Below are 57,671 nucleotides of genomic sequence, written 5' to 3' on the forward strand. Positions count from 1 at the left end.
ATTATAGAAAAAGAAACAGATGAATGCCACCTGTTTCTTTTGGGATTTATCCCCCTAAAGTGTCCCTCAAAGTTCAGACCCCTAAATTGACCCCTAAAGTTTAGCCCCCCAAATATTTTGGATACCCATATTGAGGGCATCCTTTTTTTCTGCAGCAGCATGGGGGCGAAAGGGTGTCCATATATAATGCACAAATTTATCATTTTGTCTGAAAATAAAGTGATACATAGCATGCTAATGCATTTAGTTTCATAAAAATGATGGTTTTCTTTCATGAAAATGTAAACAAAAATGACATTTTCGTGTGAAAGTGAGAGTTAAAATATTGTATTTCTATGTGAATTACGATATAATAAGGTCATTATCAGGAATGATAGGAGGGAATTAGATGAAAAAGCTATTCAAAGTGATGGCCGCAGCAGCATGTGCGCTTTCACTGACAGCCTGTGGAGGATCTTCTAAAAAAAGTGATACATTAGTTGTAGGAGCTGAGGAACTTACAGGAACATTTTCACCATTGTACTACACTGGTGCTTACGACGGATACGTAATCGATCTGGTGTACAACAAATTGATGGAGTATGACGTGGATGGTAATTTACAGCCTTCTCTGGCAGAAAAAACGGACGTTGCCAAGGATGGTAAAACAATTACATTCAATCTGAGAAAGGGTGTTAAGTTCTCAGACGGAAGCGACTTCACAGCAAAGGATGTTGAATTCTCATACAAGGTAGTTTCAGATCCAAGCTATACAGGACGTTTCATCTCTACTTGCCAGTATCTGGAAGGATACAAGCAGTACAACAACAAAAAGAACAAGGAAGAACCAGATTATCCTGGTATCGAAGTGAAGGACGATTATACTGTCGTATTCCACTTCACAGAAGCAAGAAACGATAATCTGCAGAGTCTGATGAACATCAGTGTTATCAGCTCTAACCAGTTTAAGGATTCCTATGCTTACAAGAAAACAAAACCAATTCAGGATGCTGTAGGTAAACCAATCGGTACCGGACCATACGTATTGGACAAATGGGAAGCCGGTACAGGTGCTTCTCTGAAAAAGAATGAGAAATACTGGGGCGATGATTACAAGGGTATTGCAAATGTCATTATCAAACCGGTAAAGATGGAAACGGAATATCAGGAACTGAAATCCGGCAATATCGACCTGCTGGCAGGACAGATTGAGCCTAAGAAAATCGGACCTGCTTCCAACAACGAGGATCTGACAATCAACCACTACCCACGTGGTGGTATGGGTTACATCACTTACAACACAGTAAATGGTGCAACAAGTGAAAAAGAAGTACGTCAGGCACTGTCTTACGCATTCGACCGTCAGTCTTTCGTTAATTCTTACTATGAGTGCAAGGACTGCAAGGATCTTGATGGTGTAGAAATCGGTTATGTACCAACAACTTGGAACAACCCAATCTCTAAGCTTGGTAAAGTTATCACAGGCGAGGAAAAGGTTGACGGCTTAACAAACTACAGCTATGACATCGAAAAGGCTAAAAAGCTTCTGGATGATGCAGGATGGAAAGTCGGAGCTAGCGGATTCCGCGAAAAAGACGGACAGAAGCTGGAAATCAAAATCATGGCAATCAAAGATCATGATATCCTGAACAACCTGATCCCTATGTGGAAAAAGGCTTGGGGTGAAGAGCTGAAAGCTGATGTTAAGGTTGCAACTGTTGACTTCAACACACTGATGGATAAAGTATACTATGACAAGAACATTGAAGAATGGAACGTTTACTTCATGGCTACTTCTTTCACAGATGATACAATGTCAGGTGCTGTAACGAACTTTGATTCCAAATATGTTGGTGATGGTCTGGACAACACAAGCCGTCTGAAAGACGAGAAGCTGGATAGTCTGATGGATGCTGCATTGACAGAAATGGATATGGATAAAGCAAAAGACAAATGGGTAGAGGCTCAGAAACAGGTAAATGAAGACGTTTCTGCACTGCCTGTATATGGTAACACTTACTTTGACTTCTACAACAAGAAGATCAAGAATCTGAAGACAAGTGCACTGTACCAGTGGACACATGGTCTGAGGGATGCTACAATCGAGTAAATTTAAGTAGTAAACTGTAAAGTGTTCAAATAAGAGCAAGGATACACTTGCTCTTATTTATGTTTTAATTCAACTTCTATGTTTCAAAATTAAGTTTTTTTGGAGGTGATCTCATGCTGAAATATATAGTTAAACGTTTGCTAAATCTAATTCCTGTCATATTTATTATTTCAATCGTCATTTTTGGGACCGTAAAGGGAATGCCAGGAGATCCAGTTGATGCTTATCTGGGAATGGGAAGCAAGGCTACCCCGGAACAGAAACAGCAGATTCGTGAGGAATTGGGACTTGATAAATCTCTGCCAGAACAGTATGTAATCTGGGTGGGAAATCTTGCTAAAGGAGAACTGGGGACATCTACCAAGTTCAAACTTCCAGTTTCTGAAATCATTGGAGACTACGTATGGAATACATTCCTGCTGAATCTGGTTTCCCTCGTTATCGGTATCGGGCTTTCTATTCCGATTGGAATTAAGCAGGCAACAAAAAAATTCTCTAAATTCGACAATTTCTGGACAGTATTCTCCTTATTGGGTGTATCTGTGCCAACGTTCTTCTTTGCGCTGATTCTGATTTTCTTCGTAGCGCTGCCTTCCGGCGTGATACCGGTCAACGGTATGCGTACCCCGGATCTTGCAGTCTTCGGATATGATAATATATTCCAGGAAATCGGAGATGTTGCATTGCATATGCTGCTGCCGATAATTGTTCTTGCGTTCGGTAACTTTGCGACCTTCTCCCGTTATGTTCGAAGCTCCATGATTGATGTTATCAATCAGGACTATGTGCGAACCGCGCGTGCAAAGGGCTTGAAAGAGAAAACAGTGATTTACCGTCATGCATTTAAAAATGCGCTGATACCTCTTGTTACACTGCTGGGTCTGTACATTCCTTCCCTGTTCAGTGGGGCAATGATTCTGGAATCCGTATTCCTGTGGCCTGGTCTGGGTAAGATTTTGATCGAGGCAATCAGTGGACAGGATCAGAGTATTATCACGGCGTGTCTGATGTTCTCTGCCATTTTGATGGTGCTGGGAAATCTGCTGTCGGATATTCTATATTCCGTTGTCGATCCACGTGTTAAAGTAGAATAGAGGTGATTAGAATGGCGAAAGAAAATGTAAATCAAACGGAAATAAAGCTGGATAAAAGCGATACCATGGGCCCTTGGCAAATTGCATGGAATAAATTCAGACAAAACAAAATCGCTATGGCTGGTCTGATCATTTTTATACTGATCGTTCTTGCCGTGATTTTCGTACCGATCATAAGCGGTGTTAATGTAAATGATTATAGCTTTGATACAAAAAATATTGGACCGAATGCTGAGCACTGGCTGGGTACTGACCAGCAGGGGCGTGATGTATTCTTCCGTTTGTTCCTGGGTGGACGTATTTCTATCATGGTAGGTATCATCGCTGCCCTGATTACGGTGTTCCTTGGCTGTGTGATCGGTGGTATATCCGGTTATTATGGTGGATGGATTGACAATCTTCTTATGCGTTTTGCGGAAATTGTGTACTCTCTGCCATTTACACCACTGATTCTTGTACTGGCATATAATATGTTATGGACACCGTCAAATGTGAAAATGTATATCGTATCGTTTCTGATCGGTGTGCTCTCGTGGCCGGGACTGGCGCGTCTTGTGCGCGGGCAGATTCTGTCACTTCGCGAACAGGAATTCATGCAGGCCTGCGAGGCACTTGGTCTGAGTGATTTTTCAAAAATATTCAAGCATCTGATACCGAATGTTTTATCCATGATCATTGTTAATGCGACATTGTCCATGGCGAGTGCTATTCTGACAGAGGCCGGATTATCTTTCCTTGGTATGGGTGTTACCGCACCTACGCCTTCCTGGGGAAATCTGATGGAACTGGCAAGAAATACCGAAGTCTTCCAGGACTTTCCATGGAACTGGCTGCCTGCCGGTATCATGTGTCTGCTGACCGTTATCTCCATCAATCTGATTGGAGAGGGACTGCGTGATGCGTTTGACCCGAAAGATATACGATAGGAGCTGGTGAGTATGGAACAAGTAAAGAACAAGAAAATATTGGATGTTGAAAATCTGAAAGTATATTTCTATACAAAAAAGGGTGTTTCCAAGGCTGTAGACGGAAACAACTTCAAAATGTACGAAAATGAAACACTGGCAATCGTTGGGGAATCCGGCTGTGGAAAGAGTGTTACGGCCATGAGTATCCTTGGTCTGGTGGATGAACCCGGTAAAATCGGGGAAGACAGCAAGATCATGTACGGTGACAAAAACCTTGCGACATTAAAGGATGATGAAATCCGTAAGATTCGTGGTAACGATATCTCTATGATTTTTCAGGAGCCGATGACTTCACTCAACCCGGTATTCACAGTAGGAAATCAGATTATGGAAAATATCCTGTTGCATGAGGATGTAAAAAAGGAAGAGGCACACGAACGCGCTGTCAAGCTTCTGGACATGGTTGGAATTTCCCGCCCGGAAAAGGTTGTGGACAACTACCCGCATCAGCTATCCGGTGGTATGCGTCAGCGTGTTATGATCGCTATGGCGCTTGCATGTAATCCAAAGCTGCTGATTGCCGATGAACCGACAACAGCACTGGATGTTACCATTCAGGCACAGATTCTGAAGCTGATGAATGACCTGAAGGAAAAAACAGGAACCTCCATCATGCTGATTACGCATGACCTTGGTGTTGTTGCACAGATGGCGGATCATGTAAATGTCATGTATGCCGGTAAGGTAGTGGAAAGTGCTCCGGTATTTGAAATCTTCAAAAACCCGAAGCATCCGTATACCGTTGGCTTAATGAGCAGTATGCCTTCCCTGAACAGCGGAAGCAAACGTCTGAGTACGATTGAAGGGAATGTACCAAACCCGATCAATCTGCCAAAGGGCTGCTATTTCGCAGACCGTTGTCCGAAGGCGATGCCAAAATGCAGGGAGTCCCAGCCGCATGACGTGAAGGTCGGATCCAGACATCACGTTAGCTGCTTCCTGTTTGATGATGCGAAAGGGGAGGAATAAAAAATGGAAGACAAGAAAGTAATTCTCGAAGTCAAAGACCTGAAAAAATATTTCCCTCTTGGAAAAGGTAAGCTGGATAAAAATAAAAAATATGTAAAGGCTGTTGATGGTGTATCCTTTAAGCTGTATGAAGGGGAGACGCTTGGTCTTGTTGGAGAATCCGGCTGTGGAAAATCCACACTTGGACGTGCAATTCTTCGTCTGCATGAACCGACAAGCGGGGAAGTGCACTTCAATGGTGAAGATATTCTGAAAAAGAACCGTAAGGAAATGCGAAAGCTGCGTGAGGAAATGCAGATTATTTTCCAGGATCCATACAGCTCTTTAAATCCCCGGATGAATGTATACAACATTTTGAGTGAACCGCTGGTTGCGCATGGCTATTATAAAAAAGGTGACGAGCTGAAGCAGTATATTCTGAATCTGATGGAAAAATGCGGGTTGCCGCCATACTACTGCTACCGTTACCCGCATCAGTTCTCCGGAGGTCAGCGTCAGCGTATCGGTATCGCCCGTTCTCTGGCACTTGATCCAAGCTTCATCGTATGTGATGAGCCGGTATCCGCACTGGATGTTTCCATTCAGTCACAGATCATCAACCTGATGATGGATATGCAGGAGGAACGTAAGATTTCCTATATCTTCATCTCTCACGATTTGAGTGTTGTGAAGCATATCAGTAACCGTGTCGGTGTTATGTATCTTGGTTCTCTGGTAGAGCTTGCAGATAAGAATGAAATTTATGAGAATCCTCAGCATCCTTATACAAAGGCGCTGATGGCTGCGATTCCAAAGCCGGATCCTACACAGCGTTCCAGCATGGAAGCAATTCATGGAGAGATTCCTAGCAATGTCAACGTACCAAGCGGATGTAAATTCCACCCGCGTTGTCCATATGCGAAGGATATCTGTAAAACACAGGAGCCGGCAGCGAAGGAAATCAAACCGGGTCACGTTGTTCTCTGCCACTTTGGCGGTGAGTTCTAGTGTTCATCAATAAACCGAAATTTAAGGATCTGTTGAAAAAGAAGGAAGTGCGGGAAGGGAAGGAAGCAAATCTTGAAAAGGGTGACTTTCTGGCTCTCATTATGGCTGCATTCTCGGTGTTTGTACCGGTAATTCTGCTGTTCTGTGCCGTACTCGGTATATTTATCTGGCTCTTTCTTCTGTATATTCACTAAGTCGTTAAAGACGAAGGCACAGGTGTCTGCAAATATTTGTAGAGCTCTGTGCTTTTTTTGTATTGGCTTTTTATGACTGTATCCAGACGGAAATGACTACAATTGGTATTTTCCTTGAAGCTTTCAGCTGCAGGACGCGCGGTGGTACAGCTTTTCCTTTGTCGAAAAAAGCGCTTTGTAATGCATTCTTCCATTGCTTATAGGCTCAAAAAATGTTATTATTTTAGGTAGAGATAGACTCATGGAAGCGTTGTGATTCTATCAGATAAGGACTACTTTTAATAAGTATTACATGAAGTAAGAGGAGGACATACTTATGTTAAAAGGTATTGCAGCATCCGCAGGGATTGCGATTGCAAAGGTTTACAAGCTGGAAACACCGAGCTTCGAAATTGTTAAGACAGAAGCAACACCTGCAGAAGAGGTAGCGAAATTCAACGCTGCTTTGGAAAAAACGAAATCTGATATCGAAGGTATCAAGGAACGTGCCGCAAAACGTCTGGCACCGGAAGAGCTGGCAGTTTTTGATGCTCACCTGATGATGGCAGGGGATCCTGAGCTGGCAAGCCAGATTATCTCAATGATTGAAAACGACAAGGTAAACGCAGAATTTGCGACCAATGAAGTTGCGAATATGATGGTTGCCATGTTTGAATCCATGGATAACGAATACTTTAAAGAGAGAGCAGCTGATGTTAAGGATGTTACATTCCGTTTGAAATGCAATCTGCTGGGACTGACGATTCCTGATCTGAGTGCAATCAACGAGGATTCCGTTATTATCGCACATGATTTGACACCTTCCGACACAGCGCAGCTGAATGAATACGCAAAGGGCTTTGCGACGAATATCGGTGGTAAGACAAGCCACTCTGCTATCATGGCAAACTCTCTGGAGATTCCTGCTGTTGTAGGCTGCAGTGGTGTTCTGGATGCCGCAAGCAATGGCGATACGGTAATTCTGGATGCATTGGACGGCGTTGTTATTCTGAATCCAACTGCTGAGGAAATCAAGGAATATGAAGGGAAACGTGCTGCTTATATGGAAGAAAAAGAAGCACTGAAGGTATTAAAGGATGCAAAATCCATTACAACAGACGGACATGAGGTTGAGCTTGCCGGAAATATCGGTACACCGGATGATGTAGAGGGTGTGTTGAACAATGGTGGTGAAGGTATCGGTCTGTACCGTACAGAATTCCTGTATATGCACTCTGATCACTTCCCTACTGAGGATGAGCAGTTTGAAGCTTATAAAGCAGTTCTGGAAGGTATGGGAGGACGCCGTGTTGTCGTACGTACACTGGATATCGGTGGTGACAAAAAGCTTCCTTACTTCACGTTCGATCCGGAAATGAACCCGTTTTTGGGATATCGTGCAATTCGTCTGTGTCTGGACAGAACAGAAATTTTCCGCACACAGCTGCGTGCACTGATCCGTGCTTCTGTTTATGGAAGACTGTGCATCATGTTCCCGATGATTGCGACGGTTGATGAATTCCGTCAGGGTAAGGCAATCTTTGAAGAAGAAAGAGAAAAACTGATTGCAGAAGGTGTTAAGGTTGCAGATAAAATCGAAGTAGGTATGATGGTGGAAATTCCTGCTGCTGCAGTAAATGCAGATAATTTTGCGAAGGAAGCAGATTTCTTCTCCATTGGTACAAACGATTTGATTCAGTACTCTATGGCAGCTGACCGTATGAATGAGAAGGTATCCTACCTGTATCAGCCATACAATCCATCTATCCTGCGTCTCATTAAAATGACGATTGACGGAGCACACAAGGAAGGCAAATGGGCTGGTATGTGTGGAGCAATGGCTGGAGAAGAATATGCGGTACCTGTACTTCTCGGTCTTGGACTCGATGAATTCTCCATGTCAGCTACACAGATTCTGAAGGCTCGCAAGATGGTTACCAACCTGAGCAAGAAGGAAATGGAAGGTCTTGCTGAGGAAGCACTGAAGCAGGCGACTGCTGAAGATGTTCTTGCACTTGTGAAAAAAGCAGTGGAATAATATTTATAAATGGAACCGGATGGCAGACTGCTGTCCGGTCTTTTTTATAGTGAAACAGACTGAAATTCCAGTGAAAAATACGAACGGTACTGCAGCTTTTGCTGTATCAATCATTCAGACAGCGTATGAAATCGCTTAATAGTATGTAAAAAACTGCATTTATAGACACTTGTATCGACAGAGTGTTTAAAAACATATATGATTGTGATATGATAATACCATGAAAACAGATAAGTTAGAGAGCTTGTATACACACATTGAAGAAAAAAGAGTCCTTCGTGATTTTGAAGGCATTTTTCATTATGCCTCCCAATATGATAATCAGCTGTTATTTTCTTGGCAGTTCCTATTTCAACACAGGTGTTTATGATAAAGCGATGAAATATCTGCAGGAGGGAATTCGCATCGGAGAACATGCGCCCTATCCATTTTTTCAGATGATGTGCTATAATCTGGCAGGGATGGTGAGTGGTACGCTTGGCGATGATATCATGTCGGTTGAATATATGCTGAAGTCCTATTATATCGCTTTGGGTCATCAGGAGCTCGGGTATCTGTATATCATTTTAAACAATCTGGGTGTACTCTTTTTTAACCTTGGTTATTATGAAATCGCAAAGGAATATTTCACCAATGCCTTTGAAGAGCGCGGAATCGGTAGCTATGATGATCTTAAAATCAATGATGGCTTCAATATCATCAATCTGATGGGGACAAGCATTTATCTGAAGGATGATCTTGAATATGAGCGCTGGCTGATCTGGTACCGAGAATTTCAAAAACGATTTCAGATCGTTACAGTAGATAATGACTATCAGATGTATCAGGTTCTCTTGTGTGCCCATACGCAGGATATAGCAAGGCTGCGTGCTGAAGTGGTCCGCTTTCTGGAAATTGCCGGCAGAGAAGAGGATCGTTTGCATACGTTTAAAAATCTTCTTAAGGTATTTAAGGTCTGCATGCAGTTTCAGGAACAGAAGCTTTCCTCACAGATTTTTATGAGCTTCAGCTGATTCTTCAGGATTATCCGAATTATCAGAATCATTCCGAGCTTAAGGAATGTCAGGTCATTTATGCGAACACTTTTAAAGCTGAACAGGAGCGTCTACAGGCGCTGGAGGAGTATTATGATATTCGGCAGCTGGAGCTTTCGGCTGCACACAACAACATGAAGAATACGCTGCTGTTAAAGATAGACATGGAACAGCTGCTGTATGAACGTTATCAGATTTTAAAGGAAAACAGGGAGCTGGAGCGTCGTTCTGAAATAGAGGAATTCACAAATGTCATGAATAAAACGGCGTTTCGGACACATGTGAGTGCAGAGCTTGAAACCATGCATCAGGATCAGTATGTCTGCTTGCTGGTCATTGATATTGATAAATTTAAAAGCATCAACGACACCTTCGGTCATCTTGTCGGTGACCAGGTGCTTCTGCATGTCGTTAAGGTGTTGAAGGAGGTTCTTCGCAGCAGCGATTTCATCGGTCGCATCGGCGGTGATGAGTTCTGTGTGTTTATGAAGAATATCCTTTCTCTGCCCTATCTGTATGAGCGTCTGGATGAGATTTTAGATCGTCTGGTAAATACAAGAATCGAGGACAGACAGGTCCTGAGTGCCAGTATCGGTGTATGTATGAGCAATCATATCTGCAGGTATGACGAGATATTCCAAAAGGCGGATGAAGCGATGTATCACGCAAAGCACGCCGGTGGAAACTGTTATGATATTACAGAATTGAGTACATGACAAGATATTGCTAAAAATGACAAGATATTTTATATTTGATACTGTATACTATGTACTGTAGTCGGCAGATATGCCGCTTAATCACAAAGTTATCAGAGAGGAAAACAGCCGCGGTAAACCCCGGACATGAATGCAGTTCAGCGGTTCTTCAATGATGGAGCGATATGAGGATCGTCTCTATTGCTGATAATCTTGTATAAAGAAATGATTCTTACGATCCCTTTCAAGAATCATTTTTTTTATTTTTCACGCGTTTTCAATTTGTCTGTGATGTGATAGAATGATTCCATGAGAGCGGGGATGAGAATGAGAAAAAAAAGACTATGCGGAATCGTGTGCCTGTGTCTGGTGCTGAGTGGCGGATGCAGTGCAGCTGAGCCAAAGGAGGAGAAAAAAACCTCACAGTATTTTCTATTTACCACACCTTTATCTACGCATACGCTATGGCAAAAGGCCAGAGAAGGGATGCAGGATGCCTGTACGGAGCTGGAGGTGCATTGTGACTGGAAGGGACCTATTAAAATTTCCACCGATGATATGGTGGATGTCATCAATACAGGTCTTTTAAAAAAAGCAGATGGCATAATCACACAGGGGGTCATAAGCAAGGAGCTGATCCAAAAAGGAAATGACAAGGGTATCCCCTTTGTCCTGGTGGATTCTCCTGTTGAGGGCAGCAGTCCGCTAACGACGATCAGCAAGGACTTTGATGAGCAGGCCAGACTTCTGTTAGCCGATATCGAAGAAAAGCTGGGTAAGAATAAAATGCTTCACATCGGCATTCAGGTCAGTGATTTGAGCTTTGACCTTGCAAGGGATCAGATTGCTTCCATTGAAGCTGTATTTGCACAGCATCCCGGCGGCTTTGAGATTGTCGCAAAAAGTGAATCACGCAGTGACCAGCTCACCTCCCGCAACGAGTGGATCAAGGTGCTGCAGAAGGATACCGGTATGAATGTTTCCATCAACCTTGCAGGGGAGAATGCAATCGGTTTTGTGGATGCAAGCGAATATATGGACAATCGCGATACGATTCTTGTGTACGGCGTTGATGATATGAAGGAAACACTGGAGCTGATACGGGAGGGGAAGGTGGAAGGCAGTATTGTGACATCCTTTTATCAGTACGGATATGAATCGGTACATATATTATATGATTATGTCACCAGGGGAGTACGGCCGGAAAAGGAGCGGATTCCTTCCTATCTTGTGCTCGTAAACAAGAGGAATCTGAATACCTATGCATCCGCTTTGCAAAAGGAGAAAATGCATGTGGAATAGATCGAAAAGCTTTCGCAGTAAAATCATGAACTACAATCTCATGCTGATCGTGGTGATGGTACTTGTCTGCACGACCTATGTACTTATCAATGATCGAACGATAAAGAAATTCAATTCCACCTATACCACCTACAATGAGCTGAATCAGTTTTATGACAATTTGAAGAATCTCAACGATGCGTTACAGGTGTACCTGTATTCTCAAGATGATCAGAATTATAAGGATTTTCACAGATATCGTACAGTTCTGCAGGGGAATGTGGAAAAGGTAAAGGCGAGTCTGAAAAATCAGGATCATGTCTGGCGTTTCGAGCTGCTGAACAATATGGTGGATGGCTATATGGCGCAGGCAGAGCTGGTCATCGCTTCCGATCTTCAGCAGGAAAAGGAGTTCAGTGTGAAGTATCAGGAGCTGCTGTATGAATATGATCTGATCAATAAGACAGCTAGTGAATATTATGGCCTGGCGACGCAGGATATGCAGCTGCAAAAGGCGGCAGTCAACAGCAATCAGAAGACCATGCAGCTGGTGTCGCTGTTCTTTATCCTCTATCTGATTGTATGGATGATCTATTTTTCCATATCCACTATCAAATCCATCACCGATCCTCTGGAAAAGGTAATCAATAATATGAACCGTATCAAGAAGGGAGCATATGACCTTACGCAGATTTCCAATACGAATAAGGAGATGAATGTGCTTTGTCTTGCCCTGGAGGATATGGCGGACAGTATCGAAAAAAACATCCAGTATGAAAATGAAAAGGCAAGGCTGGAACGCAGGGTTCTGGAACAGCAGAATGACAATCTGCGAAAGGATGAGCTGCTTGCCCAAAGTGAGCTGCGTATTTTACAGAATCAGATCAATCCGCATTTCCTGTTCAATACACTGAATATGATTTATAAAAAGGCGTACAGTGAGGGAGCCTATGAAACAAGTGAGCTGATGGAAAAGACGAGCCAGCTGCTTCGCTACGGTCTTGATAATGCAAGTAAAATCAGTTCTCTGAAAAAGGAAATCAAGGCAATTTACAACTACAATTACATACAGGAAAAACGATACGGTGACAGAATCCGCTTTCTGATGGATATCGAGGAGGATTTACCGGATATCCCGATGCCCTCCATGGTGCTGCAGCCGCTTGTGGAAAATGCGGTGTCACACGGCTTACAGGATATTATCGAGGATGGAGAGGTTGTGATTGAGGTAAGCCGTCTCAATGATGAAATCATGATATCTGTCAGTGACAACGGTACCGGTATGCCTGCGGATGAGCTGGAGAAGCTTATTCTGAACGATTTCCGCATGAGCAGTGATGAACGCTCTCATCTTGGGCTTTATAATGTTACAAGGCGCCTGAAGGCCTTTTATGGCGATGGGGTACGTATCATTGTCAACAGTCTGGAGGAATGCGGATTTGAAATCAATATACAGATTGATTTGAAGGAGAACGGATATGTATAAAATCATGATCATTGAGGATGAACAGATTGAGAGGGAAACGCTGTATAAGATCATTCAGGAGGGTTTTCCGGAATGTCAGGAGCTGTATGCTGCGAAAAATGGTAAAGAAGCACTGACCCTGTTTGAAGAGCATCATCCGGATATCATATTAGCCGATATCAATATTCCGGGTATCAATGGTCTGGAGGTGATTCGCCGCATTCGGCAGACAGCGGGGGAAGTGGAGTTTCTGATTTTATCCTCCTATAATTACTTCGAATATGCACAGGAGGCGATTCGTCTTGGTGTGGAGGATTTCATCTTAAAGCCGTATACGATTGATCATTTAAAGGATGCTCTGCGAAAAACGATGGAGCAGTTACAGCAGAAGCAGAATGAAAAAAAGCATCAGAGTGATCTGCTGGAAAAAATAGAAAGGATTACTCCGGTCGTGGAAAATGAATGTCTGTTTGCCATATTGTCGAATGAGGATGAGCTGGTGCTGCGCAAGAATCTAAGACTGCTCAGTCCGCGCATCTGCAGCGGTTTCTGTTTCATCATCCGATCCTCTCATTACGATCAAACCTATATGGAAAAGGTGTCCGCAGGCTTCATACAGCTGGGTTTTCGCTGCCTGAAGGAGCTCTTTCATGAGCTGCAGATTTTTTATATCCTTGCAGAGCGGGCTATTCCGCAGGAGGATTTGCAGCATTTGGAGAGCTATATCACTGCATTGCAGTCGGATAGCCTTGAATTTGGTATCGGACCGATTGTAAATGACATTGCGCTGTTTCACCATTCCTTCCAAATAGCAAGAGATCGCATCGGCATTCAGGAGCCGATCTGTTCTCAGCTTCTGCAGGACAGCAGTGATGATTGCAGGGTGGATATCGATCTGGATAAAATTGTTGCACGTTTTGTGTCCATCTTTCAGAAAATGGATGAGGAGGGTCTAAAAAGGGCAGTCCATCAGCTCTGTCTGACACTGATTCCTCATGAGCGCAGGCAAATCGTTCAGGAGGTGGCCGATTTGTTTGAAAGGCTACGTGATACATTGCAAAAGGAATATGCGGATATCGATCTGCAAAGGATAGAAATAGCACCGCTGCAAATCAGTACGAATATTCATCAGGAGGTGCCGCTGTATCTACATATGCAGATGCATCGACTGTATGATCCCATTGTTGAGGAGCGCTTCCGTAACACCAATCAGCTGGTACGTCAGGCAGTCCGCTATATTGATGCCAACTACCGTAAACAGATCACCCTGAGTGATATGGCGGATGCATTGCAGGTTTCACCGTTTTACCTGAGTAAGCTGTTGAATAATTCTCTGCATAAAACCTTTACCGAGCTTGTCAGCGAGCGGCGGGTGGAGGCGAGTAAGGAGCTGTTGAAAAGCGGTAAGCGAATCAAGGAGATTGCTTATGAGGTCGGCTTTCAGGGACAGAATTACTTCACAAAAATATTTAAGAAGTATACCGGTGTAACACCGAAGATGTATAAGAATTCCTTCGACGACAAATAGGAAATAAAAGGAAACTGCAAATAATTGCTAAAGATAACAAGAATTTACTAGTTTAACAGTTATATAATAACATTGCAGATAAAAGACCAATTTAACAATCATAATTATATCTGCAATACCATAATGGTAAGGCTGTTACCAGCCGGCCTTACTTTAATCCTTTTTCTTTAAAAAAACCATGTTTCTCCCAGAACATGGTTTTTTTATGCCAAGCGTAAAAAGAAAAGCAATATCCGAATGGGATGTATTCCACAAGCGAATATTGCATATTCATTCATTGTTCAACCGACTTCAAAATTCATGTATGCACAATGCTGTTTTCATAAACAGGTATTGCGGTATCTCTTTTTATTTGGTCAGCTCCAGAAATTCATCAATACGCTGTGCGCATGTATCCAGACAGCTTGTCCAGAATGCTTCATCACACAGGTCGATATCAGCCATCGCTGCAACATCTTCAACACTGGATACCGTTGTTGCTTTTAGAAGCTCACGGTATTTTGGTACGAAAGCTTCTTTCTCTTCCTGATACTTCACAATCAGTCCCCGTGCAAACAGAGCTCCGAATGCATATGGGAAATTGTAGAAGCTCAAACCGCTGGAATAGTAATGGGACTTGCAAATCCACATATACGGATGCAGATAGTCGGGATCCAGACCGTCCCCATATGCCTGCTTCTGTGTTTCGATCATGATGGCTTCCAGCTCGTCCGCAAACATAAAGCTGTCTTTGCGCTTTTCAAATACTGTCTTTTCAAACAGGAAGCGGGAATAGATATCACAGATAACCTGTGTCAGATCCTGCAGCTGATTTTCAATCAATGTGATTTTTTCCTGACCCTTCGCCTCCTCGATTGCGGCATTCATAATGATGTTTTCATTGAATGTTGAAGCAGTTTCCGCAACCGGCATGGAATAATCGGTATTCAGGGGACGGTGATTCTCAATCATCATACCGTGATAGGCATGTCCCAGCTCATGGGCAAGCGTAACGATATCACCAAGCGCACCGTCATAGTTCGTCAGAACACGGCTCTGTTTTACGCCGCTTAAATTAGCACAGAAGGCACCGCCGACCTTTCCCTTGCGCGGGAAGAAATCAATCCAGCTTTCGTCAAAGGCACGCTCCATCATATCTGCCATATCCTCTGCGAAAGGACGGAAGTGCTTCAGCAGGTATTCCTTTGCCTCCTCTATACGATAGGTTTTTGTTTCCTCACCGAGTGGCGCAAACAGCTCATACCAGGGAAGACCGTTCTTATATCCGAGAAGCTCTGCCTTGCGTCTGAGATAGGCATGAAATTTCGGCATATAGGATTGCATGGTATGCAGCAGGGCATCCAGCGTTTCCTGCTTCATGTGCGCATTGTGCAGTGTCATGGCAAGTGGAGAAGCAAAGCCGCGCAGCTCACATTCTGTCAAAACCTGTGCCTTGATGCTGTTTAAGGAAAAGGCAACGGCATCGCGTATTTTATCATAGGCCTTCAATTCTGCCTCATAGGCACTCTTGCGCACCTTTGCATCACTGTCATAGGCCATATTGCGAATCTGAGAAAGGGTGGAGACTTCGCCCTTATACTCTACCTCTACAATACTCGTCAGATATTCCTGCAGATTGGCCCAGGCTTCACCGCCGCTGATATTCATTTTGGATAATACATCCTCTACATCATCACTGAGCAGATAGGTACTGTCCTCTTTTATTGTATGCAGCAGGTAGCTGTATTCCTTCAGCAGTGCATCCTGTTCAATACACGCATCCAGATCCTCAATTTCTGCCACGTAGCGGTTGAACCTTGCATTTGCTTTCGTGATGCCGCTGAATTTCTGTGAAAACTGATTCATCAGCGAAACCGTTTTTCCATCCGATGTATTCGTGGACTGCTTCAGAGAAATAAAGTGTCCGACGCGATCGGCTAGTGTGTGGAATTCCTCCAGCAGGGACAGCATATCGTGTAAAGCTTTCACCTCGTTATCATGACACAGCTGCTCAGCAGCCTGTGTACAGCGTTGAATAACGGTATCCATTTTTTTGAAGTCATTGACAAAGGCTTCATCATAATATCCCTTGTATAAAACATCTAAAGACCATTCATTCATAAGTATCTACCTTCTTTCATCCTTTAGACAATACCCATATTATATCCCATCTATACAGGAAATGCACAGTTTTACAAAGCTTATTTCAGGAAACTGTGCAGTTGAGAGGATGACATGTAAAAAGACTCCACTTTTCATGGGGTCTCTTATGCAATTCAAACAGGAATACTCTGTTGTGCTGATTGCAATTTTTTTGGTATTTGTGACAGGTTGCAGGAAGGTGTTTTTATCCGTGTGTTCCAACGTGACGGCGTGAAAAGGTGTAAATTGCGTAGGCACATACCATAAGCACCGTGCTGTATCCGATGAATATCAGATTGTTGCCGGGGACGGCTTCAAACAGGGTCAGCGAGCCGAAGAGGAAAAAAATGAAGGAGCTTCCCACCTTGACCGTATCTTCACGAAGGTGAGAGAAGATCAGCTTGCCTGCAAAGATACCGAGTATATTCGCCATAATCAGCCCCAGTGATGCACCGAGGAAAATCGGAAAATGCTCACGCATGTGATCGGCGGCCAACGCAACGGTGGCGAGCTGCGTTTTATCACCAAGCTCTGCGATAACAAAGGTAAATGCAATGGATATTACGGGGATTTTCAATGCAACATGATGCCCTGCTTCTTCCTCGGTGCTGCAGCGAAGATTCATCAGTCCAAAAAACAGAAACATGGCACTTGCTGCCAGCTTGATCAGACGCATGGGAATCAGATCACCGATCAGATCACCGGCCAGTACGGAGACACCGCTGATGGCAAAGACACCGAGTATCATGCCGGCAATTACGGTTTTTACGGAGTAGCGGTTTGTCAGCGCCATAATCATCAGCTGTGTTTTATCGGCCATCTCCGCCAGAAAAACAAATAGAAATGTATGAAACAGCATAGGTTCACCTCTTTCAACTATATGCGTGGGAAGCAGGCGGTATGCAGGGAATATAAAAAAGATTTTCTTCAGAGCATGGTTGCATATTCTGAAGAAAATCAAGGGGAAAGCTAGGAAATATATGCGAGAATCAGCTTCATGGTGTTTTCCACACCATCATAATGCGTTCGTTCCATTCCATGGGATGCATGTACGCCCGGACCGATCAGTGCACCGCGGATATCACAGCCTCCGCGCAGTGCTGCGCTGACGTCGCTGCCATACATCGGATAAATATCAACGGCATAGCACAGCTTCTTTTCCTTAGCCAGCTCAATCAGCCGGCTGGTCATTTCATAATCATACGGTCCGCTGGAATCCTTGGCACAGATGGAAACATCCTGTTCACTGCAGGCCAGATCAAGACCGATACAGCCCATATCCACGGCTATCAGCTCACTAATGCATTCCGGTATGTGTGACATGCCATGACCGACCTCCTCATATGTGCTCATCATGAAAATAAGATCGTATGCAGGGGTGATGCTGTGTTCCTTCATATGCTGAAGGACGCCCATCAGGGCACTGGCACTGATTTTGTCATCCAAAAAGCGGGATTTGATAAAGCCGCTTTCCGTAATCTGAACCTTTGGGTCGATTGCCACAAAATCACCGTTGCAGATGCCGAGTGCTTCCACATCCGCTTTTGTTTTCACAACCTCGTCAATGCGGATTTCCATCTCATCGACCTCACGTTTTCTGGTCGACGCGTCTTTATATACATGCGATGCGGGAGAACAGGAAAGTACGGTACCGCTATATACCCTGCCATCTCTTGTATGAATGCGGCAGTATTCCCCATCCAGTGTGGGAATGATCGGGCCGCCGATGTTGGTGACTGCCAGCATACCGTTGCTTTTGATGGAGCGTACCATCAGCCCAAGTGTGTCGCAGTGCGCACAGAAGCCGATTGTTTTTTCACTGCTGGAGCCCTTTACATAAATCAGAAGGTTTCCCTTATTGTTGCGCTTAGTCTGATAACCCAAGGCTGCTGCCTCGTCGGCTACAAGGTCAATTGCCTTTTTTGTATAACCGGTTGGGGAGTCCGTCCCCAAAAGTCTTGAAGCAAAATCCAATACGTATGTCTTATCCATTTGTCTACCTCACTTACTTATAGAAACGCCGTCGTTTCCGTCAATCTCGCTGACTCTGACCCGAATGACCTCACGCAGGGAGCTGGGAATATTCTTTCCTATATAGTCAGCGCGAATGGGAAGCTCCCGATGTCCGCGGTCCACCAGCACAGCAAGCTGAATTTCCCTGGCTCTACCATAGTGCATGATCGCATCCATCGCAGCCCGTACGGTTCTTCCCTTGAAGAGTACATCATCCACAAGGATGACCTTTTTATCCTTTACCGGCAGGGATTCCATCGGCAGGGGATAGGGCTTTTCCCGATCATCTCTCCAATGCGATACATCCAGGGCAAAGCAGGGAACACTGATGTCCTCCACGTTGCATATAATGTCTGCCAGTCGTCTGGCAAGAATTTCTCCTCTTGTCTTGATACCGATTAAGACGATATCCTCTACGCCGCGGTTATGCTCGATGATTTCATGCGATATGCGGATGAGAGAACGTTTCATCTGGAGCGCGTCTATGATTTCCTTTGTTTCCATGTACTACCTCCTGACGTACAGCTACTATAAGTATAGCGGTTCGTCTTCGTTTTCGCAATCATTTCCAAGGATTTCACGTAAAATCGAGGCTGTATATTCCTCATACAGCTGCGTATTGTTTTCCGCCCTTCTCGTGTACAGAACATAGACCGGAATATCCTGCAGATAGAGGATGGTAAAGAAATCCCGCAGGAGGGCGTCACAGACAGGCTTGTTTTGAGCACAGCCAAGCGGATTGATGAAATAGGAGGAAATCAGCTGTCCGTTTCTGCGGCAGGGTCCCTTGCGGAACAGGTCCAGACATTCATCCAGTGTTTCCAGTCGCCGATAGCCGTATTCATCGCTGACATTATCCAGATAAAACAAATGTGTAACCTTGTGAAACTGCAGGGTATTTGCATGCTGAATAAGCGGCAGAATCTGATACAGCTCCTGATTTTCCTGTATCAGAAACAGGCTGTCGGAAAAAGTGGAGAATACCGAGGTGATACGGGAATGTGTGATGTTTTTCAGGGCACCGATTTCTCCGCCGGTGCTGACAATTTCCTCATCCAGATAATGCAGGGTTCCATGATCATCATAAACGGGGGCTGCCGATAGCCCCTTCTGTTCACAGACTCGAAGACAGGCATCAAGCAGCTCACTTTTGCCGGTTCCGCTTTCTCCGGCAAAGACCAGTCCTTTCTTTGTATCACCCGCCTGCATCTGAAGCATGGAGGCATGAATGGGCAGATCGTGCTTCTCCATGCAGATTGCATTGTAAAGGGTCTGCAGCATATCCTTGAGATAGCGTATATGATGCATACGCGGGGTTCCGCTGACCAGTCCGATGGTGATCTGATTCGTTTCATCGTAATAGTAGCAGGCCTGATCCTTTGCGGAGGCTAAGGCAAAAATGAGAATGAAGTCCTGTTGCAGGGACAAGGCAGTGAGCGGATACAGGGCGGCGAGACAGACGCCCAGCTGTACGCATTCTCTGGACAGATAAACAATGCCCTTTTTATCCGCAATCGCAATACTCATTGCAAAAAAAGCATTTGCATCCATACTGATATCGCGGTAGATGAAGGTGGAGGAGCGCTCAATAGAAATATTGGCGGCATCCGGCTGCTGAAAGAGTGGTACATGATGCAGCTGTACCTGTGAAATAAAGGGAATCTGCTCCAGAGGAAGGTGTGCATAGGGATGGGATACCTCACATACACGCAGCTGCAGGGTAGCATCAAATCCAAAGGGCTGCATATGCAGCAGGCTGTTGTCCTTTTGCTTCAGGACGGCCATGTTCTGAAACAGGGTGTCCAGAGAAGGGTTTCGTGCTGCTTCACTGCTGCACAGACGAAATTTTGAAAGTGTCGCGGCATAGGTCAGAAATTCCAGCAGATACGGACTGGGGTGCGGCTGTGCGGTAAGCAGGGCGAGTACTCTTGCTTCCTCAATATCATAAGGATAGGCGTCTATCAGACGGCGCAGGTATTGCTCACCGTCACAATCCTGTGGAAATAAAAGTTCTTTTTTCATATGGGATCACCTGTTTGTAAGCTATGCGGCGGCTGTCGAAAAAAGTACAAATTTGCACAACAGTCAGCAGAGTGGCTCTATTCTACATCATACCGTTTTCTACAGCTTCAGATAGAAAATGCGGAGGTATGCAATCCACTGATGATTTTAAGGGGAAAAGCGGCTACAGAATGCATGTCTTCGCTGTATACGGTTATGGAGCATTTAAAAATCAGAAGGCATCGTTCGTTTTTCTTTGCTGATATGGGAATGAGATGCAAGAAACCGCTCATTTTTATAAGCAGCGAAAGAAATAACTTGTAATCGTTTGCTTAACGGAGAAAAGATATGCTGCCAGCATGCTTCCCTATGTCTTTCTCTTCCGCAAATGAGTAAGACAGCCATTGCGCTGTGAAAAGCGTTCAGAGGTCTATCGTAAGGTTGGATATAGAAAAAGACGCAGTACATGGGAGTATCCAAATGTATATGCGTCTTTGTTATGATAGCTTCAGCTGTGCATTATGCCATGCTGTTATAAAAGACAGCCTTATAAAAATAGCAATGAAATTCAGCTTGTGTAAGTATCTCTATTTTTGTACATGACCTTGTCAGACAGAGGCAGTGCGTTAGAACAAATTCATCAGCTCTTCCTTGCTCATGCTGGTGATGATTCCCTCGTTATTGTGAATAATGGAGTCGCTGAGGTCCTGCTTCAGACTCTGCAGCTGCATGATTTTCTCCTCGATGGTATCCTTTGCTATCAGCTTGACAACCTGTACATTGTTATGCTGACCGATGCGGTAGGCGCGATCCGTTGCCTGATTCTGTGCAGAAACGTTCCACCATGGATCAAAATGGATAACGACTTCCGCACTTGTCAGATTTAAGCCGGTACCGCCTGCCTTCAGGGATATCAGGAAGATGGGGGTATCATCACTGTTAAAGCTGTTTACCAGCTGCTGCCGCTGCAGCTTCGGTGTGCTTCCCTTCAACAGATAGTAAGGGATATCCTGGCGTATCAGCTCCTTTTCCAGCAGCGAAAGAAGCGAGGTGAACTGTGAGAACAGGAGAACCTTTTTTCCGGATTCCCGGCAGCTTTCAATAAACTCCATACAGGCACTGATTTTGGCACCGATACCGTTATAATTTTCATACAGCAGGCGCGGATCACAGCACAGCTGACGCAGTCTGGTCAGCATACTGAGAATCATGATTTTACTGTTTGCGAAGCCTTTTTCCTTAAAGCTTTTGTTAAGGTCATCCCGTATGAGGGATACATTGGCCATATATAATTTTCTTGTTTCTTCATCCAGCTCAATCAGCATGGTGTTTTCCACCTTTTCCGGCAGTTCCTTGAGGACATCCTTCTTCACACGCCGCAGGATAAATGGTTCAACCATACGTTTCAGCTCCTTCAGCATTCCCATATCGTTTTCCTTGACGATGGGCTGCTCATACTGCTTTTTGAAATAGGAATAGGTATACAGATAGCCGGGCATTAGGAAATCAAAGATGCTCCACAGCTCTGCCAGTGAATTTTCAATCGGTGTTCCGGTCAGGGCGAACCGATGGCGGGCCTGTATCTGCTTTACGCTGATGGCATTCTTGGTGTTGTGGTTTTTGATATACTGCGCTTCATCGATAATCTGATACTGGAAGGTAAAGTCCTCGTAGGCTTCAATATCCCGTTTTAAATAATCATAGGAGGTGATAACGACATCATAGTCCTTACAGCTGCGGATTTGTACCTTTCGCTCATCACTGGAGCCGCTGATAATGATGCTCGTCAGCGTCTTGGAAAATTTCTCAATTTCACTTTGCCAGTTGAGTATCAGCGAAGACGGGCAAACGACCAGTGACAAAGAATCTTTGCACTGCAGCCGTTCATCCTCCAGCAGCGTGATGACCTGCAGGGTTTTACCGATACCCATATCATCTGCCAGTATACCGCTAAAGCCATAGGCAGCCATGGTTTTCATCCAGCGAAAGCCGGTTTTCTGATAATTACGCAGTGTTGACTTCAGCGCTGGAGGGACTGCAAAGTCACTGTCCTTGACATTGCGGATGCCGCGAATAATATCCTTGAAGGAGGAATCCCGGTCGACCTTGATCATATCGCTGTCCTTCAGACTGTTGTCAATATACAGAGAACGATATTTGGGAACCTTGATCACACCGCTGCTGATTTCCTTTTCACTCACGTGCATACCATCCAGAATTGCACTGAGCTCCTGCAGTGCACTATCCTCGATATTGACAAAGGAGCCGTTTTTCATACGGTAATACTTCTTATTCATACGATAAGAGGCAAGGACCTCCTGCAGCTCATTAACAGGGAAATCGTAGGTATCAAAATTAATTTCCAGCAAATCACTTTCAATGCGGACACCCATGGAGATATTGACACTCTCCTTGATCTGCAGCTTTTTAAATTTATCTGTAGCAAATATCTCACAGGTATTGCCAAGCTCCTTCAACCCCTGATTCAGAAATTCATACATGGCATCCTGCGAATGCTCGATATAGGCAATGCCGTCCACTGCATCGATTCGGGTCATGTAACGGGTAAAGACAAGCCGTGTCGCAATTTCATCATTGAAATTTCTGGAGGTGGACAGGGCACTTGTGCTGAAAGCGTTGTATTCCTCATTTCCATAGCAGTACATCAGGCGTGCGGAAATCACATTGTGCTTGGGCATATCGATATACAGACGGCATTCCAGAGGAAGCGGTGCAAAGGCAGAAATATCCACACCTCTCAGCGGAATATACCGGCGTGTATTCATAATGACATTATTATAAAAGGTGGGCATGAGTTCACTGCTTAACAGCAGTGGTTTTTTCTTTTCCAGATATGTCTGCAGCAGGCGGCTGCAGGCTTTGGAATAAGCGGTATCACAGCGGTACAAAATATGATCCATTAACAAATATACATGGCTGCGGCCTTCAAATATGCGATAGCTCAAAGAGCTCAAGGCGATTTCATAGGAGTCATCCTCCTGTTTTTTAACTTCCATGGTAAGCTTTGGATTTTCATCCAGAAAGCGCATGTTGATCAGCATTTTTTCCTTCATGCGATGCATGATATCCTCACCGGCGTACAGCTGGAAAAATTCATCAAGCGCATCCGGTGTCATACACAGGTTTCGTGCCTGCGGACAGCGCTCCAGTGCATGGCGGTTCTGGAAATAGAGGACATCATGCTCATGGCGCAGCATAAAGTCAAGCAGCTTCTGACTTTCTTCATCAAAGCTTAAGCGGTTATGCAGAAACTCCAGCTCCTTGCCATAGCTTTTTTTCACATTGTGGCGGATATCGTCAAGAAACTGCGCAATATCCTTTACGATATAGCGCTTTGCATTCCCCACCTTCAGTGTCAGTGCCAGGATAGTTCGCTGACGAATCTCCAAAACAGGCTCGATATGTACCGCCTGCTTCAGATTCATAGCCAGCGAGGAATAGATGATTTGTTCCTCATAGGCATTCATAAGGGAAATGGCGTAGCTGTCATGCTGCTGAACTGCGGTATGTGCATCCGTCTCCTTCTGCTTCTTTTCATGCTCCTCATTCAGCTTTATTAAAACAGCCGTACAGTGCTCACATGACAATGTATCTTTCCCATGCTGCGGACAGCTGCATAAATGTGCGCGCACCGTTACATCATCCTTGTCGATGGACATGTTGACTTCCCGGTAGTTCTTTCCATCCTTAATGGTAGCGTTGATCATGATGATTTCCCTGGAAGAAAAATCATCGATATCCAGAGATACGATTCTCTGCTCATCCACCAGTCTTTTCGCTTTTTCATATTGTTCATCACTTCCGGCAAAATCCCGGATTTGTGCATTGGTAAACTCCATACATACACCCCTGCTTTCATCTTATTATTGTACCATCTTTTTCACGTAATTTGTCCCTGTATATGAAATGTTTTTCCATAAAGAGAAGATATGTATACCGTTCAGTGTTTGTAAAAATACGCCTGCTGCTTGCATTCAGACTGTGTCTGCGAAAAAAATGTTGTAAGGCAACAGTTGCTGAAGGTACCGGATATACATAAAGGATCAAATGACTAAGACGAGATTACACAAAGGTAAGTCAAAGCTGCTGTTTACAGTATGAAGCATGTATATACTGTGTGAGGATAGCATGTTAATAAACTTTTCGTTATGTTTCATAAGTATGAATGATATATTCCTCTATATTTCTTGTAGGTTTTATGCTACACTGTAAATACAAAAAAGGAGAGGTCGGCCTATGAGAAACTATATAAACAATACAATGCATTCAAATCTAATTCATCCGCAAAAGCCCCGGCCTTTCAGTAGCTCAACCGCTTGCTAGAAGCGTTTTTTCTTATGCTTTCATTCAATTATTAAGTAGTTTACAGCAGCTGAACACCGCTTGTCGGCGGTAAGCACTGCCTTGTTTTTGTTGTATCCGTTCCTGCGTATGATACAAAACAGCAGATACTTCTATTTGCTAATGAAAACAACAGCAGAACAAGAGCACCACCGGATCATATCCTTAAAGTACAGATAGCAATAGGAGAAAGAAAGGATATGATTATGACAACAAAAATGAAAACAGAAGCAGCAGCTATGATTAGTCGCTATGATAATAAAAAGAAATATGACATGTACTGTAAAAAGCTATTATCTAACAAGCAGATTCTCGCCTATGTGATGAAGGGCTGTATTCCGGAATACGCAGATATTCCATTGGAGGACATACCATCCTATATTGAAATGTCTTCTATAAATACAGCAGACTATGAATATATCGATGATCATCAGGTTGAGGTCACGGATGAAGCCATACTGGGGGCACAGATCAAATACGACATTCAGTTCGAGGCGACAATCCCCATGAAGCAGAAGGAAGCCGGTAAGAGCACACCTGCGGATAAGAAAGTTCGCATGATCATCAATCTGGAAAGCCAGGCAAAGGATGATCCCGGTTATCCTCTGATCAAGCGTGCTTTGTATTATTGCAGCAGATTGATGTCAAGACAGAAGCATCCAAAGGATGGATTTCAGCATTCGGATTATGGCAGGATCAGAAAGGTCTGTTCTATCTGGATCTGTATCGGACATAACAATCAAAAGAATGATGTCATTAACACCTATAGGATACAGGAAACATGTGAAACAAAGATTTGGCATGCCGCAAAGGAGGACTATGACTTGCTCACAGCAGTCATGGTGTATCCGAAGAAGGAAGGCGTACGAAAAGCGCAGGATATTCCGAATGCGGTAGAGCAGCAGGATGAGAACAAGCAGAGACTGCTGGAGCTGTTAAAGATTTTGTTTATAAAAAATCTCGTTATAGAGGATAAAAAGGAACAATTACAAAAGACGTATGGTATACTAATGGAGAAGGAGATAGATCAGGAGGTCATGACGATGTGCAACTTTAGCGATTTTATTGAGCAAAGAGGGATTGAGCAGGGCTTATTGCAGGGAAAAGCTGAAGGAAAAGCAGAAGGGAAAGTGGAAGCAACACTTCTACATGTAAAAAAACTGATGCAGAGAATCGATGTCAGTGCGGTGGATGCTATGAATATACTGGATGTTGAAGAAGACATACGACCTACCATTCTGCAATCTCTACATCTATCCTAAAAAGCTATGCCCACAATACTTTTAAAGAGCTGTATCTCAGCTCTTTTTCATTTAATATTCGTTGTTTACTTTTCTTGATGTACATAAGTAATGGAGTACTATTCTGATACTATAATGTTAGGCTTTTACCTTCAGCATACCAACTATGAAAAAATTGATATTACAGACGATTCAAGAAAATGAAAGTCGGATATGCTTTGCATAAAAAGAAGCACTGAAAAGGAGTCTCTAAAAAATCACTTGACGTATCAGTGTCCTAACGTATAATATTAAGTAAAGGATATAGAAAGACAGAGGAACAGCTGCGATGAGAATTTGATAATCTAATTTACAAAAACGTGAAAACTAGCAGACATACCATAGCGTATGTACTGTTTTGCGGACTGTGGGTTAAATTATCATTGTGTTTTTTTATCAATCTGTTCTTTTCTTATACTTCAATGCATGTAGAATGCAGGTAAGATAGATATCGAGCATAGATTTTTTATATATGATAATCCACCCGCTCATAGGGAGGGATTCTATGCTGCTGGAATTACAGCATGTAATAAAAAGGTTTCATGATAAAGAACTGCTTCATATACCGGTATGGCAGATTCATCAGGGTCAGCGGATTGGACTGATTGGCGCAAACGGATGCGGAAAAACCACACTTTTGCGGATTTTACAGGGAGTGTGTGTGGTTGAAGAAGGTGTTGTACGTAGATTTTGTACGCTTTCCTATTTTGAACAGCTGTCACAACAGGTTTCTTATGGGGATGGAAGACTACTGAGGGAATTATCTGTTTCTCATCTGCAATCGAAGAAACAGGTAAGCGGTGGGGAACAGCAGAGGCTGCGGTTGTCAAAAGCACTGAGCACACCCTGTCATCTGTATCTTCTGGACGAGCCGACAAGCAATCTGGATCAGCAGGGAATTGCCTTTGTGAAAAAAGCCCTGCAGAATATGGATTCCTTTGTACTGGTTACGCATGAGCGTTCCCTGTTACAGGAGGTATGCAACCAGATCATTGAAATTAAGGATGGCAGGCTGCACATATATGAAGGTAATTATGAAAGCTATCTTTATCAGAAAGAGGAACATAGAAAATATCTGCAGCACCGTTACTATACAATCGAGAAGCAGCGTCACCAGCTGCAAAAGGCGTATGAGCAAAAAATAAAGCAGGCACAAAAGGCGAAGCGGAAGCCGCGAAATGTTTCAAACAGTGAACGTAAAATGCGGGGAAAGGTCGCGCTTCGAAAGTCCAAGGACGGTATCAGTAAGGCGATGTATCGGCAGGCGGATGCGATTGCAAGCCGTATGGAGCATTTGGAAAAGGTTGAGGTGTTAAAAGAGGAAGAAGCAATTGTGATGGATGTACAGGCGCTGGATCTGCCAAAAGGAAAATGGCTGTTGAAAGCAGAAGGACTAAGTGTTTCCTATGGAAGGCACAATGTGCTAAAGAATGTGCATTTCTTTATGAAAAATCACAGTAGAGTAGCTCTTGTTGGAGAAAACGGCTGTGGCAAAACAACGCTGCTGCAAGCGATTGTACAGGGAAATCCTGCGATATGGAAGGCACCAAAGGTGAAGATTGGCAGATTGTTTCAGCAGTTTGAGAATTTGAAGGATGAGCAAAGTGTATATGAGAATGCCATGGCGGATAGTGTGCAGGGGGAGCATGTCGTGCGCACAATTCTGGATCGGTTGTTATTTCAACAACAGGATTTGAAAAAGCCGGTAGCTGTGTTAAGCGGTGGAGAGCGGATGCGGCTTGGCTTTGCGAAGCTGATGGTAGGTTCCAGCAATCTGCTGCTTCTGGATGAGCCGACAAATTATCTCGATCTTCCTTCCATTCGCTGTATCACAAAGCTGCTGCAAAATTATGAGGGAAGTGTATTGTTTGTATCTCATGATGCGGCATTTATCAAAGAGGTCGCAACTGAGGTATGGGAGCTTCGCGAGCATACGCTGTACATGCCGCAGGACTGTGTGAAGTCATGCAGTAAAAAGCAGGGACAAATCGATCCGGATATAGCGACAAAGCGAATGATTCTGGATATGCGCAGAAGTGAGGTGGCACATCGACTCATACAGGCATCAGGTGATCGGGAAGTACTGGAGAAGGAATATGCTGAAATAATGGAAAAACTGAAAAATCTATAGAAAGGGATTTGTCAATCTGTGCTTTTCATGATACCATGGACGGTAGCAGGTAGTCCGGATAGGAAAGAGATGCATGATTCGCGGATTCATGAAACTTCACAGGAGCATCAGGGCGATGAAATTCTTTCCAGGTCACTGCAAATCGTTGCCGCAGGGGGATTTGTGAACAGGCATATACGACCAAATATCAAACGGATATTTCTGATTCGACGGACTGACACGCTATCTTATATGAACGATAGCATTGCAGATGTCTTCTATGGAAGCTTCAATTCATTTTTTGATGCAGAGACGCTGCAACGATACAGCAGCTGTGGATGTGTCGATATTCTGCACAAGGTTGGCAAAGAATATGAGGCGATGATGAAATGGAAGGCATTATAAGTGAGCGTAGCATTCGATTACGTAAATGTTAACAAGGAGAAGCATACATGGACATACATAATCATAATCTGAATATACATTATTCCATACCGGAAAACTTATGGAATGAGCTGGTAGAAATGTTTGCACAGCTGCCGCATTATCGGGGCTTTAGTGATGGCTGTCCGCAATGGTATGGATGTGACGGAAAGCTGATTGAGGCTTCTTTGGAGACCAGTGGTCTGCAGTTTTACGCAGAGCTTCCACAGGAGGAATGGGATGCGTGGTTTGCGCAGTTTCAGCGCAGAGCAGAGAAAATCCTGGGATATCCCATAGGTGAACCGGAAGACGGATATGAATTTCGGATTTATGACTGAATAGAAAGATGAAATGATAAAGAATCGCTCAGATAGCAGTGGACGATGATTTTCTTCGCAAAAATCCATTGAACTGGCATCTGCCAATGTCAATGATTCTGTTACCAGAGAAGCGAATACCCGGAAACAGCAAATAGATCTATTTGACAAAATTCGAGATAGATTCGAAACCTTGCAGTATATTCTGGGTCACGCAGACATCAGTGTAGCCTTGAACACATACACCCATGTGAATTTCGATATGCAGAGGAAGAAGTATATCGGATAGCGAAGGATTAAAAAAGCCCGTTGGTAAGGATGCTTGCTTTACCGATGGATTTACAAGGATTGCAGGGAAAGACATGAGAAAACACGAAAAGATATGAGAGGATACCTTGAAAAACGGAAAACCCTGAAATATCAAGCGTTTGGAAAGAAACATAAGACTTAAATGGAGATATGAGCACATGATAAAAATACTATTCATTTGCCACGGCAATATCTGTCGATCCACAATGGCGGAATATGTTATGAAGGATTTGGTGAAAAAAGAAGGAATGCAGGACAGATTTTATATTTCATCCGCCGGCACAAGCCGCGAAGAAATCGGAAACGGAGTTCATTATGGAACACGCCGTAAGCTGCGTGAAGAAGGAATACCGGTGGGAAATCACAGGGCTGTACAGATGTGTGAAGCAGATTATAAAAAATACGATTATTTGATTGGTATGGATGGCGCAAACATGAGAAACATGGAACGTATTGTTCATGGTGATCCAAAGCATAAGCTGTATCTGCTGCTTGACTTTACAAGCCGCCCGGGCGCAATTGCCGATCCATGGTATACTGGTAACTTTGATGCTACGTTTACCGATGTGATGGAAGGCTGCAGTGGTCTTCTGAAGTATTTGAAATCACAGTGGACAGATGAGAATTATTGACAGTGATATACGCAAGAAAAAACACGCATGAAATTGTGAAGGGTTCTTTCTTACTTTAGGGTGTTTGCAAAAGGGAGACTTCAACTTCTATTGATAACTGCAATCGTATGGAAGTCTCCCTATGTTAAGTTTACCCACAATCGAGAAAGAACCTTGTGAAGAGCATGCGTGTTTTATGCTATACAAAGAATCTGAAGGGCGAAGAGAGCAGATACTGCACATATAGGAAGCTTGCCAGTTCACTTCTGTTATAAAAGCTTTACATTTTGTTTAGATTGCCTTTTCGTACCTATGATATAGTTCTTACAGCCACATACTACCTGTATACTGTGGCATATTCATTTAATTCCATAATTCTGGATATGGAATCCACAAAGAAACCGCCGGTGTCCGTTACATCCGGCGGTTTCTTATTTCTGGCAGTGTGGACAGTAATAAATACTTCCCCCCAGATATTGCTCTTTCTGAATTCTGCCTCCGCATTTCGGGCAGCCATCCTTATAATGCCCTGCCGACATGACACAGTGATACCCGCCCTTTTCACCATAAATGTTCTTCTCACTATCTCTGCCGCCTTCCAATACCATCTGCTGCAGCGTCTGCTTCATTGAGAAAAACAATGTGTTTAATTCATCCTTTGTCAGTGTATTCATTTTCCGTTTCGGATGCAGTCCCGCATAAAACAGGATATCCTGACAGACACCGTTTCCGATTCCTATAAACCTCTGCTTTGTCGCCAGAAAGGCTTTCACACTCAGCTTTTCTGTTTCATGATACAGCTTGCTTAAAAAATTTTCGTACGTGAAGCACTCGTCCAGCAAAGAACAGCTTTTCAGCTCTGCCTCATAATAGGCATCCTGTGCACCCTCAGTCTTTGGAAAAACATGTATTGCCGCATACATGGAGGTCGTAACGTGCAGACAGCTTCCATCTGTAAACATAAGCAGCAGCTTGCTTTTCTTGAATTGCTGTGGTTTTGCAAACCAGCGGATATTTGCTCCATCACGAAAGGTCAGCACCTCATCCTCAATCTCCAGTTCCACATAGAAGCTGCGCTCTACTACAGCGGTTACGGCTTTGTTTTTCAGTCGATCGTGATAGGTATCCGGATTACCATAATAAAATGTGAATTTGTGATCCGTGAAATTTCCGGACACACTTTGAATAGTTTTTCCAAGAACCTCTTTACGTAAATCTGCTGCTATTGTTCTTGCTTCAGGAAGCTCAATCATATACATCACCTGTATAGATTGTATCAGAAAAAGGTACAGCTGCCTATGATCCTCCTGCATTTCCCAAAAAATGATGAAAAAAAGATGCTCGAATGAGCATCTGAAGATGTAAACTGGCAGGGGTAGAGAGGATCGAACTCCCATCAGCGGTTTTGGAGACCGTTATACTACCATTGTACTATACCCCTAGGCTTTAACGCTTTATTATATTATCACAGAAAAAGATTTATGGCAATAAGAAAATCGTAAAAATTACAGGAACCGCGGCATCTGATCCATCCATTTCTCAGGTTGCCGTCTCTGCAATATCATTGATCATGCACATCGCTTTTTGCATATTGCGACACAACTCCTGAAATCCTAAAAGGGTATGGCATACTGCTTATTCATAGCTACAGCACCTGGTAGCCAGCAAACCTTCATAGGGAAATACAACTGCGTATCAAAGCACTTCCCTTCATACCATGGGCATAGTGAATATATCGCTGCTGCACAGCTTACTTTCAATCTATGACAGCGAACAATCATATGAGTATCACAATATTACTGTGAGCAAATAAGTTTGCATATACAAAAAAAGGTGATACAATAACCATGCCATCAATCTTCTCTATAAACTCCCGATGGTGCTGCTCTTCACATCCAAAGAGCGGCTTTTTTTTGTTCCTCAGCTGCTTATGCGAATAAAGCGATACTTATGAATACATGAATGCACAGTCCCAGGAAGTCTCTATTCAAAAAAAGGCTCCCATGAAAGAGAGCCTTGTGTCATTTCCTGCTAGCTATATCTGAATAGAGATTTCGTAAATTATCTGCTGCAATCAGCCATCACTGCCTATATCCGTTGCGTTAGTTCTGCTTTTACAGGCGGCGATACACATTGTCTGATCATAATCACCACATGGATTTCCGTTCATATCACGGAAGAATGCTATGCTTGTAAAGCCTGCCTCCTGCAGTGCTTCCTGCAGCTCTGCTTTCGTAAAGGTATGCTCCCATACATGAAACTGACGGATATCATCCTCTGTTATCGCGATATATCGGTTCAAAACAGTATTGTCTTCCTCATAGCGAAAAACATCATGCAGAGTCAGGCATCGCTCATCCGCCCAGAAGCCATCCTCTGTAATTTCCCATGTTTTAGATTCAGGTACTCCGTCGTAGCGGGAAGGAAGAAATACATCAAAAAGCAGGACGCCCTCCGGCTGTAACCAGCTGTAAACGGAAGCCAGCAGTTTCTTTCTGTCCACAGCAGACAATACACCAAAATCACAGTAAATCAGGGTGATGATGTGAAATCTGCTGTTCATGTGCAGCTGTGTATAATCAGCACACAGATAGTGTATGGAAAGCTGCTGCTGTCTGGCAGAATGCATTGCATAGGTAATCGAATGCTCGGAAAAATCCACACCGGTGACTGCATATCCCTTTTTGCAGAAGCGCTCCGTATAAACACCGGGTCCGCAGCCAAGGTCTAGTAGTGTCGGATATCTTTCCGCTGGAAACTGCCTGCTTATCCAGTCGATGGCTTTTTCCACGGTTTCGATCCTACGAGTTGCGGAGTCCTCGGTAGTATCCAGATGTGCTTTCAGCATACGTTTTACCGTATGCGGATCACTCCAGATATTGTCCTTGCTTGTTTCATACAATGCCGGTTTTTGCATTGCTATGGTAAATAGTTTTTTCATTTGTTCTGTCCTTTCTTTTCCTGATGGCAGCTTACGAAAAGCCTGTGGATATCCCACAGGCTGTTATAAACATTTCTGTGGAAGTAGCTGATACAATGACCACGATATAAACCCTGTCTGATACAGGCTGTTTTATATCTGTTTTCTGATCATTTTCTACTTTTCCACGTTTCACTTCATTACGCCTTCAACAGCGTCAAGTGCGCCGGACAGAACCATCTCCTTTAAAAGCTGCCACGCTCTCATTATACAGAATATGGACGACAGATGCAATTGAATTTTCAAGAAGCTGTAAATCTGTTAGCATCTACCGATTTACATTACCGATGCAGTCGCATACATAGCATTGCTTTTGATAGCTCAAAATGAAGGTATGTAAAAACAACCGCTCGAAAAGTCGCTTTTGTGGCGGGAATGTTCCTGTGAAAGCATGCGACAGCATGCAGGGGTAGCCATATTAGCTTTTTCTATCAGGCAACCTGACGGGCACGGGTTGCACTGCCTGATGGCATCCATTCCTGTATGGATTCAAACAGAAAAGATTAACGGCTGTTTTTTCGTGCAATGAAAAGATTGTGATTGCTGTGTCCCAAAAAGGATGGTTTTTCACATGTTTTGAAATGGTATCGCATCCATACCTGAAATTCCTCTGCAGTAAAGCGATTGATACGCTCACTCATCAATTCCGCAAGACCGTCTGCCGCAACATGCTTCAGCTTTTCTAAGGGAAAGGGATGAAACAGCTCATCTATGCTTTGCTCGTCATGAAACACAAACGGGTCATTGTGAAGCTGCAGGGTTTTCGCATCAAATTCATCTCCCGTAAGGAATCCCTCCACATGCATGGTTTCCGTTGCCATTACCATATCGTGTGGAATATAGGCAAACATCAGGATGCCCTTGTTTTTGCATACCCGGCAGGCTGCCTCGATAGCCTGTAGCTGCTCCTGTGTTTTCGAAAGGTGATACAGGGGACCGAAGCAGAGAACCATGTCAAACTTTGAATTCCAGTCCTCCGGCAGGTGTGCGGCATCACATTCCAGAATGGTGATATCCATATCCCTTGTTTTTCTGCTTTCCATAATCTGAACATGCTTTTTAACCGGTTCCACCGCAGTAAGGGAATACCCCTCCTTCGCTAAGGCGAGAGAATATGCACCACAGCCTGCACCGATTTCCAGAATCTGCGCCTGTGTATTTGCATATTGATGAATATAGTGCATGGTTGTCAGGTACTCAACCTGACTTGCATAACCGTGAAAGAGTCTTTTTTCCTCCTCAAAGTGTTCATACAATTCCTGTAATTCCATAATCACTACCTCCTTTCGTTTCCAATAGTATACAGGAAACCGTACACCGATATGGAAAATCTGCAGATTGCTGAGAAAAGAGGTGTTAAGCTGATGAATTCTTTATCAGGTGCAGAAACACTTTATCAGAAAAGGGAACTTCAAGGCTGTTGCAATATCAATGTATTAAAATCTTCAAGTAAGCTGTGTAGGGAATTTGATTACAGCTGCAGCTGTTTCATATAAAGATGCAGATCCTTGTAATTTCTGGTTTTGGGAATCAAAAGTTGAAGCTCATGAAGAAAAACGATTTGAAATTCCACTGCGAGATCATTCATCAATGGCAGACATCGCTTCATAAGATAATTCTGGGCAGTCCGCGCATCCGCATGAGGCAGCAGTTCATAAAACCCCCACAGAGTCTGCAGACGTTCACTGCAGTCACGCATATCATAGGATTGCGCAAGAACCTTTTCAATTCCTTTCCCTTGAAGCCGCTGATTGTGAATATACCAAAACATGAATGGCAGAAGCTGGCGGGTATGATTTTTCAGAAACAGGCAAAGATAATATTCCTCCTTCTCATACTCCTTCTGGTTATGATAAACACCCGAGAGATTGAAATAATAGGTGATTCTGCGCTCTGCCTTGATCGTATGCTCCAGCAGCAGCTTTTCACACATCCTGTGCAGGTCCTCAAAGGCAGGTACATGAATGCGGGCACTGATCAGGCAAAGCCAGTGATACAGATCAAACAATGCTGTCCAGTTTCCGCTGTGCTCCTCCTTCTTTGTAAATTTCTGCAGCTGCCTCCACGCAGGCAGGTCATTATGCTCCAGATTTGTCTGATGAAGCGCATAGGTAATACAGTTTTTCACAGAATCGGGATGAGAAAGCATAGGAAATATGGTCAGCAGATTGCGCAGCTGATTTCGATCATGGGGAAGGGTATATTGATAGTGATAAAGGATGGAGGCATACACAGATTCCAATTCTCTTGGCAATACGCTATGAAACTGCATCAGCCAGTCATATTCCTCTGACTTCAGCAATCTGTCCTTTTTCAAAGCATCCAGCAGGATGGAAAGACTTTTTAAAACCACGCTCTCCCAGCTGTATTGTCTATAGGGGGAAAGAAGCTGCAGCAGCTCCCGGATACAGCTACAGCATGCCTCCTCCTCATAAGCGTTCCAGCTTTCAAAGAGCTTCTGCAGAAAAGGCGTCAGCAGGGGATCAGGATTGCATGCATAATTATACTGCAGATCAAGCAGGGCAAACAACTGATCATAGATATCCATATCCTGCAGCGCTTTTCCGTTTTCCAAGGCAATGTAGCTGCGAAGTGAAACAGCATGACCCAGTGTTTCGACAAGCTCCTTTTGGGTATAGCCGAGTGCTATTCTTTTTTGCCGAATCAGCCAGCCATAGCGTTTTCTGTGTTCTTTACATATATCCAGCAGCATATGATCATGTCCTTTCTTACAGGTGAAGACTCTCATACCAAATAACACGTATAGAAAATCATGTCGATTCCTACAATGATTGGAGCTTGTCTATTTTGTCGTTCTAACAGTCTATTCCCGCTTTCTGACAGTCTGCATAATGGAAGTAGATACAACTCCCCATTATGGAGGTTATGCAAACGCACCTGCTTTCTGCCAGCCTGCAAATGGAATTAGAATGTTCACGTTGCATGTTTAAGCCTTTTCTCCATTATAGCATATGGATTGGGATTGCAATAAGCAAACCAGTGTTTCATATAGGAAAAACAGGAGGTGGATTACAGGGCATTCTGCATGATTTCCTTGATGCTTTCGTATATTTCAATAGAAGAAATTCGTATTCTGCTATAAAGAAGCAAGCTGCTGCATACCTTTTTAAGGTACAGGAAATATCAGAATAAAGGAAGCATGTGTAGAAAAAGATTTGAAGAATGATATGAAAATATTTAGAGAAAGTTAAGATTTAACTGCTATACTTACTCGAGAGCTTAGAAAGCGGGGTGTTTTATGCAGACTACCTGGAAAAAACGAATCCTACAGATTCTATTGCTTCTGTCACTGACAGCCTTTGCCTGCTGGTTTGCGTTAAAGGATGATTGTGCAGAGGTTTTATATAATATTTTTCATATATCCTGGTATTGGATTGTGCTTATTGCGGTACTGGGCACCGCTTATTATCTGCTTCAGGGAATCGTCTTATACAGGATAGCAAAACCCTATAAAACGGATATCCGCATATGGGACGGAATACACAATGCGTATATTGCAGCTTTTTTCAACGGTGTTACCCCGTTGGGCGGAGGACAGGTGGCTCAGACCTATGCATTTCGTAAGCTGGATATGCAGTACAGTGATATCGCCAGTGTACTTTGGAAGGACTTCTTCCTTTATCAGAGTACAGTCCTGTTTTATGTGAGCATACTGCTGCTTACACGGTTTTCCTATGCAATGGAACATTTTCAGATCTATTTTTTTCTGGTGCTGCTTGGCTTTGCCATCAATGCCTCTGTCATACTGATTTTATGGACGATGGCCAGATTTCCAAAGCTGTATGTGAAAATCAGCCGTGGAATTGTCAATGTCGGCTTTCGTTTTCATATTGTGAAGAATAAGGCGTATACACTGGAAAAATGGCAGGGACAGATTTTATACTTTAATGAGGAAATCAAAAAGCTGAAGGAGGACCGCCGCATGATTGTGGAGGCTGTTCTTCTGAATTTTCTGCGTATGACAATTTTCTATGCAATTCCCTATGTGGCGGCATTGGCGCTGCAGGTACCCTTGTCCCTTTCTGATTTGATCAATGTTTTGCTGATGTCTGCGTGTATCCATATGCTGAATGCCTTAACGCCTCTTCCCGGAGATACCGGATGGACAGAAAGCGCATTTATTCTGATATTTGCAGTTCTGTTTGGTAGAACAGAAGCGAGCAGTGTTATGATATTATGGCGTGTGGCAACGTATCACATCCAGCTCATTGCAGGAGGGATTATTTTCCTGTATGTGAAATCAGCAGGCACCAAAAGACAGAGGCAGCTGCCAACAGCGAAGTCTCTTCCATAACGTTCCAACCACAGGTGAAATGCTGTAAATACTGTAAATACTGAACTGCGAACAAACAAGCATAAGCTGGAAAAGAGGTCTAATGAATGCCAATCTCAATAAAGCAAGCAATATCATCCGAAAAGTATATCCAAGTATGCCAGAGCGAGAGCGATTCGTAGAGGCACTGGGAACGTAGTGGATCTAAATTATGGTAAAGCTATCGTGGTAAGAGGCGAAGCAGGTCCAGCTACGTGTATCTGAACACGAACAAAACGTTTTAATGAGCGCGCAGGCATGCATTAGAAGCCGCTTGCTTTATATTATAGCTGACGGCAATTCACAAAGCTGTATCATCCATCATGCTGTTACCCAGGTGCATATTCCTAAAGCAAACGGTGCACCTTTTTCTGCTTTTTATGTATGCTTTCAGGCCAAAACCTTACAGCTGAACGAAATGCTGTTACGCCGCATGATGATAACAATCGTGTTCGCTTTCGGATATCCGCATCTGCAGCCTGCTTCCATGTCACCCTTGCTACAAACGGGCAATGGAAACAGCCGATAGATGGAAACTTTCCTGTTATCTTATGAATAAAGTGTGGTAAAATAAAACAGATAAAGGAAAAAAGGGTCAAATATTATGAAGACTGACAACAATGGTACGGTGCTGTACAATCGTTCAGAGCTACAGGCTGTTTTTTCTCAGCTGCAGCCGCGCGAGGAATATTCTCTTCTGCATTTTAATGTTAAGAAATTTCGATATTTTCTTGGCCGATATGACCATGAAACAGGGGAGGAGCTGCTTCAACAGATTCTGAAGACTTTCACAAAGGGATTGAAGAAAGGACAGTATCTGCTGTATACAGGTGGGGATGATTTCATATTCCTCATTCATGAGTGGCGAAAAAAGAAGATTATTGATGAGCTTATTCAAAGAGACTACGAGGGCTATGAGCTGAAGGATTCTCGTTTTTTCAACAAAGTGTTTTTTTCCATGGGGGTGTGTCGTCTGCGGGATTTCCCGGAGGCGGATTTTGAAACCTGCTGCTTATATGCATGGCTTGCACGCATAACATCAAATGAGCATGAAAAGAAAAGCTCGGATTTTAAGTTTTTTACCAGAAAACAGCTGCAGGAATTTCAAATGCGATCGCAGCTTGAGGTGAAGACAGTCGAGGCCTGCCGCAAGGAAACCTATGCGGTTTATATTCAGCCTAAGGTTGATGCCAAAACCCTGAAAATATGCGGAGGAGAAGCATTGCTGCGCTGGTTTGATGAAGATGGTACAATGATTCCTCTTTCATTGTTTCTGCCGGTGCTGAATGAAAACAGCTACATCCGTTATGTAGATCAAATGGTGTTTGAGCTGGTATGCAAAATGATACAGGAGAGCATACAAAAGGGGATGAAGATGGTTCCCATCAGCTTTAACCTTTCCAAGGCAAGCTTTGAGGATGAGCCGTTCATGCAGGAATATATGAAAGTGTTTCAGCAGTTTGACATACCGAAGGAGTACATCGAATTTGAATTGCTGGAAAGCATAAGCATGGATAATTCCGATAAGCTGATCAAGGTGGTGGATACAATACATAAGGCAGGATTTCGCTGTGCGCTGGATGATTTTGGCAGCGGCTATTCCTCCATGAGTGTCCTTGCCAGGGTTCCCATCGATATCATTAAGCTGGATCGTTCCCTTTTTCAGAATCCATACAGGGATATCGATAATTTTCTGATTGTGGATGGTCTGCTGGATATACTGCATCATTTTCCTGTACAGATCGTGGCAGAGGGAGTTGAGGATGAGACTGTGGCAGAGCATATGCGCCAGCATGGCTGTGATATGATTCAGGGATTCTATTATTATCGTCCGATGCCGATGGATGAATTTCAGCGTCTGATTGCAGAACAGGGAGAGTGTTAGCCTATTCATAGCAGACCCTTCCCGATATGCACGCTGCTGGCTTGTGTAAGCTTTTCGGATAATCCGGTATGGAATGAAAAAAGGCTGTATGCAGAGAATATCTCAACGCATACAGACCTTTTTTTGCTTAGCAGGATTTTTCGTCTTCCGCATATTAAAGAGGATGAAGCATTGCTTTGCCAAGCAGCACTCCAAGCAGGCATAAAAGAACGGAGGAAAGAATATAGGTGATTCCCATCCCTGTTTTATGCTGCTCCAGCAGGGAAACCGCCTCCAGGGAAAAGGTGGAGAAGGTGGTGAATCCCCCGCACACACCGGTTTTCAATAACAAAAGACTGTGCTCCGTTAACAATGACTGCCTCATGCTCAGGGCTGCCAGTATCCCGATTGCTACCGCACCGAGAAAATTGATAAGAAGTGTCATATACGGAAACTCACTTTTTACAGGCATCATGGACATTCCATAGCGCAGCATCGCTCCTACGGCACCGCCAAGGCCGACAAACAAAAACTCTTTCATAAACATCGCTCCCGCAACCATTTTACCATACTTTTGAAATGAAACCGCATACCCTGCAAAACTTTTTCACTTCCGGCAGGAGTTTTCTCAATTTGCTTGCGCATTCCCTGATATGGGCTATAATAGTAACATTCAAAGGGATGATTGGGAGTGTGATGAAATGTTTACAAATGAGAATCTGAAGCGGCTGATTCTGCCACTTGTTGTCGAACAGATTCTGGCGGTAACGATCGGGATGAGCGATACGATCATGGTGTCGAGTGTGGGCGAGGCGGCGGTTTCCGGTCTTAGTCTTGTGGATACGATCAACATCCTTCTGATCAATATCTTTGCCGCACTGGCTACCGGAGGCGCTGTTGTCTGCAGTCAGTATCTCGGTGGTCGCGACCGCGATCGGGCATGTGTGTCGGCAAAGCAGCTGATTGTTTCAACCGGTATTTTTGCTGTTATCATCATGGGAATCGTTCTGATTGGCTGTACGGCAATCCTGCAGCTGGTCTTTACGGATGTGGAGCCGGCAGTCATGTGGAATGCAGAGATCTATTTTAAAATATCCGCATGGTCCTACCCGTTTATCGCGCTGTATAATTCCGGGGCTGCACTGTTTCGCTCCATGGGGAATTCCAAAATTTCAATGATTACCTCATTGTTCATGAATGCCTTCAATATCCTCGGAAATGCCGTTTTGATTTACGGCTTCCATATGGGGGTGGCGGGTGCTGCCATATCCTCGCTGGTTTCCCGTATTCTGGGTTCCCTGTTTATGCTGTATCTGCTGCGCAGTCCGGATAATCTGATTTATATTGATTCCTACAGGAAGCTGGAATTTCATCCGGATATGATACGCCGTATATTGACAATCGGAATACCAAACGGTTTGGAAAACGGTATGTTCCAGATAGGAAAAATCCTTGTTCAGGGACTGATTGCGGGCTTTGGTACGGTTGCGATAGCGGCCAATGCCGTAGCGAACAATATTGCACAAATGGAAATCATACCCGCTGCCGCAATCGGACTTGCAATGATAACGGTCGTAGGGCAGTGCGTTGGGGCTGGGGATTATGCGCAGGCCCGTCTCTACATAAAAAAACTAATGAAAATCGCATATATATCCATGCTTGCGGTAAATCTTATCATCCTGTGTCTTGTGCCTTTGCTTCTGAACATATATAATTTAAGTGCACAGACGTATGATACCGCACTGGAGCTGCTGCTGTATCACGGCATATTCGCCATGGTGCTGTGGCCGGCATCCTTCACCTTTCCCAATGCACTGCGTGCAGCCGGAGATGTGCGCTTTACGATGTGCATCTCGATTGTATCCATGTGGCTGTGCAGAATCTGTCTGAGCTGGCTGCTAGGGGTGATACTGGGGCTTGGTGTATTGGGCGTCTGGCTCGCAATGTTTACCGACTGGCTCTTTCGCATACTCTGGTTTTACTGGCGGTATCAAAGCGGCTCATGGATGAAGAAACGTATTATCACATAAGGAGAACATATGAAGTTTACGACGCTGTTATTTGACGCAGACGGAACGCTGCTCGATTTCGATGCAACGGAAAAGCGGGCTCTGCAGAGGGTATTTGATCTGCATCACTACCCGTTGACAAATGAAATGAAGAAACGCTATCAGGACATAAACGCACAGCTGTGGTCAGCGTATGAGGAAGGCGAAATCTCAAGGGAAGCAGTGATTTACACACGGTTTGGAAAGCTGTTTCGTGAATTCGGTATTGCGGATGATGGCATCGCCTTTGAGGATATCTATCAAAAGGAGCTGGGCAGAGGGCACGATATGATACCGCATGCTATGGAGGTGGTACGCCGCCTGTATCCGCAGTATCGTATGTGTATCGTGACCAACGGTGTTGTCGCAACACAGTATGCGCGTCTGCGGGATTCCGGTCTGGACGCGTATTTCCATCATATGTTTGTATCGGAGGAAATCGGATTCCGGAAGCCGGACCGATCCTATTTTGATCACTGCTTTGCCAGATTAAATGGAGCGAAGCGGAATCGGACCCTCATAATCGGAGATTCGTTATCCAGTGATATGCAGGGAGGTATCAATGCCGGTATTTCCACCTGCTGGTATAATCCTGATGGGAAAAAGAATCACAAGCAGCTTCCGTTAACCTATGAAATTCGGGATTTGCGGGAATTATATACAATATTGGAGGAGGAAAATGATGGATAAGGATATCCTGTTGTTTGATTTGGATGGAACATTGACAGATCCAAAGGTTGGTATTACCAGATCGGTAGCCTTTGCTTTGGATAAAGCCGGTATTCATGTGGAAAATCCGGATGATTTGTGCGCATTTATCGGACCGCCCTTAAAGGATATGTTCATGGAGCTGTATTCCTTTGACGAGGCGCAGGCCTTGCAGGCAATTGCGGATTACCGCGTTTATTTTCGCAAGCAGGGAATGCTGGAAAACGTGGCATATCCGGGGATTCGTGAACTGCTGGAGGCATTGCAGAAGCAGGGCAAAACGCTTTTGGTCGCTACCAGTAAGCCGGAGGAATTCGCCTGTACCATCCTGAAGCATTTTAAGCTGGATTCCTATATGCTGGATATTTGCGGTGCCACGATGGATGGTACCCGCAGCGATAAGGCGGATGTCATTGCCTATGCTGTGCAGAAGCATCGCCTCCCGGTTGAACGGTGTGTGATGATCGGAGATCGCCGGCACGATATCATCGGTGGGAAAAAGAACGGCATGCGCACGATTGGCGTATTATATGGATACGGAAGCCGTGAGGAGCTAAAGGAAGCAGGCGCTGACTGCATCGTGGAGGATGTGCAGAGTCTGTTGGATGTATTGAAAAAAGGAGGTTCATAACATGGCTGATAAAAAAAAGAAGAGTACAGCAGAGCTGCTGGAGCAGGCCCGCAAAGCCAAGCAGAAGCCCCGCACCAAAGCTTTGGAAAAAACACTGGGCAAGGGGAAGAACAGCGCCAAGTTTAATAAAGTAAATTTTAACGGATAAGAAAAGAGCGGCTATACCAGAATGGTAACCGCTCTGTTTTTATTCAGGATATGGGCAAGTGTTGTGCTTCCCCCATCCTCACCATCCAGTGTCCAGGGAATCTGTTCCCGGGCTTCTATGCGGATATCACAGGCCTTTCGAAAATACATCCAGGTTTCATTAACCTCATGCTTTATCAGCGCCGCAATGATATTTTGTACATCCAGTGGATTATTGGGAACCCGGATGAGCAGAAGCTCAAACTGCCCGTCATCCAGCTGAGCATCCTTTGAGTTTACGGCAGTAAAGCCTGCGACAAACTTGGAATTGGTAACACAGCCGAAGATACAGGAATCCTCAATGACTTCATTCTGATCAATGACGGCTTTGACATGATAGCGGGGAATATTCGTCAGCTGTTTGACGCCTTCCAGAAAATAAGCGATTTTTCCAAAGGAGTTTTTGGTGCTTTGGGGTGTGGAGTAGGAAATTTCTGTGAAGATACCAAACGCCGCAACATAGGTGAAATAGCGGTTATTGAACTGGCCGATATCACAGGAAAACGGACGGTATTGTGCAATGGTGTCCATGAGCTTTCCAGCACTTTTCGGCAGCTTCAGTGTAGCCGCAAAATCGTTGACTGTCCCGCTTGGAAGATAGGCAAGCACAGGCTTGCTGTCTATTTCCATAATGCCGCTGATCACCTCATTCCAGGTACCGTCCCCACCGATGCATACGAGAATATCACAGCAGCCTTCACTGGCTTTCGCAAGCTTTTGTGCATGTCCCGCATACTGGGTTACATAAACCTGTATCGTATCCTGCATGGCACAAAACCGGTCACATAACGTAAATAAAGCCGTTTTTGCCGTCTGCTTTCCTGCCTTTGGATTCATAATGATTCTGATGCTTCTGTCCATACACACGCCCCGTTTCCTTTGCATATAATTGTATAGCATAAAGACGGAAAAGGGAAGTGGAGTGCAGGAATTAGTGTTAATATCCTAAGACACCGTCGAGTGATTCATCCTGCAATACCCAGTCGTTGTATACATCAATCATACGGTATTGGGAAGGCGTATCCCGTATATAGACTTTTGAAATTCCTGCATTGATGATCATTCGCTTGCACATGGAACAGCTGTTCGAGCTTTGAATCAGCTCCCCGCTGACTGCTTCATAGCCTACCAGAAACATATCGGCTCCCAGCATTTCACTGCGCTGTGCACTGATGATTGCATTTGCTTCCGCATGGACACTGCGACATAATTCATAGCGTTCTCCCCGGGGAACCCGCAGCTTCTCCCGAATACAGTATTCCAGATCCAGACAGTTGGTACGTCCCCGAGGGGCACCCACATATCCGGTGGAGACAATTTCATCATGCTGAACGATTACCGCACCGTAAATTCTTCTGCGGCAGGTGCTTCTCTGTGCGACTGTTCCTGCGATATCCAGATAGTAATTGATTTTATCTACGCGCTCCTGTTTCATAAAAACCTCCCTTTCTTTATCAAATATTATTATAAGGGGAGCTGCTTTTTAATACAATCATCTAAAGAAAGCTGACAGAAAAGCTATGGGAATGCTTGCGGAAGTAAAAAGAAATCATATCGGTATATACAAGTAGGATAAGAGAAAGTCGTATGCTAAAAGCAGTGAGTAAGTCCATGGATAGCAAACAGCTGTGTGAAAAGAGCTGCTGTATATGGTGCAGCTTGCATCATAACTACATGATTACGGTTTTTTATATAAAGAGGTCGACCACATCGAATCAAGTCTTCCATAAAGCTTCCTGCTTACGGACATCCTGAATCTCAAAGGGCTGCAGGCAATGAAAAGTATGCGGGTGAGCGGTGAAGCTGTTTATTCTGCATTGGTTTGAAGGAGATAATGGAAATCCATATCTTCTTCCTTTTCGAAAGGAGTAACCAAAAAGCAGACGATACGTTTATCAATCGTCTGCCTTTCAGAAATTAAGCTATTGCATTCACTTTTAACATGCGCCCTGCAGCCTCATGTTGCATGCTGCATTCAGCTTCTGTTATTACGAGTACCTTCAGATGCCTTTCACACAGGAAAGAACAGCCTCATAATCGGGTTCGTCTGTAATTTCCCTGACATACTCGACATAGCGCAGGATATTGTCCTTATCAACTACAAATACTGCCCGCGTCAGTAAACCTAACTCTTCGACATAGGTTGCAGTTGCCGCTGCAAAGCTGTGCAGCTTGTAATCACTCAATGTAATTACATTTTCATTGTTTTTTGCCTGACACCAGCGTTCAAGAGCAAATGGCAGGTCCATGGATATTGCACATACGGTAACATCCTTTAGCTCCTTTGCGTAATTGATAAACTTTGCGACCTCCATACTGCATACACCGGTATCCAGGGAAGGTACACTGAGGAAAATACGTGTACCTGTACTGTCCTCACTTCGCCACTCGCTCATATCATTTCGTATAGCAGTAAACGGCTTTAATGTCTCGTTTTCCTTCACTGCCTCATGCTTTATTGTCACAGGATTTCCCTGAAAGGTTATATTCATTTGATATCCCTCGCTTTCTGTACATAGTATACCCGGATTGTTTGAAAAGGTGAACTTATTTGCCTGGAAATTTATGAACAAGGATACGAAACGAAAACAGTGTGTAGCTTCTGCTTTTTTCTTGTATATTGTTTACAAAACTGTTTCCATTTCCCTTCGAATCCGCTATACTGTTAGAGGAAAGTTGAGGGGTTGTGCATGAATACAGATCAGCTGCTGGATGTGGCCAGCTATGCAGGGAAACTGCTCATAGAAAGCGGAGCGGAAATCTATCGGGTGGAGGAAACGATGGTGCGGCTCTGCACGAGCTTTTCTGAGGTGGAGGATGCACAGAGCTTCGTTACCACAACCGGCATCATGTTCTCCATCACGGTTGCCAGCAAAACACATACAAAAATCCTTCGTGTGCATACACGCGGTGTGGATTTAAACTGCATTGATAAGATCAACAGCCTCTCAAGAGAAACCGCCGTGCAGAATTACACAATCGAGGAGCTGGCGCTAAAGCTGAGAGAAATAGAAAATGAACAGCGCTATTCCTTTTGGATAATCATGTTCTTCGGAGCATTGAGTGCAGGTGGCTTTGCGGTTTTCTTCGGTGGAAATTATCTGGAGGCAGGATGCAGCTTTTTGATCGGACTGCTGATCAAAGCGGTAAGCGCCCTTATGGAACAGCGCGGCCTGCACGGCTTTTTTACGAATGCAATTGCGGCGGCGAGCGGTGCGCTTGCGGCACTGGGGGCACATGCCCTCTGTCCGGATACGGATGTCGATATCCTTATTATATCCAGCATCATGCTGCTTGTTCCCGGCTTAGCCATTACCAATGCCATACGGGATACGGTTTCCGGGGATTATCTGTCCGGTGTTGCCCGTGCAACCGAGGCCTTTCTGGTGGCGATTGCAATCGCTGCCGGTATCGGTGTTGTCCTTTCCATGTCCATCGGACTGAGCGGAGGTATGTGACATGTATCTGATCAATATGATGATTGCCTCTTTTTTTGCCTCACTGGGATTTGGCGTAATGTTTAATATTCGTGGAAGGAAACTGATTCTTGCAGGAATCGCAGGGTCAATCGGCGGTGCAGTCTACCATGCGGCACTGCTTGTGGGCTGCTCGGAGCTGACTGCCATGTTTCTGGGTTCGGTTGCACTATCGCTGTATTCTGAAATTTTTGCCCGTATCTGCAAGACACCGGTAACAACCTTTATCATTTGTGCCCTGATACCACTGGTACCCGGAGGTGGAATGTATCGTACGATGCTGAAGGCGATAGAAGGGGATGTGATGCAGGCGTTGTCCATCGGTCTGGATACGCTGACCATCGCAGGCGTACTGGCTCTGGGAATCCTTGTTGTTTCAACAATCATGAAGGCTGTATTCAAACCGGAGAGAAGGAGTGTGAGAAGGCATGTGGAAAACTGAAAGAAAAGTGGAGCTGCTGGCACCTGCCGGCTCTATGGAGGCGCTTCGTGCGGCAGTCCAAAATGGTTGTGATGCTGTGTATCTTGGTGGCAGTATGTTTGGTGCCAGAGCATTCGCCAATAATTTTGATGAGGACGAAATTCAGGAAGCAATCGCCTATGCCCATGTGTATGGGGTTCGTGTGTTTGTTACCGTCAATACCCTGATTCGAGAAGAGGAATTTGAGGACTGTGTCCGGTATGTTCAGTTTTTATATGAGCATGATGTGGATGCGGTAATTATTCAGGATTTGGGCTTATTCTCTGTGCTGCGCCAACGCTTCCCGGACATGGAGCTGCATGCATCCACACAGATGCATATCCATAATCCGCAGGGAATTCACTTTATAGAGTCCTGCGGTGCCAGCAGAGTGGTGGTGCCAAGAGAAACTCCGCTAAAGGAAATCCGAGCATATGCGGCTTTAGGCGTAGACCTGGAGGTTTTTGTTCAGGGAGCCCTGTGTGTATCCTACAGCGGGCAGTGTCTGATGAGCTCACTGACACTGCAGCGAAGCGGAAACCGCGGCGAATGTGCACAGAACTGCCGTATGAAATATCAGCTGGAAAAGCGGGAGGACGGTCATAGTGAAATCCTGCAAGGAAAAGGGGAATACCTGCTGAGCCCGAAGGATATGAATACGCTGGAAAGAGTTCCGGAGCTGATTGAAGCGGGAATTGCCTCCTTTAAAATCGAGGGCAGGATGAAACGCCCGGAATATGTGGCATTGATGGTTGCCTTATATCGTAAGGCGATCGATGCGTATTATGAGGGAAGAGCATTTATCTATGATGAAGCTGTGGATATGCAGATGAAAAAAATATTCAACCGCGGCTTTACCCAGGGACATTTGTTTCATCATTACGGGGCGCAGCTGATGAATCCGATCCGTCCCAATCATATCGGAGTCAAGGTCGGTAAAGTCATTCAGGTTACCAGAGATAAAATTGTGATACGCCTGCAGGATACCCTGCGGCAGCAGGATGGTATCCGCATTTTGCAGGAACCGAAGGATATCGGCTTTCAGGTAAATTTTCTGTATAAGGACGGATTGCTGGTCAATCACGGAGCAGCAGGGGATATTGTGGAGCTGGATAAAACAGCACCTGTTGTGAAAGGAAGTATTGTCCTGAAGACCAGTGATGCACAGCAGCTGCAGGCATTGCAGAAAAGCTATGAGGCAGCACCTCGTAAGGTTGCCGTTTATGCACAGTTCACCATGCAGGCAGGCAAACCGGCAGTCCTGGAGATTATGGACGAGGAAGGCAGAAGTGTACGAGTGGAAAGTGATGCCGTATGTGAAACAGCACGCAGGATGCCGCTGAAAGAGGAGCGAATTGCTGCGCAGCTGAAAAAAAGCGGAGATACGCCATTTGTATTCGAGAACATTTCCTATCAGCTGGATGCGCAGGGAATACTTCCTATCCGGGAACTCAATCAGATGCGTCGAAGTGCATTGGCGAAGCTGGAGGAGCAGCGAAAAATTCTGCATAAGCAGCGCCGTATTCTTGCGGAGAAGCAGCCCGTAATCCATTCAATACAGGACGCTCCATCACTCTGTGCTGTTGTGCATACTGAGGAACAACTGCAGGCCTGTCTACAGGAGGGCTTGGATATGATCTTTGTGGAAAATCACAGCCTGTATGCGTTGATGAAGGGCACAGAGGGAGTTTATCCGCGTATGCCACGAGTGATGAAGGAGGAGTATCCTGCTTCCCTGATGATGATTCAGGAAACCGGCGGCTTGCAGGCGGGAGAGGTCTTCTGTGATACCTCGCTGAATATGACGAATTCCCATACCGCCGCATTTCTGCTTACTCACGGTGCAAGGGGAATCAGCTTTTCTCTGGAAAGCAGCCTACAGGACTGTAGTGCAATCAAACGGTGCTTTCAGGAACGATATGCGGTGGATGCACCCTTCTTTTATACGGTATACGGCAGAGCTGAGCTGATGCTGAGTGAATACTGTCCAATCAATTCCGTTATCTGTAATCATACAGACAGAAACTGCGGTCTTTGCAGGCAGGGGGCGGAATACGCTCTTCTCGATGTGAAACAGAATCGCTATCCGATTTTGTGTGACGAGTCTTGCCGTACGCATATTCTACATTATGAGGTGCGCAATCATATCGATTCGATTCCGGAAGCAAAGCAGCATGGGATTCAGCATTTTCTATGCACGTTCACCATGGAAGGCGAGGCTGACTGCCACAGGATTATCACAGCCTGTAAAGCGCAGCTGCAAATGAAACAGGGTGTATAAGAAAAGGTATGTCATAGGATATACCTAATTGAAAAGAGGATATATATGGTGAATCTTATACAGGCAAAGGAGCAGTTTGCCGCCTATTGCAAAGGATATGATACACAGGATGAGCGGGTGGCTCTTAAAATCGTGCATTCACAAAAGGTGGCTGAGATTTCAAAGCAGCTGGCGATCCACAGAAACTGCTCTGCTATGGATGTGGATCTGGCCGAGGTGACAGGCCTGTATCATGATATCGGAAGATTTGAACAGCTGAAGCAGTATCATACCTTTCTGGATGCGAAAAGTATCAATCATGCGGCACTTGGGGTACGGATTTTACAGGAACAAGGGCTGTTATCTGTTTTCTGTGATGATCCGCACCAGCAGGAAGTAATGCTGCATGCGATAGAAAACCATAATAAGTTTCAGATTGCAGACGACCTGGAGGAACATGCATTTCTGCATGCCACGATTCTGAGGGATGCGGATAAAACGGATATCTTCCGTGTAAATCTGATGGAGAAAGCGGAAAATGTCTATCTGTGCAGTGAAGAGCAGCTGCTGCAGGAAACGGTGAGTGAGGAGGTTCTGCAGGATTTTTTGAACAGCCGTCCCATTCTGTCCGCAAAACGGAAAACGCATCTCGATATCCTGCTGTCCCATATGGCATTTATATTTGATTATCATGATGCCTATGCACTGTCTCTTGTTTTACAGCAGCATTATATTGAACGCATGGTAGAACGTTATCCGTTTCAAAGAGAGCAGGCACAGCAGGCAGTACAGCTTGCTGTACAACATGCACTGACATATATGCAAAAGCGAGTCACTGCGTAAAAAAGAGGCTTTCATGCCTACCAAGGAGTAAAGCGTTTTCCGTTTCTGTAAGAATATGGAGGATGTAAAAAGTTTCCCCTGCTGATTTACAGAAAGCAGGGGATGAATGCATGGCATTTTGTGAAGCATACGTTTGAATTATGAGAAAGCAGGAATCCGGTTATGGGAAAACCTCCATACAATCGGATTCCTTTTTCATCATCACCGTATGGCTGATATACAACTTATTTCATGTATCCCGACAGGGTAAGCTATGGAAAGCTGTACTGCGTGAATGCGGAAAGGAACACATCAGCTTTTTATAATCGGCTGTTTTCAGCAGTACCTAGCATGGCTTCTTTTTCTGTGAATGTCTGCAGCGAAACCGTCAGCTGAATTGCTTCACTGTAACATGTCCTCTCAGCATCCCTGTCGGAAAGAAAATGCAAAGGATGCCTTTTTCACTATTTTTTGAATTGCGTGACGGATTTAGAAAAGTTTAAGATTTACCTGCGTTTTATGGTAAGAAATTTCCTGCATAATAAGGACTGTAAGGAAGGGAGCTGATTTCATGAAGAAGAAATACATCGTTATGCTGGGTGGTGTTCTTCTATTGGCTGGGGCCGGACTTGGTCTTCTTTTTGGCAGTATCGACATGAATCAGATTTCCCGTATGCTGGAGGATATCCCGCATGGCCTGCGTGAGATACTCATGATTGTTTTGATTGCCGCACAGATTTTTCTGGCTTTTTTGCCGGGAGAGCCGCTGGAGCTTGCGGCCGGATTTCTGTTTGGCTCCGTTGGCGGGACATTGCTTTGCTTGGTGGGATCTCTGCTTGGGACAGCCCTTGTATACCTTCTGGTTCAGCGGTATGGAAAACGGCTGGTAACCGTCTTTTTTAAACAGGAGCAGCTGAATGAGTTTACCGGAGTGCTGAAAAAAAGGAATAGCATGCTGTGGATTTTCCTGCTGTTTCTGATTCCCGGCACGCCGAAGGATATTATGACCTATGTCGTATCCCTATCCAATATCGCTCTGGGGAAATGGCTGCTGCTCACAACCGTGGGACGTATTCCCAGCATTGTGACATCGACATTTCTCAGCGGTTCATTGAAGGAGGGGAATTTCGTCGCAGCTGCCGGAGTGGCAATACTTACGATTCTGCTTGTAATTGCAGGAGGCTTTGCTTATAAACGCATGAAGGAGGATACAGCGATATGATACAATTTATTATCTGCACATTCTGTGCAGTTGCAACCTTTCTGGGGTTTCTGCTGCATAACATGGAAGAATCATCCGGAATATAGTACAATTACACTTGTTGAGAGGGAGTGAAGGCTATGGATCATAACATACTCGTCGTGGAGGACGAAAAAGGAATACGGGAGGCTATACAGATATATTTGAAAAATCAGGGATATCGTGTATTTCTGGCTGAAAACGGCCAGGAGGGTCTGAACATAATAAAACGTGAAACAATTAATCTGGCTGTGGTGGATATCATGATGCCGGTTATGGATGGAATCACTATGACGATGGAGGTGCGTAAGGATTATGATTTTCCAATCATCTTTCTGAGTGCGAAATCTGAAGATATCGATAAAATAACCGGCTTGAATATCGGTGCGGATGATTATATCACAAAGCCGTTTGGCTCTATGGAGCTGCTGGCCCGTGTCCGCAGTCAGCTGCGCCGCTATGAACAGATTCTGATGCTGAAGGAGCATGCGGTATCCTCTGTGAATCGTGAGGAGGAAATTTACAGTATTGGGGCACTGGAATTAAACAGCACGACAAAGGAAGTGCGTGTGGATAATCAGATCGTCAAGCTGCGGCCGAAGGAGTTTATGATACTGGAGCTGCTGATGAAGCATGCGGGGCGTGTTTTTTCAGCACAGCAGATATATGAGGCCGTCTGGAATGAGGAAGCAATCAATACGGAAACTGTGATGGTGCATATCCGTAAGCTGCGGGAGAAAATTGAGCTGGACCCCAAGCATCCGCGCTATTTAAAGGTGGTCTGGGGAATCGGCTATAAAATAGAAAAATAAAAACAGGTGATCTTATGAAGAAAAAACATATATTTCTAACAACGTTCATTGCACTGCTTTCTGTAATGAGCCTTATGATTTGTTCCGTATACCGTAACGATCAGATTCAGGAGCTGGGGCGTTCCGGCAAGCAGGCGGTTATCTGGTATCTTGAAGATGATATTCAGGAGGGAGTTCTGGGACTTGCTCAGTCTGTGCGTCCCAAGGATGATATTATCAAATTCGATACCGGGCTACCGAATTATCTGAAAAGCACGTTATCCAATGATCTGAAAGAAAAAGTCACAAAGAGCTTTCTGGAATTGAAGGAGGATGCCAATTTTCAATACTATGCGAAGGATTTGAAAAACGGTAGGGAATATGGAAATAAAAAGCTGAGGGATATGTCTCAGAAGGAGCTTCGTGACAGCAGCCTGCTGTATGGTATTCTGGAATATGATAAAGATGGAGCAGCGAAAATTCTGGGAGACTTCAGTGATATGGATTTCCAGCCGCAGTCACTGACACGATATCTGCGCTTTTTTGATTCCGTTGATGAAAACGGACCCATGACTACCTATAATATAAATGATGAAGAATTCACACAATCACAGGCAATGATTCAGAACCCGAAGCAGATGAAAATCATCTTCCGTGTACCACAGGAGGTTATCAAGGATCAGGGACTGATAGCACGTACGGTGTATGACTGGTCAAATTATACGCAATTCTCTGTAATAGCCGCTATGATTGGTACAATGGTCCTGATTTTGTATCTGTTGTTTTATCCAATCGCAATCGTTGAGGAAGTGAATCCGTTCCTGACATTTAAGAGAGTGAAGTTCGGTTTTCTGTTTATTCTGCTCGCTACCGGAATCACGCTGGGGACTGCCGGCGTTCTGGCACTGAGTGGAGCTACGATCAGTGGAACATTGCAGAGTGTCATGAATGAATATCATATCATGATGTCTGATGAGCTTCTGTTTGTGGCGAATGTCGTTTCCTGGATGCTGCTGTTTCTGATGATCAGTATCGCCTTGTTTGCAATGAAATATATATTTGTAAAGGGATTCTGGAAATATATGAAGGAGGATACGATTCTGGGCAGTATGATCGGCAGTATCCACCGGCATATAGACAATCTCGCGGATATCGATTTGAAGGATGACGCAAACCGTAAGCTGTTAAAATTCATGCTGATGCAGATCGTCATCATGATTGTGCTGTGTCTGTTCTGGTGGTTCGGCATGTTTCTGGCAATCATCTATGGCTTTGCCCTCTTCCTGTGGCTGAAGCAGAAGCTCAATGCTGTACAGCATGATTATCGTACCTTGCTGAAGCAGACGCAGGAGCTGAAGGAGGGCAACTTCCAGGCAGAGCTTCCGCAGGATGTCGGTATCTTCAATGCCCTCAAGGATGAATTCAGTGAAATCCGCGTCGGCTTTGAGAAAGCGGTACAGGAGGAAACGAAATCACAGAATATGAAAACAGAGCTGATCAGCAATGTGTCACATGATTTGAAGACACCGCTGACCGGAATTCGCAATTACGTAGAGCTTCTGCAGCAGGAGGGCATAAGTGAAACGCAGCGTAAGGAGTATGTGAGCATGCTGGATCAGTATGCCAAGCGACTGCATGCTCTGATGGAGGATTTGTTTGAGGTTAGCAAGGCAAACAGCGGAAATATTCAGTTGGATATGGCCCGTCTGGATATTATCGCACTGGTGGAGCAGGTGCAGGCGGAGTGCAGTGAGCTTCTGCAGGAACGCGGGCTGGAGGTACTCTGGAATCTGCATGGTGAAAAACAGCTGAGTGTACTGCTGGATGGAAGTAAGGCATTCCGGATATTTGAAAATCTGTTTATCAACATACACCATTATGCACTGGAGCATACCCGTGTGTATGTGGATATCCGCAAGACAGCCAACCGGGTACGGATTGAATGCAAAAATATATCAAAGGAACCGTTGAATTTTGATACGGAGGATATTGTGGATCGTTTCGTTCGCGGAGATAAATCGCGTCATGACGGAGGCAGCGGACTTGGACTGGCTATTGCCAAGAGCTTTACAGAGGCGATGAAGGGAAGCTTCCGCATTGAGACGGATGGAGATTTGTTTAAGGCGGTTATTGAATTTCCACTTGTAAGCGATACTTTAGGTGAGAACCAGGAGTAAGACTGGACGCCTTATAGGAAAATACAAGGAAGGGGCCGGATTTATACAAACCGGTCTTTTTCTATACTTTTGAGCGAAGGGCTGCAGAAGGCTGATTTACAGGTAGCATTATCTTTTCCTGGTATTGTTTTGATTGCATAGTATTTGAGATTTGATTATGTTAAGATATGGTTATAAATTTGAATTTTGAGGAGGTATTATGATTAGAGAAATTTATGAGTATGAATTAAATGATTTATTGAATTTGTATACACATTTACACGAGGATTCAGTCCCTAAGATGGCAGAGGATTTGAAGAACGCATGGCAATCTATTATGAATGATAAAAATCATCATATCATAGTTTTTGAAATAGAGGGTAAGATAGTTTCATGTGTATGTGTAGTTATACCAAATTTAACAAGGAACGTTAGACCATATGCATTTGTTGAAAATGTTGTTACACATAATGCCTATAGAGGCAAAGGATACGCTACAGAGTGCCTGAATTATTCTAAAGAAATTGCAGAAAAGTCAGGCTGTTATAAAATGATGTTACTTACGGGTGCAAAAGATGAGTCAACTTTAAACTTCTATAATAAGGCTGGCTATAATAATTTAGATAAGACAGCATTTATCCAATGGCTATAGAGATAATCCTAGTTTATGTAACTGATAAATCAGAATTTATGGAGGTAACAGAATGGAAGTAAATAAAACAACGATTGTCGAAAAGACAGTAAAATCTGGAGTAACATTTGGAAGTGCTTTAGCTATGGTTATTAGTTATACAACATGGAAGTCGATCGGCTGGGCAATTTTTCATGGATTACTTAGTTGGGTTTATGTCATATATTTCATATTACGTTACTAAACAGAGGTATATCAGATGAACACAATAGTATGGATTTTGATTGGAATAGCAATTTTATGTGCAGGTATTGCAATATATTCTGGCACAAAGAAGAGAAAGTAAATTTGAAGCTGTAAAGGAGCGTTTGTATGAAAAAAGTGCTTATAACCGGTGGAACAGTATTTGTAAGCAGGTATCTTGCAGAATATTATGTGGCAAAGAAATATGAAGTTTATGTACTTAATAGGAATACTAAGAAACAATCGCAGGGGGTAAAACTTATTCAGGCAGATCGACATGATTTAGGAACGGTTTTACATGGTATTCATTTTGATATTGTAGTCGATACTGCATATACTTCGGCAGATGTTGAAATGCTGCTGGAGGCTTTGGATAGTTATACGGATTATATCCTAATTAGTTCAAGTGCTGTGTACCCAGAAAATGCTTCAAAGCCTTTTAAAGAAGATTCTATAGTAAACGTTAATAGATTTTGGGGTAAATATGGAACTGATAAAATAGAAGCAGAAGCAAAATTGATGGAAAGAAATCCGAATGCATATATTATAAGACCACCATATTTATACGGACAAATGAATAATGTATATAGGGAAGCCTTTATTTTTGATTGTGCTTTAGCAAATAGAAAGTTTTATTTACCTCATAATGGTGAAATGAAATTACAGTTTTTCCATGTTCATGATTTATGTAGATTTATAGATATCCTTTTAGAAAATAAACCTCGTCAGCATATTTTTAACGTAGGAAATAAGGATATGGTATCAATACGTGAATGGGTTGAACTATGCTATCATATTACGAATCACCAAGTTGAATTTGTAAATGTTTATGATGATATTAAACAAAGAAACTATTTCTGTTTTAATGATTATGAATATTACCTTGATGTTTCAGAACAATATAAACTAATGAAAGAAATAAAACCATTGAATGAGGGATTAAAAGAAGCGTTTAACTGGTATATAAAGAATTCTGAAAAAGTTAATAAAAAGAATTATTTGGATTATATTGATAAGAAAATGATATAAACAAACACCAGTTTATCAGTTATCGAATGGAAACTGAGGTGAGAAAATGATTACTAGATACTATTGTACAAATATATTTTCTGAGCAAGCGAAAGAGCTTATTGAATTCTATAGAGATATATTAGACATACCGGTTATGAAAACTGATATGGATGAATTCAACGGGGTTTACTTTGGCTTTCCAGAAAGCAAACCCACGCTCTGCATATGGGATTGTAAGGTATTTGGCGTACAGCGGACAGGATATCAGTCCTTCGTTTTTCAAACAGATAATCTGGATATAACGATAGAATGCTTAATGAAAAAAGGTGTGGCAATGGGGGAAGCCGTTCGATACGATTGGGGAACATACGAAGTTCGTCTGCAGGATCCTGATGAAAATGAAATAGTGATATTTGAGACTGTATAATATAGAAGCCGGGTAGAGAAAGGATAGAGAGATGGTGGAAAATACTTTTCAGATTATACTGTGCGATATAAAACAATCAAAAAAAGCAGTGGCAGTCCTTCCAAGCGAAGATAGCATAAAGGACGCAGTAAGGAACACATATAAAATCAATAGCAAAAGCCTGTTGGCAGTCCTTCTTGAACATACCGGCGGAATCATCATCGACCACTGGATAAGGCTTTACGGGGCAGGTGAGGTGAATTTTATTTCCAGAAACAGCTTGTGTCCCTTTGATAATATACGCATTGGCGAGGATATATTAGGCGGTTTATTCATGTTCCTGGAAAACGGAAATATCGGTTACTTCGCACCTGACTGCTTAGAGCTGGAAGACATGGAAATAAGCTTTTCTCAATTTTTATACTGGTGCTTACATGGCGATACGGTTACTTTCTATAAGGACTATTTCTGGAAAGGTTGGCAAAAAGATGTTTTAAATATAAAAAATGATGAAGGAGCTGCTTTTTATCCTTTCCTATGGGCAAAAGCAGATAGCTTTGAGAGCAGAATACGTGAAATAGTGCCGATTGATGAAATTATCAGATTGGAATTTGATTTCTTGAAACAACTGTATGGGCAATGAAACCGTTTTGCAGCATCCGGCTTTCAAACAAACATCAGAAATTATGGAGGATATTGTCATGGAGAATGAAGTAATATCACAAAAAAACATCACGTTTGGGGATTGTAAGGTTGTGATTCAGCTTCCTAAAGGTGAGGATGCAAGTGATTCAGTTGTCAATAATATTGTTTGCTTTAAGTCAGGAAAAGTGTTTTGGGAAATAAAGGATTTACTGGAATGCTATGCAAGGAAAAATCATATAAACTACTTTTATGAGCTGTATTTTGATATTTTCAAAGAAAATGACAAAATCTTAACATGTATAGGCTTTTATAATCACTGTGTTATTGATGTATTTCAGAAAAAGATACTTTCCATTATAAACAATCGCTAATTTGGTATATCGGTGTGTGGAAATTTAAGATGAAAGGATAGAAGGATGGAAAAAATAATAAAATTCATTGAAGAGAATGTGGATGGTAAGACGTTGTATACGAAAGAGCTGATATATGAGCTGGAGAACGGTGCGCTGCAAGGTGTTTACTCCGATCAGATTTCCTTTTCTAATTTAAAATATTCTCAAAGCGGCTTTCAGCTTGATATGTTCATTGTAGCGAATGAAAAGCTTTGGCTTATGGGAGACGATGGTCAACGCGAAAAGCTGCGGAAGGACTTCAGCGCAGTATCCTTATTTCGCTTTGAATTGGCAAAGCGAAGAAGCACGGGTGCTGTAACAGGAAGCTTCCGGCTGATATCTGCTTCCGGCAAGCAGGTAGCGGCAGAGGCTGTAGTGAGTGGAATCTATGATATTCGTCTTGAAAATGATGTATTGAAGCTGCTAGAGGATCAGGCATTATACCGGGATCAGCCGATACAGAATGACTGCTATAAGCCTGTAGCATTTCAGGCAGAGCATCGCCTGTATTGTGCCGATG

53 protein-coding genes and 1 tRNA gene (1 of these 54 running past the window's edge) are annotated in these 57,671 nt (G+C 43.8%); 39 read left to right on the plus strand and 15 right to left on the minus strand.

Annotated elements, in window-relative coordinates:
• The first annotated feature begins 388 nt into the window (after positions 1–388).
• The 12 genes from KSZ58_RS08445 (at position 389) to KSZ58_RS08495 (ending at position 14,321) form a co-directional block, all read left to right on the plus strand.
• Positions 389–2,089 carry an ABC transporter substrate-binding protein gene (locus KSZ58_RS08445; protein ID WP_002608077.1) on the plus strand — a complete coding sequence of 567 codons (1,701 nt, stop codon included), beginning with the start codon at positions 389–391 and terminating at the stop codon, positions 2,087–2,089.
• A gap of 113 nt (positions 2,090–2,202) precedes the next feature.
• Positions 2,203–3,183, plus strand: a complete 981-nt coding sequence (locus tag KSZ58_RS08450) for an ABC transporter permease (RefSeq protein WP_065530800.1) — start codon at positions 2,203–2,205, stop codon at positions 3,181–3,183.
• An 11-nt stretch (positions 3,184–3,194) separates the two neighbouring features.
• Positions 3,195–4,109, plus strand: coding sequence for an oligopeptide ABC transporter permease (gene opp4C, locus KSZ58_RS08455; RefSeq protein ID WP_044906841.1), 915 nt, complete (start codon positions 3,195–3,197; stop codon positions 4,107–4,109).
• 12 nt (positions 4,110–4,121) lie between these two features.
• Positions 4,122–5,120 (plus strand): ABC transporter ATP-binding protein, encoded by a 999-nt coding sequence (locus KSZ58_RS08460; RefSeq protein WP_002608080.1) that lies wholly within the window; start codon positions 4,122–4,124, stop codon positions 5,118–5,120.
• A 3-nt stretch (positions 5,121–5,123) separates the two neighbouring features.
• On the plus strand, positions 5,124–6,107 hold the full coding sequence (locus tag KSZ58_RS08465; RefSeq protein ID WP_217752660.1) for an ABC transporter ATP-binding protein: 984 nt from the start codon (positions 5,124–5,126) through the stop codon (positions 6,105–6,107).
• Positions 6,107–6,301: a hypothetical protein gene (locus KSZ58_RS08470; RefSeq protein ID WP_002608082.1), complete on the plus strand. Its 195-nt coding sequence runs from the start codon at positions 6,107–6,109 to the stop codon at positions 6,299–6,301. The genes KSZ58_RS08465 and KSZ58_RS08470 overlap by 1 nt, the downstream gene beginning before the upstream one ends.
• A gap of 316 nt (positions 6,302–6,617) precedes the next feature.
• A complete protein-coding gene (gene ptsP, locus KSZ58_RS08475; RefSeq protein WP_008819704.1) occupies positions 6,618–8,318 on the plus strand; it encodes a phosphoenolpyruvate--protein phosphotransferase in 1,701 nt (566 codons plus the stop codon).
• 257 nt (positions 8,319–8,575) lie between these two features.
• Entirely contained in the window at positions 8,576–9,331 is a 756-nt protein-coding gene (locus KSZ58_RS22655) for a hypothetical protein (RefSeq protein ID WP_236580813.1), read from the plus strand.
• Between the two features lie 155 nt (positions 9,332–9,486).
• Positions 9,487–10,068 (plus strand): GGDEF domain-containing protein, encoded by a 582-nt coding sequence (locus KSZ58_RS22660; RefSeq protein WP_233104444.1) that lies wholly within the window; start codon positions 9,487–9,489, stop codon positions 10,066–10,068.
• Between the two features lie 306 nt (positions 10,069–10,374).
• The gene (locus KSZ58_RS08485; RefSeq protein WP_217752661.1) at positions 10,375–11,349 is read left to right on the plus strand and encodes a substrate-binding domain-containing protein; all 975 of its coding nucleotides are present in this window, start codon (positions 10,375–10,377) and stop codon (positions 11,347–11,349) included.
• Positions 11,339–12,814, plus strand: a complete 1,476-nt coding sequence (locus KSZ58_RS08490; protein WP_065530801.1) for a sensor histidine kinase — start codon at positions 11,339–11,341, stop codon at positions 12,812–12,814. The genes KSZ58_RS08485 and KSZ58_RS08490 overlap by 11 nt, the downstream gene beginning before the upstream one ends.
• Positions 12,807–14,321, plus strand: coding sequence for a response regulator (locus KSZ58_RS08495; RefSeq protein ID WP_008819707.1), 1,515 nt, complete (start codon positions 12,807–12,809; stop codon positions 14,319–14,321). The genes KSZ58_RS08490 and KSZ58_RS08495 overlap by 8 nt, the downstream gene beginning before the upstream one ends.
• A 348-nt stretch (positions 14,322–14,669) precedes the next feature.
• Here the strand turns inward: KSZ58_RS08495 and KSZ58_RS08500 are convergent, their stop codons facing one another.
• The 6 genes from KSZ58_RS08500 to KSZ58_RS08525 all read right to left on the minus strand — a co-directional run bounded on the left by KSZ58_RS08500 (position 14,670) and on the right by KSZ58_RS08525 (position 24,316).
• Positions 14,670–16,421: a M3 family oligoendopeptidase gene (locus KSZ58_RS08500; protein ID WP_008819708.1), complete on the minus strand. Its 1,752-nt coding sequence runs from the start codon at positions 16,419–16,421 to the stop codon at positions 14,670–14,672.
• A 226-nt stretch (positions 16,422–16,647) separates the two neighbouring features.
• On the minus strand, positions 16,648–17,301 hold the full coding sequence (locus KSZ58_RS08505; RefSeq protein ID WP_008819709.1) for a TMEM165/GDT1 family protein: 654 nt from the start codon (positions 17,299–17,301) through the stop codon (positions 16,648–16,650).
• Between the two features lie 110 nt (positions 17,302–17,411).
• A complete protein-coding gene (locus KSZ58_RS08510; protein WP_008819710.1) occupies positions 17,412–18,434 on the minus strand; it encodes a M42 family metallopeptidase in 1,023 nt (340 codons plus the stop codon).
• Positions 18,435–18,443: 9 nt separating this feature from the next.
• Positions 18,444–18,959, minus strand: a complete 516-nt coding sequence (gene pyrR, locus KSZ58_RS08515) for a bifunctional pyr operon transcriptional regulator/uracil phosphoribosyltransferase PyrR (RefSeq protein ID WP_008819711.1) — start codon at positions 18,957–18,959, stop codon at positions 18,444–18,446.
• 24 nt (positions 18,960–18,983) lie between these two features.
• Positions 18,984–20,477 (minus strand): hypothetical protein, encoded by a 1,494-nt coding sequence (locus tag KSZ58_RS08520; RefSeq protein ID WP_009269592.1) that lies wholly within the window; start codon positions 20,475–20,477, stop codon positions 18,984–18,986.
• A 605-nt stretch (positions 20,478–21,082) separates the two neighbouring features.
• A complete protein-coding gene (locus tag KSZ58_RS08525) occupies positions 21,083–24,316 on the minus strand; it encodes an SNF2 helicase associated domain-containing protein (RefSeq protein WP_009269591.1) in 3,234 nt (1,077 codons plus the stop codon).
• 702 nt (positions 24,317–25,018) lie between these two features.
• On the opposite strand from KSZ58_RS08525, the gene KSZ58_RS08530 reads away from it, so the two are divergent.
• The 5 genes from KSZ58_RS08530 to KSZ58_RS08550 all read left to right on the plus strand — a co-directional run bounded on the left by KSZ58_RS08530 (position 25,019) and on the right by KSZ58_RS08550 (position 29,889).
• Positions 25,019–26,080, plus strand: coding sequence for a hypothetical protein (locus KSZ58_RS08530; RefSeq protein WP_009269590.1), 1,062 nt, complete (start codon positions 25,019–25,021; stop codon positions 26,078–26,080).
• A gap of 523 nt (positions 26,081–26,603) precedes the next feature.
• Positions 26,604–28,229 (plus strand): ribosomal protection-like ABC-F family protein, encoded by a 1,626-nt coding sequence (gene abc-f, locus KSZ58_RS08535; protein ID WP_009269589.1) that lies wholly within the window; start codon positions 26,604–26,606, stop codon positions 28,227–28,229.
• A gap of 27 nt (positions 28,230–28,256) precedes the next feature.
• Complete coding sequence (locus tag KSZ58_RS08540; protein WP_227761327.1) at positions 28,257–28,613, plus strand: hypothetical protein; 357 nt, start codon at positions 28,257–28,259, stop codon at positions 28,611–28,613.
• A gap of 47 nt (positions 28,614–28,660) precedes the next feature.
• Positions 28,661–28,969, plus strand: a complete 309-nt coding sequence (locus tag KSZ58_RS08545) for a hypothetical protein (RefSeq protein ID WP_008819716.1) — start codon at positions 28,661–28,663, stop codon at positions 28,967–28,969.
• 446 nt (positions 28,970–29,415) lie between these two features.
• Positions 29,416–29,889, plus strand: coding sequence for a low molecular weight protein-tyrosine-phosphatase (locus tag KSZ58_RS08550; protein ID WP_009269587.1), 474 nt, complete (start codon positions 29,416–29,418; stop codon positions 29,887–29,889).
• Between the two features lie 410 nt (positions 29,890–30,299).
• On the opposite strand, the gene KSZ58_RS08555 is transcribed toward KSZ58_RS08550, so the two are convergent.
• From KSZ58_RS08555 to KSZ58_RS08575, 5 genes are all read right to left on the minus strand, one after another.
• A complete protein-coding gene (locus KSZ58_RS08555) occupies positions 30,300–31,121 on the minus strand; it encodes a DNA-formamidopyrimidine glycosylase family protein (protein ID WP_065530809.1) in 822 nt (273 codons plus the stop codon).
• A gap of 114 nt (positions 31,122–31,235) precedes the next feature.
• A tRNA-Trp gene (locus KSZ58_RS08560) sits at positions 31,236–31,309 on the minus strand.
• A gap of 633 nt (positions 31,310–31,942) precedes the next feature.
• Positions 31,943–32,809: a bifunctional 2-polyprenyl-6-hydroxyphenol methylase/3-demethylubiquinol 3-O-methyltransferase UbiG gene (locus KSZ58_RS08565; protein ID WP_021419824.1), complete on the minus strand. Its 867-nt coding sequence runs from the start codon at positions 32,807–32,809 to the stop codon at positions 31,943–31,945.
• Between the two features lie 542 nt (positions 32,810–33,351).
• On the minus strand, positions 33,352–34,119 hold the full coding sequence (locus tag KSZ58_RS08570) for a bifunctional 2-polyprenyl-6-hydroxyphenol methylase/3-demethylubiquinol 3-O-methyltransferase UbiG (protein WP_009269585.1): 768 nt from the start codon (positions 34,117–34,119) through the stop codon (positions 33,352–33,354).
• A 200-nt stretch (positions 34,120–34,319) separates the two neighbouring features.
• A complete protein-coding gene (locus KSZ58_RS08575) occupies positions 34,320–35,561 on the minus strand; it encodes a helix-turn-helix transcriptional regulator (RefSeq protein WP_008819283.1) in 1,242 nt (413 codons plus the stop codon).
• Positions 35,562–35,725: 164 nt separating this feature from the next.
• On the opposite strand from KSZ58_RS08575, the gene KSZ58_RS08580 reads away from it, so the two are divergent.
• From KSZ58_RS08580 to KSZ58_RS08590, 3 genes are all read left to right on the plus strand, one after another.
• Complete coding sequence (locus KSZ58_RS08580) at positions 35,726–36,001, plus strand: hypothetical protein (protein ID WP_153903694.1); 276 nt, start codon at positions 35,726–35,728, stop codon at positions 35,999–36,001.
• Between the two features lie 106 nt (positions 36,002–36,107).
• Positions 36,108–37,163: a lysylphosphatidylglycerol synthase transmembrane domain-containing protein gene (locus KSZ58_RS08585; protein ID WP_009269584.1), complete on the plus strand. Its 1,056-nt coding sequence runs from the start codon at positions 36,108–36,110 to the stop codon at positions 37,161–37,163.
• A 622-nt stretch (positions 37,164–37,785) separates the two neighbouring features.
• Positions 37,786–39,066 (plus strand): EAL domain-containing protein, encoded by a 1,281-nt coding sequence (locus tag KSZ58_RS08590; RefSeq protein WP_022300224.1) that lies wholly within the window; start codon positions 37,786–37,788, stop codon positions 39,064–39,066.
• A gap of 154 nt (positions 39,067–39,220) precedes the next feature.
• Here the strand turns inward: KSZ58_RS08590 and crcB are convergent, their stop codons facing one another.
• On the minus strand, positions 39,221–39,586 hold the full coding sequence (gene crcB / locus KSZ58_RS08595) for a fluoride efflux transporter CrcB (RefSeq protein WP_065530815.1): 366 nt from the start codon (positions 39,584–39,586) through the stop codon (positions 39,221–39,223).
• Positions 39,587–39,746: 160 nt separating this feature from the next.
• Here crcB and KSZ58_RS08600 point away from each other — a divergent pair, with 160 nt between their 5' ends.
• The 4 genes from KSZ58_RS08600 to KSZ58_RS08615 are packed head-to-tail and all read left to right on the plus strand — an operon-like array spanning position 39,747 to position 42,580.
• On the plus strand, positions 39,747–41,075 hold the full coding sequence (locus tag KSZ58_RS08600) for an MATE family efflux transporter (protein ID WP_009587982.1): 1,329 nt from the start codon (positions 39,747–39,749) through the stop codon (positions 41,073–41,075).
• Between the two features lie 9 nt (positions 41,076–41,084).
• Positions 41,085–41,783: a YjjG family noncanonical pyrimidine nucleotidase gene (locus KSZ58_RS08605; RefSeq protein WP_008819278.1), complete on the plus strand. Its 699-nt coding sequence runs from the start codon at positions 41,085–41,087 to the stop codon at positions 41,781–41,783.
• Positions 41,776–42,432 carry an HAD family hydrolase gene (locus tag KSZ58_RS08610; protein WP_008819277.1) on the plus strand — a complete coding sequence of 219 codons (657 nt, stop codon included), beginning with the start codon at positions 41,776–41,778 and terminating at the stop codon, positions 42,430–42,432. Before KSZ58_RS08605 ends, KSZ58_RS08610 begins: the two co-directional genes overlap by 8 nt.
• 1 nt (position 42,433) lies before the next feature.
• A complete protein-coding gene (locus tag KSZ58_RS08615; RefSeq protein WP_002608108.1) occupies positions 42,434–42,580 on the plus strand; it encodes a hypothetical protein in 147 nt (48 codons plus the stop codon).
• Positions 42,581–42,591: 11 nt separating this feature from the next.
• Here the strand turns inward: KSZ58_RS08615 and KSZ58_RS08620 are convergent, their stop codons facing one another.
• The 3 genes from KSZ58_RS08620 to tpx all read right to left on the minus strand — a co-directional run bounded on the left by KSZ58_RS08620 (position 42,592) and on the right by tpx (position 45,110).
• A complete protein-coding gene (locus KSZ58_RS08620) occupies positions 42,592–43,479 on the minus strand; it encodes a diacylglycerol kinase family protein (RefSeq protein ID WP_008819276.1) in 888 nt (295 codons plus the stop codon).
• Between the two features lie 76 nt (positions 43,480–43,555).
• Complete coding sequence (locus KSZ58_RS08625) at positions 43,556–44,053, minus strand: cytidine deaminase (protein WP_008819275.1); 498 nt, start codon at positions 44,051–44,053, stop codon at positions 43,556–43,558.
• A gap of 565 nt (positions 44,054–44,618) precedes the next feature.
• Positions 44,619–45,110: a thiol peroxidase gene (gene tpx / locus KSZ58_RS08630; RefSeq protein WP_002608111.1), complete on the minus strand. Its 492-nt coding sequence runs from the start codon at positions 45,108–45,110 to the stop codon at positions 44,619–44,621.
• A gap of 198 nt (positions 45,111–45,308) precedes the next feature.
• Between tpx and KSZ58_RS08635 the strand changes: the two genes are divergently transcribed.
• From KSZ58_RS08635 to KSZ58_RS08705, 15 genes are all read left to right on the plus strand, one after another.
• Entirely contained in the window at positions 45,309–46,076 is a 768-nt protein-coding gene (locus tag KSZ58_RS08635; protein ID WP_002608112.1) for a threonine/serine exporter family protein, read from the plus strand.
• Position 46,077: 1 nt separating this feature from the next.
• Positions 46,078–46,536, plus strand: coding sequence for a threonine/serine exporter family protein (locus tag KSZ58_RS08640; RefSeq protein WP_008819273.1), 459 nt, complete (start codon positions 46,078–46,080; stop codon positions 46,534–46,536).
• Positions 46,523–48,835 (plus strand): U32 family peptidase, encoded by a 2,313-nt coding sequence (locus KSZ58_RS08645; protein WP_008819272.1) that lies wholly within the window; start codon positions 46,523–46,525, stop codon positions 48,833–48,835. Before KSZ58_RS08640 ends, KSZ58_RS08645 begins: the two co-directional genes overlap by 14 nt.
• Before the next feature lie 45 nt (positions 48,836–48,880).
• Positions 48,881–49,657, plus strand: coding sequence for an HD domain-containing protein (locus KSZ58_RS08650; RefSeq protein WP_008819271.1), 777 nt, complete (start codon positions 48,881–48,883; stop codon positions 49,655–49,657).
• 140 nt (positions 49,658–49,797) lie between these two features.
• Complete coding sequence (locus KSZ58_RS08655; protein ID WP_009588023.1) at positions 49,798–49,962, plus strand: hypothetical protein; 165 nt, start codon at positions 49,798–49,800, stop codon at positions 49,960–49,962.
• Between the two features lie 245 nt (positions 49,963–50,207).
• The gene (locus KSZ58_RS08660; protein WP_008819270.1) at positions 50,208–50,858 is read left to right on the plus strand and encodes a TVP38/TMEM64 family protein; all 651 of its coding nucleotides are present in this window, start codon (positions 50,208–50,210) and stop codon (positions 50,856–50,858) included.
• Between the two features lie 119 nt (positions 50,859–50,977).
• Positions 50,978–51,688, plus strand: coding sequence for a response regulator transcription factor (locus tag KSZ58_RS08665; RefSeq protein ID WP_009269580.1), 711 nt, complete (start codon positions 50,978–50,980; stop codon positions 51,686–51,688).
• 14 nt (positions 51,689–51,702) lie between these two features.
• Positions 51,703–53,844, plus strand: a complete 2,142-nt coding sequence (locus tag KSZ58_RS08670) for a HAMP domain-containing sensor histidine kinase (protein WP_217752663.1) — start codon at positions 51,703–51,705, stop codon at positions 53,842–53,844.
• 199 nt (positions 53,845–54,043) lie between these two features.
• Complete coding sequence (locus KSZ58_RS08675; RefSeq protein ID WP_009269579.1) at positions 54,044–54,475, plus strand: GNAT family N-acetyltransferase; 432 nt, start codon at positions 54,044–54,046, stop codon at positions 54,473–54,475.
• A gap of 52 nt (positions 54,476–54,527) precedes the next feature.
• The gene (locus KSZ58_RS08680; RefSeq protein ID WP_009269578.1) at positions 54,528–54,698 is read left to right on the plus strand and encodes a hypothetical protein; all 171 of its coding nucleotides are present in this window, start codon (positions 54,528–54,530) and stop codon (positions 54,696–54,698) included.
• Positions 54,699–54,826: 128 nt separating this feature from the next.
• Positions 54,827–55,726 carry an NAD-dependent epimerase/dehydratase family protein gene (locus KSZ58_RS08685; RefSeq protein WP_009269577.1) on the plus strand — a complete coding sequence of 300 codons (900 nt, stop codon included), beginning with the start codon at positions 54,827–54,829 and terminating at the stop codon, positions 55,724–55,726.
• Between the two features lie 46 nt (positions 55,727–55,772).
• The gene (locus KSZ58_RS08690; RefSeq protein WP_009269576.1) at positions 55,773–56,135 is read left to right on the plus strand and encodes a VOC family protein; all 363 of its coding nucleotides are present in this window, start codon (positions 55,773–55,775) and stop codon (positions 56,133–56,135) included.
• A 31-nt stretch (positions 56,136–56,166) separates the two neighbouring features.
• The gene (locus KSZ58_RS08695; protein ID WP_009269575.1) at positions 56,167–56,757 is read left to right on the plus strand and encodes a DUF2625 family protein; all 591 of its coding nucleotides are present in this window, start codon (positions 56,167–56,169) and stop codon (positions 56,755–56,757) included.
• 58 nt (positions 56,758–56,815) lie between these two features.
• Positions 56,816–57,130, plus strand: a complete 315-nt coding sequence (locus KSZ58_RS08700; protein WP_009269574.1) for a hypothetical protein — start codon at positions 56,816–56,818, stop codon at positions 57,128–57,130.
• Between the two features lie 45 nt (positions 57,131–57,175).
• Positions 57,176–57,671 carry the 5' portion of a hypothetical protein gene (locus KSZ58_RS08705; RefSeq protein WP_009269573.1) on the plus strand. It continues 110 nt past the right edge of the window, so the window shows 496 of its 606 coding nt (coding positions 1–496); the start codon lies at positions 57,176–57,178; its stop codon lies off the right edge, out of view.

It is taken from the genome of Erysipelatoclostridium sp. DFI.2.3 (assembly GCF_019132535.1).
GTDB lineage: Bacteria > Bacillota_I > Bacilli_A > Erysipelotrichales > Erysipelotrichaceae > Clostridium_AQ > Clostridium_AQ innocuum.

What these genes read in the sequence shown, in the direction of transcription:
- KSZ58_RS08510 (WP_008819710.1), bottom strand. Translation starts at nt 18,434, where the DNA reads ATGGATAAGACATACGTATTGGATTTTGCTTCAAGACTTTTGGGGACG.
- KSZ58_RS08505 (WP_008819709.1), bottom strand. Translation starts at nt 17,301, where the DNA reads ATGCTGTTTCATACATTTCTATTTGTTTTTCTGGCGGAGATGGCCGAT.
- KSZ58_RS08490 (WP_065530801.1), top strand. Translation starts at nt 11,339, where the DNA reads ATGTGGAATAGATCGAAAAGCTTTCGCAGTAAAATCATGAACTACAAT.
- KSZ58_RS08545 (WP_008819716.1), top strand. Translation starts at nt 28,661, where the DNA reads ATGGACATACATAATCATAATCTGAATATACATTATTCCATACCGGAA.
- KSZ58_RS08485 (WP_217752661.1), top strand. Translation starts at nt 10,375, where the DNA reads ATGAGAAAAAAAAGACTATGCGGAATCGTGTGCCTGTGTCTGGTGCTG.
- KSZ58_RS08585 (WP_009269584.1), top strand. Translation starts at nt 36,108, where the DNA reads ATGCAGACTACCTGGAAAAAACGAATCCTACAGATTCTATTGCTTCTG.
- KSZ58_RS08690 (WP_009269576.1), top strand. Translation starts at nt 55,773, where the DNA reads ATGATTACTAGATACTATTGTACAAATATATTTTCTGAGCAAGCGAAA.
- KSZ58_RS08685 (WP_009269577.1), top strand. Translation starts at nt 54,827, where the DNA reads ATGAAAAAAGTGCTTATAACCGGTGGAACAGTATTTGTAAGCAGGTAT.
- KSZ58_RS08500 (WP_008819708.1), bottom strand. Translation starts at nt 16,421, where the DNA reads ATGAATGAATGGTCTTTAGATGTTTTATACAAGGGATATTATGATGAA.
- KSZ58_RS08615 (WP_002608108.1), top strand. Translation starts at nt 42,434, where the DNA reads ATGGCTGATAAAAAAAAGAAGAGTACAGCAGAGCTGCTGGAGCAGGCC.
- KSZ58_RS08605 (WP_008819278.1), top strand. Translation starts at nt 41,085, where the DNA reads ATGAAGTTTACGACGCTGTTATTTGACGCAGACGGAACGCTGCTCGAT.
- KSZ58_RS08520 (WP_009269592.1), bottom strand. Translation starts at nt 20,477, where the DNA reads ATGAAAAAAGAACTTTTATTTCCACAGGATTGTGACGGTGAGCAATAC.
- KSZ58_RS22660 (WP_233104444.1), top strand. Translation starts at nt 9,487, where the DNA reads ATGAAGAATACGCTGCTGTTAAAGATAGACATGGAACAGCTGCTGTAT.
- KSZ58_RS08580 (WP_153903694.1), top strand. Translation starts at nt 35,726, where the DNA reads ATGGAGGTTATGCAAACGCACCTGCTTTCTGCCAGCCTGCAAATGGAA.
- KSZ58_RS08450 (WP_065530800.1), top strand. Translation starts at nt 2,203, where the DNA reads ATGCTGAAATATATAGTTAAACGTTTGCTAAATCTAATTCCTGTCATA.
- KSZ58_RS08625 (WP_008819275.1), bottom strand. Translation starts at nt 44,053, where the DNA reads ATGAAACAGGAGCGCGTAGATAAAATCAATTACTATCTGGATATCGCA.
- KSZ58_RS08620 (WP_008819276.1), bottom strand. Translation starts at nt 43,479, where the DNA reads ATGGACAGAAGCATCAGAATCATTATGAATCCAAAGGCAGGAAAGCAG.
- KSZ58_RS08675 (WP_009269579.1), top strand. Translation starts at nt 54,044, where the DNA reads ATGATTAGAGAAATTTATGAGTATGAATTAAATGATTTATTGAATTTG.
- KSZ58_RS08650 (WP_008819271.1), top strand. Translation starts at nt 48,881, where the DNA reads ATGGTGAATCTTATACAGGCAAAGGAGCAGTTTGCCGCCTATTGCAAA.
- KSZ58_RS08495 (WP_008819707.1), top strand. Translation starts at nt 12,807, where the DNA reads ATGTATAAAATCATGATCATTGAGGATGAACAGATTGAGAGGGAAACG.
- KSZ58_RS08570 (WP_009269585.1), bottom strand. Translation starts at nt 34,119, where the DNA reads ATGGAATTACAGGAATTGTATGAACACTTTGAGGAGGAAAAAAGACTC.
- KSZ58_RS08635 (WP_002608112.1), top strand. Translation starts at nt 45,309, where the DNA reads ATGAATACAGATCAGCTGCTGGATGTGGCCAGCTATGCAGGGAAACTG.
- KSZ58_RS08610 (WP_008819277.1), top strand. Translation starts at nt 41,776, where the DNA reads ATGGATAAGGATATCCTGTTGTTTGATTTGGATGGAACATTGACAGAT.
- KSZ58_RS08565 (WP_021419824.1), bottom strand. Translation starts at nt 32,809, where the DNA reads ATGAAAAAACTATTTACCATAGCAATGCAAAAACCGGCATTGTATGAA.
- KSZ58_RS08665 (WP_009269580.1), top strand. Translation starts at nt 50,978, where the DNA reads ATGGATCATAACATACTCGTCGTGGAGGACGAAAAAGGAATACGGGAG.
- KSZ58_RS08600 (WP_009587982.1), top strand. Translation starts at nt 39,747, where the DNA reads ATGTTTACAAATGAGAATCTGAAGCGGCTGATTCTGCCACTTGTTGTC.
- KSZ58_RS08555 (WP_065530809.1), bottom strand. Translation starts at nt 31,121, where the DNA reads ATGATTGAGCTTCCTGAAGCAAGAACAATAGCAGCAGATTTACGTAAA.
- tpx (WP_002608111.1), bottom strand. Translation starts at nt 45,110, where the DNA reads ATGAATATAACCTTTCAGGGAAATCCTGTGACAATAAAGCATGAGGCA.
- KSZ58_RS08670 (WP_217752663.1), top strand. Translation starts at nt 51,703, where the DNA reads ATGAAGAAAAAACATATATTTCTAACAACGTTCATTGCACTGCTTTCT.
- KSZ58_RS08680 (WP_009269578.1), top strand. Translation starts at nt 54,528, where the DNA reads ATGGAAGTAAATAAAACAACGATTGTCGAAAAGACAGTAAAATCTGGA.
- KSZ58_RS08525 (WP_009269591.1), bottom strand. Translation starts at nt 24,316, where the DNA reads ATGGAGTTTACCAATGCACAAATCCGGGATTTTGCCGGAAGTGATGAA.
- KSZ58_RS08700 (WP_009269574.1), top strand. Translation starts at nt 56,816, where the DNA reads ATGGAGAATGAAGTAATATCACAAAAAAACATCACGTTTGGGGATTGT.
- KSZ58_RS08660 (WP_008819270.1), top strand. Translation starts at nt 50,208, where the DNA reads ATGAAGAAGAAATACATCGTTATGCTGGGTGGTGTTCTTCTATTGGCT.
- KSZ58_RS08465 (WP_217752660.1), top strand. Translation starts at nt 5,124, where the DNA reads ATGGAAGACAAGAAAGTAATTCTCGAAGTCAAAGACCTGAAAAAATAT.
- KSZ58_RS08460 (WP_002608080.1), top strand. Translation starts at nt 4,122, where the DNA reads ATGGAACAAGTAAAGAACAAGAAAATATTGGATGTTGAAAATCTGAAA.
- crcB (WP_065530815.1), bottom strand. Translation starts at nt 39,586, where the DNA reads ATGAAAGAGTTTTTGTTTGTCGGCCTTGGCGGTGCCGTAGGAGCGATG.
- KSZ58_RS08640 (WP_008819273.1), top strand. Translation starts at nt 46,078, where the DNA reads ATGTATCTGATCAATATGATGATTGCCTCTTTTTTTGCCTCACTGGGA.
- KSZ58_RS08445 (WP_002608077.1), top strand. Translation starts at nt 389, where the DNA reads ATGAAAAAGCTATTCAAAGTGATGGCCGCAGCAGCATGTGCGCTTTCA.
- KSZ58_RS08655 (WP_009588023.1), top strand. Translation starts at nt 49,798, where the DNA reads ATGAGAAAGCAGGAATCCGGTTATGGGAAAACCTCCATACAATCGGAT.
- opp4C (WP_044906841.1), top strand. Translation starts at nt 3,195, where the DNA reads ATGGCGAAAGAAAATGTAAATCAAACGGAAATAAAGCTGGATAAAAGC.
- abc-f (WP_009269589.1), top strand. Translation starts at nt 26,604, where the DNA reads ATGCTGCTGGAATTACAGCATGTAATAAAAAGGTTTCATGATAAAGAA.
- KSZ58_RS08695 (WP_009269575.1), top strand. Translation starts at nt 56,167, where the DNA reads ATGGTGGAAAATACTTTTCAGATTATACTGTGCGATATAAAACAATCA.
- KSZ58_RS08590 (WP_022300224.1), top strand. Translation starts at nt 37,786, where the DNA reads ATGAAGACTGACAACAATGGTACGGTGCTGTACAATCGTTCAGAGCTA.
- KSZ58_RS08550 (WP_009269587.1), top strand. Translation starts at nt 29,416, where the DNA reads ATGATAAAAATACTATTCATTTGCCACGGCAATATCTGTCGATCCACA.
- KSZ58_RS08645 (WP_008819272.1), top strand. Translation starts at nt 46,523, where the DNA reads ATGTGGAAAACTGAAAGAAAAGTGGAGCTGCTGGCACCTGCCGGCTCT.
- KSZ58_RS08530 (WP_009269590.1), top strand. Translation starts at nt 25,019, where the DNA reads ATGATTATGACAACAAAAATGAAAACAGAAGCAGCAGCTATGATTAGT.
- KSZ58_RS08540 (WP_227761327.1), top strand. Translation starts at nt 28,257, where the DNA reads ATGATACCATGGACGGTAGCAGGTAGTCCGGATAGGAAAGAGATGCAT.
- KSZ58_RS08575 (WP_008819283.1), bottom strand. Translation starts at nt 35,561, where the DNA reads ATGCTGCTGGATATATGTAAAGAACACAGAAAACGCTATGGCTGGCTG.
- ptsP (WP_008819704.1), top strand. Translation starts at nt 6,618, where the DNA reads ATGTTAAAAGGTATTGCAGCATCCGCAGGGATTGCGATTGCAAAGGTT.
- pyrR (WP_008819711.1), bottom strand. Translation starts at nt 18,959, where the DNA reads ATGGAAACAAAGGAAATCATAGACGCGCTCCAGATGAAACGTTCTCTC.